This is a genomic window from Nocardia noduli, from assembly GCF_019038455.1.
GTDB classification, from domain to species: domain Bacteria; phylum Actinomycetota; class Actinomycetes; order Mycobacteriales; family Mycobacteriaceae; genus Nocardia; species Nocardia noduli.
In genome coordinates this window covers 1-57,671 of sequence record NZ_JAFMPL010000015.1, presented here as the reverse complement: position 1 = coordinate 57,671, position 57,671 = coordinate 1, and the positions used below count along the sequence as shown (strand labels likewise).

Sequence of the window (57,671 nt, the reverse complement as noted above, 5' to 3'; positions counted from 1 at the left end):
CGGCTTGTCCAGCCCGTAACGCGCCTGTAGTTCGGCGACGGCGGCCTTGTCGACCGGGGTGCCCGCGCCGCCCCCGTCGGCCGCGATCGAGACCGGGTCGGCGGGCAGCAGGAACAGCACCACGAACGAGAGCGTGAACGCCGCCCACAGCACCCAGATCGCCTGCAGGACGCGAAGGGCCAGATAGCGCGCCATGGGTCAGCGCCCGCTCAACCAGGTGTCGAAGAACTGCAGACGTGCCGACGCCTCGAATTTGAGATCCCGCACGGTCCCGGCCGCGCCGATGGCCTGTGAGAGTTCGACCGTGGGCACCCACAGACCGGCCTCGAAGATGCGCTGCTGGGCGGTCTGGATCAGTTGGGCGCGCGCGGCGGTGTCGCCCGCGCTCAACTGGCTGTCGAGGACTTCGTCGAGCGCCGGAATAGCTTCGCGTGCACTGAGATTACGCCCCGCGAGTCCGAACGAGGTGCGCAGGATATCCCCGTCGGCCCGGGTCGAGTTGTAGTAGACGCTGTCGAAATCCTTGGAGTTCTGTCTGGCCGTCACCTCGGAGATCGAGGCCAGGTCCAGTTTCAGATCGACGCCGACCTGGCGCAGTTGCTGCTGCACCAGCTCGAGAATCGCCTGGTTACCGCCGAACACCTGGCTGAACAACACACCGAAGGACAGCCGCTCGCCGTTCTTCACCCGGATCCCGTCACCGCCCGGCGTCCAGCCCGCCTGATCGAGGAGGGTCTTCGCCTTGGCCGGGTCGTAGCTCAGCTGGGCCGAGAGATCCTTGTAGCCGGGGGTATTGGCGGCCAGCACGCTCGTCGCGGGCTTGAACTGCGGCCCGAGCACGGTGTCGATCAACTGCTGCCTGTCGATCGCGGGCAGCAGTGCCTGGCGCACGGCGGGATCGCGCAGCGGACCCCGGGTCACATTGGGCTGCAAACCGAACGTGACGCCCGGATTGGGGGTGCTCAGCAGTCGGCCGCCCGCGGCCTCGAGCTGCGGGACGTCCTGGACGAGCGCGTCGCTGATCGCGTCGAGCTGACCGGAGGTGAGACTGCCCGTGCGTACCCCGGATTCGGGGACGACGGTGAATTCGATACGGTCCAGATACGCCTCGCCGCGATGGGCGAAGACATCCGAACCCCAGTTGTATCCGGCGCGTTTGGCCAGCGTCGCCGAGGCGTCCTGACGCCAGCCCGCGTAGGTGAACGGCCCGCTGCCGATATTGTCGCCCACGCATCTCTGCTCGGCGGTTTTCGCGGTGGTGCTGTCGGCGAGCAGACCGAGCTGCGTGGTGGAGCTGGCTTGCAGGAATTGCGCGTTCGGTTTGCTGAACTCGACCCTGGCGGTCAATCGGTCCACCGCGGTCGTGCCGACATAGTTGGTCAGATAGCTGGTGCCCAGCGGTGCCTTCGCCCCGCCGAGTTTCACGATCGCGTCGAAATTGCGTTTGACGGATTCGGCCGTGACCGGGGTGCCGTCACTGAAGGTGACACCGTCGGCGAGGTGATAGGTGAAGACCGTCGCGTCCGGGCTCACCTCCCAGGTGCGGGCGAGCCACGGCTTGATCGCACCGGTCGCCGGATCCTGATCGGTCAGCGAGTCGACGATCTGCCTGGCGACGTAGATGGTCTGGTTGGTGCCGGACTGCGCCGGATCCGAGCAGGTCGGCGCCTGGGAGAGTCCGTAGCGCAACGTGCCGCCCGGCTGCGGAGGCCCGGCATCGCCACCGGAACTGCCCGAATCGCTGCCGCAGGCCGCCAGACTCGCCGCCGCGGTGACGGCGGCGGCGATGGCCGCGATTCGGAGGCGGGATCGGATCACTGTGCTACTCCCAGGTTTTCGAGATGGTCGACATGCGGATTCACGCCACGGCTCCGATGGAATCGGATACGCGCACGTATTTTTCGAACGGATGTTTGCCGATCTGCTCGGCGGGCAGATCGGGGTCGTAGAGCGCGGTGTACCCGGCCGCCAGGTACAGCGCGACGGCCTCGGGTTGACGCGGTCCGGTCGTCAGGTAGATACGCCGATAGCCCCGGCGGCCGATCTCGGCCTCCAACTGCTCCAGGACATACCGGCCCAACCCCTGCCTGCGATGTTCGCGCGAGGTCCAGATGCGCTTGAGTTCGGCGGTGTCCTCGTCGTGACGTTGGAAGGCGCCACCCGCCACCGGTTCCGAATCCCGGGTGACGACGAGCAGATCCCCGTGCGGTGGCGCGAACTCGTCCGCCGGATACTCCACCAGCGAGGCGTGCACCTGGCCGGGGGATCTGCCGTAGCGGGTGCTGTACTCGACCGCCAACTCCGCCAGCAGCGGGGCGGCGAGCGGATCGGATTGGGCGACGCGGTGCACCCGCAATCCGTTGTCGGGGAAACGTGAGGCCACCGCGCTCACCCCTTCTTCGGCAGGCCGGGCGGATTGATCCGCGAACCGGTGAGCGCTTCGGTGTTCAGCCCCCAGCGGTCGATGACCTTCTGGTACGAGCCGTTGCCGATGAGATGTTCGAGGGCCTGGTGGATCGGGGTGATCAGGCCGTTGCCCTTCTTGGTCAGCACGCCGATCTCGCCCTGTAACGCCTCGCCCGCGCCGGAGAAGGTCGCCACGATCTTGGTCTGCTTCGCGGTGGCGGCGTGGTAGATCGCGGACGGGTTCGGACCGATGTAGCCGTCGAGCCGCCCGGAGGCCAGCGCCAGGTAGTAGTCGGTGGCCTGCTGGAAATAGGCGATATCGATGGGCGCCAGGCCGTCGGCGCGGTTCTGCTCGCTCCACTTGACCAGCAACTGCTCCTGATTGGTGCCGCTGCCGACCCCGATCCGCTTGCCCGCCAGGCTCTTACGGTCCTTGTAGTCGATCGTGCCGTTCAGCGGCACCTCGAGGGCGACATTGTCGGTGCGGTAGGTGGCGAAGTCGTACTTCTCCTTGCGCTCCTCGGTCACCGTGACGTTGGAGATGAACGCGTCGACCGCGCCGGAGTCGACCCGTACGAAGTTCTGTGACCAATCCGCCACCTGCACCTCGAGTTTCAATCCGAGGACATCGGCGACCAGCGAGGCGAAATCGACCTCGGAGCCGACGGTGGTCTTGTCGTCGCTGGCGTAGAAGCGCAGCGGCGGCGCGGCTCCCGACGCGCCGGTGACGATCAGCGTGCCGCGGTCGCGGATCGCCTGCGGCACCTGGGCGGCGATGGCGTCCACCTTGTCGGTGCGCACCCGGCCCGATTGCGCGGGACTGAGGTCGAAGGTGACCGATCCGGTTCCCTGGACGGTCTGGTCCGCGTCGGGGTCGGTGCCGCAGCCGGTGGCGAGCAGCGCCACGGCGGCCGCCGCGGAGACCAGGGCGGTGAACTTCATCGAATACCTGTTCGTCGTCGGGGATTTCATGACTTCAGCGGACCCTGGACAGGAAGGCCCTGGTGCGGGGATGTTCTGGGTTGTCGAGTACCGAGGCGGGCGGTCCCTGCTCGACGATCACGCCCGCGTCGAGGAACAACACGGTGTCGGCGACCTCGCGGGCGAAGCCGATCTCGTGGGTGACGATCACCAGCGCGGTGCCGCCGTCGGCGAGATCGCGGATCACGTCGAGCACCTCGCCGACCAGTTCCGGATCCAGGGCCGAGGTCGGTTCGTCGAAGAGGATGACCCGGGGACGCAGCGCCAGCGCCCGCGCGATGGCCACCCGCTGCTGCTGTCCGCCCGAGAGCCTGCGCGGGTACGCGTCGGCGAACTCGCCGATACCGACCCGGTCGAGCAGTTCCCTGGCCTCGCGTTCCACCTCGGCGCGCGGGCGGCGCTGCGCGGACAGCGGCGCGAGCGTCACGTTCTCCAGCGCCGTCAGATGCGGGAAGAGGTTGAACTGCTGGAACACGAAACCGATGCGGGAACGCTGTCGACGCACCTCGCGATCCGGCAGCGGATACAGCACATTGCGGCGCAGGCGGTATCCGATCAGTTCACCGCCGATGTGCACGGTGCCCGAGTCCAGCGGTTCGAGGTGATTGACCACGCGCAGCAACGTCGACTTACCCGAACCCGACGGCCCGATCACCGCGACGACCTCGCCCGCGCGCACTGTCAGATCGATGCCGCGCAGCACTTCGCTGGTCCCGTAGGCCTTGCGCACTCCGCGCACCTCCACGGCGACCGCGGTCTCGACCCGTCCGGCCGCGCTCATCGGGTCGCTCCGCGCGGGGAGGCGACGCCGATGGCGGCGATCTCGCGGAATTTCGCGCGCAACCGCTGTATCGGTGTCGGCGGTGTGGTCCGCTGCGCGCCCTTGGCGTAGTGGCGTTCGATGTAGAACTGGACGATCGAGAGCGCCGTGGTCAGCACGATGTACCAGACGGTGGCCACCATCAGCAGCGGCACGACCCGGCCGTTGCGGCCGTAGATCACCTGCACCTGGTAGAAGAGTTCCGCGATCGCCATCACCGACACGATCGAGGTGCCCTTGAACAGGCTGATCACCTCGTTGCTCGCGTTCGGCAGGATCGAGCGCATGGCCTGCGGCACCACCACCGTGCGGAACTGCCGCCAACGCGGGATGCCCAGCGCCGCCGAGGCTTCCAGTTGACCCGGGTCCACCGAGATGAATCCGGCCCGGATGATCTCGGCCGAGTACGCCGCCTGGTGCAGCGCCAATCCGATCACCGCCGCGGTGAACCCGCTGATGACACCGTTGACGTCGAAACTGAAGAAGGCGGGCCCGAACGGAATTCCGATCGACATCGTGCGGTACAGGTAGGCGATGTTGAACCAGAACAGCAGTTGCACGATCAGCGGGATGGAGCGGAACGCCCAGATGTAGACCCACGAGATCACCCGCAGCACCGGATTGTTCGACAGTCGGGCCACGGCCAGCGCGGTACCGAGCAGGAATCCGAGCGCGGTGCCCCACAGCGTCAACTCGAGGGTCAGCTTCAGCGCCGACAGCACCGATTTCGCGGTGACGTACTGCGCGAACGTCCCCCAGTCCCAGCCCGGATTGGTGGCCAGCCCGTGCGCGAACTGCGCCACGACGACGAGTGCTGCCACACTGGCGACCCAGCGCCACGGGTGTCGCGCCTTCGCGACGCGGGGTGCGTCCGAGGACGCGGGCTCATCCGCGGTAGCGAGGTGTTCGGTCGACGTATCGGGCGAGGCGGCACCGGATTCGCCCGGTGGGGCGGTGGCGTCGGGGGCGGGCGGCGCACTCATGGCGAGTCCTTACGAGCATCGGACGCGACCGCCCCGGTCGGGCAGCGGTCGCCGCACCCGGCCAGTGTCGGGCGCACGATCTGGCGGCGGTCAGCCGCGACAGCCGGTGGAGGTGACACGGCACTGGTCGACATGGCGACGGCCCCAACGGTGGCCACTGCGGCGGATAGTCACTTCGGTCCTCCATCGTTCCCGGCGGAAGCACCCGCACCCGATGTCGCCGGGGGGTTGCTGCGACGTCGGTGAGCCAGGTCTCTCGGTCGCTCTGGATGGTGAGATCCCCGTGGCACGGATGCCGCGGGAACACGTGTCGAGCCGAAACATCATGCGAAGACGGGCAAGTGCTTCGCAAGGGTACAAATCATGGTGAGCACAGTCCTTCCGGCAACCGTCCTCGCCGACGACAATTACCCCCGTCGATCGGACAGCCCTGCGCCGAGCCGCCACGCGTCCGTCGCGTCCTCGCGACGCGCCGAAAGATTGCCCGACCCGATAAACGCTGTTGAACAGGTTTGCGGGAGTACCCTCCTCCTCGATCGTGCCGACGATGAGGAGGTCTGTTGTGACCGTAATGCGCCGTCTCACCACGTTTGCCGCTGTCGCGACCGGTGCTGTCGCACTGGCGTGGGGTCTACCGGGCAACGCGGTGGGCGCCCCGACCTCCGACACCGTCACGCCCGCGCCGATCGCCGGACCCGGTGATCTACTCGGCGCCTACCAGGCCAATATCGACGCGCTGAAGAAGTTCGGCATGGAGCCTTTCCTCTATCCGACGGCCGCGGCGTTCTGCAACAACGCGTCGACCTTCGGACTCGTCCCCGCGGTAGCGGGCGCGGTGCCGGGACCGTGGCCCAAGACCACGGTCGCCATCCCCGGCCTCGATATGACCGCCGTCGAAGCGGGCCAGACCATGTTCACCTTCGTGCCCTTGGGCGTCGTGTCCGACACACCGTCCGACACCGGGATGCGCGTGGTGTGGCTCAATGTCAGCAACGGCCGCACCGGGTCGGCGGCGATGGGACCGATCGGGAACATCCTGGGCGCCATGATCCCGCCGGAAGTGCCCGCCGAGGTGCGTCCGCTGGCCGAGAAGGCCGTCCAGGACTTCTTCCTCTCCGCTCTCCCGGTCGGCGGTGTTCGTGCGGTTCCCGTCGACACCGGTAAGGGCACGGTCCTGGCCGCGGTCTTCGGCACGGTCCAGAACGGTAAGCAGTCCTGTTTCTTCCTGCCGACCGTCGGCATGACCACCGTCGCCTGACGATTCGCCGGGTCCTCCATCGGTGGTCGCTCGGGTCACCTCGGGGGCTCGTACCCGAGAGCACACCCTTCTCGGGACCCGTCGGCGTACACGTCCACGTACTCCCGGCCGCCGCGCGGAGGGGTCGGTCCGTACGGCGGCGCCGCGTCGACGAGGTCGCGCCGAACCGGCCGAACGGTCACCGGTGGGGCAGGGAGCGGCCCTTCCAGGTGAGCGTGTCCCGGCGGTGCGCGCGATGCGATCTGATCGACAGGGTCGTGTAGGCGAGAACCGAGACGGGATGCGCCAGTGCCGCAACGATATCGGCGCGGGACGGCGTCGCGCCGGATTCGATCGATCGGGCCAGGAGTCGACCGGTGACGGCGGCGACGTAACCGACGATTCCGGCACGGCGGGCGCGTCCACGCCCCGCCACGGCCGCGATCGGCGCGACCACATATCCGAGCACGGCGACCGCGCCGACCGCCGCGCTCGCCGGACGCGAGCCGCCGTAGGCCGACCACAGCCACCGGGTGTACCCGGCGTCGAGTTCGACCGCGCCCCGGTACATCCTGGTCCGGGCCAGCCTGCCCGCGACGACGAGCACCGTCTGCCTGCCGCTGCGCCGCACCGCGCGGGCGATATCGAGATCCTCGGTCGCAGCCCCCGCCACCGTCGCGTGCCCGCCGACCGCGCGATAGGCGGCGGCGTCGAAGACCAGGAACTGCCCGCAGGCGACCGCCGTCGACGGCCACAGGCTCCGATTCGCCACCGCGACGGGCAAGGTCGACGCCCACGACCAGCACAGCAACGGCTGCGCCACCGCCTCGGCGACCGACCCGGCGTCCTGGCGCGGCCAGACCGAGACCAATGCCGCGGGTCCCCTGCGCAATTCGGCCACCGCCGCCGCGATCGCGCCGGGCGCCAACCGCACATCGGCGTCGAGGAAGACGAGCACGGCCGTATCCGCCGCCTCGGCCAGTCGGGCGCAGGCCGCGGCCTTGCCGGTCCACCCCGGCTCGGGTTCGTCCCGCGAGCGGATCACCAGGAAACGCGGGTCGCCGTCGATGGCCTTCTCCGCCGCCTCGGCGGTGCCGTCGGTGGACGCGTCGTCGAGTACGAACACCTGTAGGCGCGGCGCACCCGACTGCGCGCGCAGATCTGCGATGAGTTCCGGCAACCGGTGCGCCTCGTCGCGCGCGGGCACGCAGACGGTGATCGGCTCGATCACGGCCGCGGATTCCGGTAGCCGCCGCACCGTCAGCCGATTGAACAGCGCTGTCGCGCAGCCGAGTACCGCGACGGCCGCGCCCGCCCGGGCGAGCATGACGGTCGCGTCGTCTGTCATTGCCCGTACCTCGGTATCGCGCACGGATCGGACGCTTCGCCGGTCGCTCAGCGGCCGTCGATGACCAGCCGCACCCAGCGGCTCAAGGAGAAGCTGCCTTCGGGATGCGGCGCGTTGGGGTTGCGATCCATGAAGGCCATCGCGGCGACGATGGCGGCGACGGCGAGGGTGATACCGCCGACGATGCCCGCCCAGCCCGCGAAGGACCTGGTGTTGGGGTCGGCGTAACTCACCTCGGCGCGCAGCGTGGAGACATCGCCGGGCGGAAGTTTCCACGACACGGTGGAATCGCCTTCGCGGTTACCGTTGGTCTTGGCGACCCTGGCCGGGAAGGCGACGGTGAACTGCACGTCGGACCCGTGCGGCGGAACCGATTTCAGATCGACCCGCCCGGTCAGGCTGACCAGATCGCCGGTGCGCTGGAATTGCAGCTGAAACATGCCCTGGGTCTGCTCGGACAGTCCGCCCAGCTGCGAGACCTCGCCGAAGGTCAGCTCCTCGAAGAACACCTTGCTGCCGACGTAGCCGTCCTGGTTGTACGGCTCGACGCGCACCTTGGCCGCGAGGGAATCGGGCGCCTTCAGCTCCGGTCCCTTGTCCTCGGCGCTCGTCGGCACCACCGCGGCCACGATCCGCCCGGACACCTTGTCGTTGGACGACACACCCATCGACACCTGCACGCGCAGGCAGCCGACCAACATCGGCACCACGAAGGCCGCGAGCAGGGCGGCGGCCGCTAACCGCGTCCCGGTCCGCCGTCGTCGCGCGGGGGCCGGGGGAGCGGGCATCGTTGGCATGGGGCTCGGGTGCACGGGTCACATCGTGCCAGGCATGGCGTGACAATTGCCACGCGACGGGCGCAAGGGCACGCGACGAGCCTCGTCCCGAGCCGTGTCGGGCCACTCACCGGCCTCGTGACGCGGGCTTTCCCTCGGGCGTGGCGCATCATCTCGCCGGGAACCAGAGGCCGATTCGATCGCACTGCCGGGACGACACCCACCACCTCGACGTCATGAGACAGGGTGTGCGACGAACCGGTGCGGCTTCGCGGACGGTGGTTGGACCATCGCCGAGCCGGACGCCGCGGAGCGGGTCGCGGTGAGCTGGCAGCCGGGTGCGCGGCACACCGAGCGCAGGTGACGTGCACGTCGCACGACAACGACATCTCACCGCCGGCGATGTCACCTTCCTGCCGACTCCGGTGCCCGGGTCGAGAGTTCCGGTGTGCCGCCTTCGGCCCACCACGTGGTGGGCCGACTCGTCACCGTCCAGCAGACAGCTGGCCAGTTCGCCTCAACCGGACGACGAGCGGAACCCCCAGCAGCCCCATCCCGACAGCGCCGTAACCGGCGGACGCGGGCAGGCCGAGAAAGACGGCGTGGGCGAGTATCGATCCGAGCCACGTCCACAGGAATACGGCCACCGGCAACGCGGTCGTGTCGTTCCACAACGGTGCGGAGACCGCCGTCCTCGCGGCGACCCGATCCCACCACCACAGCAACGCCGCCATCACCAGCCCCACCGCGAACCACCCGAGGTAATTCGTCACCGGGATATGCGCGAGCCCCGGCAACCCGGATTCCGAAGAACACCACGACCACTGACCGTCTGCGACCATCTGCGGATCGAGGAACAGATCCCACCCCACCGCCCCGACCGCCGTCAGCCCGATCCACGACACCGCCCGTCGACTCAGCATCCCGGCCACGACCCAGACCGGATACAACCCGCCGACCCACGCGAGCGGAACGATCAACGGCACCGACCAGAGTTCGGGACCGATGCGGCCGACCGCGTACTCGTAACACCCGAAGGGAACCCCGGTGGCCGTCCCCACCGCCTCGGCGAGCAACCCGACACCGGAAACGATCACCAGCGCCCCCGCCGCGAAACGCCTCCCGCGCGTCACCGCCGCGTGGGACAGCGCCGTCGCCGCCGCCAACAGCACCACCGCCACCGTCACCCGGTCCCGCACGCCCCCCTCGGTCAGCGGATACCCGATCTGCACCGCCACCAGCAGCGCCGCGAACAACGCGGGCACCGGATGTCGTGTCAGCACCGGGACCTGTCCGCGTACCGATTCCACTCGACGCTGCCGGGCGCTCGCCAGGGCGGCTGTATCGGCCGCGCCGCCGATCTCGATGCCGTCGACTCCGATGGTCTCGGCGTGCGGGACAGCCGTGGCGACCCCACAGGTCTCCAGTTCGCTACTTGTCTCGCGGATCAGGGGTTCGCCCTGGGCCCCGGTGGTGTGAGCGCACGCAGTCGCCGTGGCGGTCCCGGCGACGCCATGGGTCTCCGATGTGCCACTTGTCGGCTCGCGGGTCTCGGGCTCGCTGTCGGTAGCCCCGCCCACGACATCCGCGGATCGCGGATCCGTGGACGCGGTGCGCGCCATTTCGCTCATCGCCTCGGGGACAGCGAGAACCGGCGGCGGGTATCGCGCAGGACCAGCCGGGCCGCGCTGCGACCGCTCGCCCCGGACACACCTCCGCCGGGGTGCGTCGACGCGCCGGTGAGATAGAGGCCGGGTGCGCCCGGCACCCGCTGACCCGACAGTTCCGGAATCGGCCGCCACATCATCATCTGGTCGAGCGACATCTCGACGTGCATGACATTGCCGCCGCGCAAACCCATTTCCCGCTCCAGATCGACCGGGGTCTGGATATGACGGCGCAGGATCGTCTCGGCGAAGCCGGGGGCGTACGCATCGACTTCGGCGACGATCCGGTCGGCCTCATCCTCGGCGTGGGCCGACCAGTCGGTGCCGTCGGCGAGTCGGTACGGATGCCACTGGGCCCACAGCGAGAGCTGATGCTGTCCCGGCGGGGCGATGCTCGGATCGACGGCGCTGAAACTCATGGCCAGGACCACCGGGCGCGGCGGCAGATCACCGGCGAGCGCGGCGCCGTGCGCGAGTCGCGCCTGCCTGCGGTCGGAGACCAGGAATTGCAGTCCGCGCGCGGATTCGGTGACGGTCGCGTCCGGGTACCGGGGCAGATCCGAGGTCGCCAAGCGCACCACCATCCCGATACCGGGACCGACTCTGATGCGTCGCTCCCACCCCGCCAGCGCGTGTTCGTCGAAACCGCCCGCTCGCAACAGATCGAGGGTGGTCAGCACATGCGTGCCCGCGATGACGGTCTTCGCCGTCAGATTCCGCCCGGATTCGGTCCGCACCCGCCAGTCGTCACCCGCGCGGGTGACGGCGGTGACCGCGTCCCCGGCCGACACCACCCCGCCGTCGGCGCGCAATCGAGCGACCAGCGCCGCGGCCAACGCCCCACTTCCGCCCACCGCGCGGCCGGGCGGGAGGGTGTGCATGAGCGCGGCGAAACCGACCATCGGCGCGGTGCCCGGTTCCGACATCGGCGGCCCGGACTGGGCACCGAACCACGCCAGCGACGCCTTGAGCCGTTCATCGTGAAAACAGGTATCGAGCAGCGCGTCCCCGGATTGCAGGAATTCGCGCGACAGCGCGCTGCCGCCGCCCTTCGCGTCCAGCCCCCAGAACGAGCGCAGCAGTCGCCCCGGCGTCGGTGTTCCGCCGAACGCACGCATCACCCGGGCGCTGCGTTCGCCCCAGACCCGCACGAAACGCCGGTACGCGACGGCATCTCGTTCCCCGCACGACGCCGCGATCACCGAACATGTCCGGTCCAGGTCGCGGTGGAACACGATCGGCGGCGCGCCCGTCGACGGGTCGGCGGGGGTGAATCCCCACGGATCGCAGTCGATATAGCGCAGGCCGAAGCGTTCGAGTTCCAGTTCCTCGACGATGCCGGTGTGCCGGATCATGATGTGCGCGGAGGAGCCACGGTCGACCAGGTGCCCGGGAAAACGCTCCACCGTGGAGACGGCGCCGCCGAGCACCTCGTCGCGTTCGAGCACTTCGACCCGTTCGCCCGCCCGCGCCAGGTAGCAGGCGGCCACCAGGGCGTTGTGGCCCGATCCGAGCACGAGCACCGTCACGTGAACCTCACAGCGGCAGCCGTCGTCCCAGGATCGCGAAGGGCCGGGTGTCCCCGGCGAAGACGAAATTCCTGATCACGTCGTCGAAACCGACACGTCGGTACAGACGCCAGGCGCGGTTGTCCTCACCGCTGACCTCCGGCGTCGACAGGAGTACGGCCGCCTCCGGTCGATTCTCGAGCAAGCGGTGCAACAGGATCGCGCCGAGGCCCGCGCCCTGCGCGGAGGGATGCACATGGAGTTCGGTCAACTCGAAGTAGTCGGCGAGCAGTTCGCGCGTCGCCTGCTCCGGTCTGCCCGAACGTCGTAGGCCGGTGTGTACCTGTTGATGCCACCACTGGTGCGGCGCGCCGCGATATCCGTAGGCGATGGCGACGATCGGCGAGGTCCGTAGGTCGACGTGGCCGGAATCGTCGGGCAGCAGCGCCGCGACCGCCTGCCAACCGACACGGGTGGTGTGTTCGGTCCACATGGGCGCGCGATGGTTCTCGGTGCCGCGCGGATAGTCCATCGCCGCGACGTAGACCGAGAGCACGTCGTGCAATCGATAGCGCAGATCGGCCACCGAGAAGTCGACGACGACCGGTGCGGGTGCGGGGGTGTGCTTGGGCTTGACGGCTGTCATGGCTCTCGTCGGCCGCGCGGACGCGGAAAGTTGTCGGTGGGTGTCCCTATATTCAATCTCAATTCAAACGTTCGAATACCTGTTCGGTCCGCGCGGTGGTCATGGAACACCGTCCGGCCGGGGTGTACGACAGCGAAGGGACGACTGATGTCTGGTCGGATCGAACATTCGGGAGAACCCGGCAGGGCGGGGAAACTTCTGAAGAAAGCCGATGGGCTGCTGATGGAGGCGGCGGGGGAGACCGACCCGCGCGAGCGTTTCCGCACGGCCTACCTGGCCGCGCTGCGTGGCGCAGGCGCGGTGCTCGCGTTCACCGGGGCCGACGCCGCGCCGAGGGCCCGCTCGCGCAACGCGTGGGTGCTGTTGCAACGCGCGATGCCCGAGTTCGTCATGTGGGCCGACTACTTCGGCGCGCGCTCGGAACTGCGCGCCGCGCTGGAGGCGGGATTCGACCGGGATGTCGATGATCACACGGCCGACGAGTTCTGTTCGCGGGTGGGCGCATTCCTGCACGATGTGGAGGATCTGCTCGCCACGGCGTCCCGTTTGCGACCTCCGAGAGGCCTCTCGAACGGCATGACCGCGTAACTTATCGGCGAGTAGGTGGTACGGCCTTCATCGAACTCGTATCATTGGTGTCAGATAGCCGCCAAGGTCGGCTATTTGTCGCCTACCCGGAGGCGGCAGCCACGTCCTAGTGCCGGGGGAGGTACCGTGCCACTCTCCGAGCACGAGCAGCGCATGCTCGAACAAATCGAGAGCGCGCTCTATGCTGAGGATCCGAAGTTCGCCTCGTCCGTCCGCGGCGGACGACTTCGTTCGACCTCGAGTCGTCGCAGACTCCAGGCCGCGGCCTTGTTCGTCCTCGGTCTGTTTCTACTCGTCGCAGGGATCGCCGCTCCGGTGAAGCCCGGTGGCTTCCCGATCATCAGCTTGGTCGGGTTCATCGTCATGTTCGGTGCCGGTGTACTGCTGTTGGTCGGTGGCTCGAAGGCCGCGGGCAAGGGCAATCGCTCCACCGACGCGCCGTCCGGCGGACCCGGCGGTGGTGGTCGGCCCGGCGGGCCCGGCCGTCAGCGCAAGTCCGGAGGTTTCTCCGAACGTATGGAAGATCGCTTCCGGAGACGATTCGAGCAGGAATAGTCCGACTCGTCACGACCCTCGGCCGACAACCGCATACCGAACGCGACGCCGCACCGACCAGGTGCGGCGTCGCGTTCTCCTGCGCGCCGACGGTCGTCCCGTTGACGGCGACCGCACCGGGCTCACCGCCGCTCGCCGATTCTTCCCCCACTTCGCGCCACCGTCGGCCCCACCTCTCCCCACCTCGGCGCTCGCACGTGCCGTGATCGCGCGTTCGGTGGACCGCCCGCGTCGGCGTTCGCGCCGTCCGGCACGCCTTCCGCAAACCCGGCGCGCGACAAAAGCCGTGCGTAGCAAGGCCGTCGTGGATCGAAGACGTCGATCACGGGGTCCGATCGGGGCCTCCGGAAGGTTTGCTGAGTGTTTTCGGGTGATTGTCCATCTGTGCCAGGCGTGTCGGTGGAACACGGAAAAAGTTCTCCACTGCGTGATAGCTGGGATGACCTGCGAAATCGGTGACGCGGGGAGCGAGATCACCGGTTGTTTCGATTGAAAGTGGGGGAAAGTGGGGTAATGTGGAGCGCGCACTACTGGAGAGTCGTACATCCGAGGTGATCGTGCTCCCCGCTACCGCGGGGTGATCCGCAGGAGGTATCGGGATGTTCCTCGGTACCTACACACCCCGGCTGGACGACAAAGGGCGGCTCACGTTGCCCGCGAAGTTTCGAGACGATCTGGCGGGAGGGTTGATGGTCACCAAGGGTCAGGACCACAGCCTTGCCGTCTACCCGAAAGAAGAGTTCGCCGCGCTCGCTCGTCGAGCCGCGGCGGCGTCTCGAAGCAATCCGCGGGCGCGCGCGTTCGTCCGGGCACTCGCCGCCGGTACAGACGAACAACGTCTCGACGGTCAGGGCCGGATCGTGTTGTCCGCCGAACATCGCCGCTACGCGAATCTCGATCGGGATTGCGTGGTGATCGGCTCGGTCGACTTCCTGGAGATATGGGATAAGCAGGCGTGGGAGTCCTACCTCGCCGAGCACGAGGAGGATTACGCGGAAGCGAGAGACGAGTCGCTGGGCGGAATCTTCTAGCCCGAACGGAACGAGTGCCACGCGGCCTCTGCCCGGAGGCGAACCCTGACGTACTTCCCCGACGCCAGGTGTCGAATTCGGTCAGAGACCCCGCGGCATTCGTTTTCTCTCAGCGCAGCCGGCGAAAACACTGTGGAACAAGGCGACCCGTGCAAGCGACGACGCGAGGCAGGATCCGGGAGGTCGAGGTGAATCGTGCACAGCCCGGTCCCCGCCATGTGCCGGTGCTCCTGCACAGAGCCGACGAGCTACTCGGGCCCGCGTTGGCCGAACCGGGTGCCGTCTACATCGATGCCACCCTCGGATTGGGCGGGCATGCCGAATATTTCCTGCGTACCTATCCGCAGCTGCGCCTGGTCGGTCTCGACCGCGACACCACGGCGCTCGGTCTGGCAGGAGACCGATTGCGGCCGTTCGAAGACCGAATCACCCTGGTGCACACCCGTTACGACGGGATCGCCGACGCGGTGAAACAGGCCGGACTCGATCCGGTCGGCTCGGTGAGCGGGATTCTGATGGATCTCGGAGTCTCCTCGATGCAATTGGACGAGGCGGACCGCGGGTTCGCCTATTCCGTCGACGCGCCGCTGGATATGCGGATGGATCCCACCACCGGTATCACCGCGGCCGACGTGCTCAACACCTACAGTCACGGCGACCTCGCGCGGGTGCTCAAAACCTATGGCGAGGAACGCTTCGCGGGCAAGATCGCCAGCGAGGTGCTCCGGCGTCGCCAGCAACGGCCCTTCACCACGAGCGCCGAACTCGTCGAACTGCTCTACGCCGCCATACCGGCGGCGGCGCGGCGCACCGGTGGTCACCCGGCCAAGCGCACCTTCCAGGCGTTACGGGTCGAGGTCAACGGCGAGCTCGATTCGTTGCGCGCCGCACTGCCCGCGGCATTGGCTTCGCTGCGGCTCGGCGGCCGCATCGTGATCATGTCCTACCAGTCGCTGGAGGACCGCGTCGTCAAACACGAACTGGCACCGCGGATCACGTCGAGGACACCGGTGGATCTGCCGGTCGAACTGCCCGGCATGGGACCGGAATTCCGGATGCTTACCCGTGGCGCGGAGAAGGCCACCGAGCAGGAAATCGAGGAGAACCCGAGGTCGGCCCCGGTCCGCATGCGCGCCGCCGAACGAATTCAGGCGGCGGCGTGACGGACTCGGGATGTTCGACCCGCGGGTCCCGCGGACTAGTGGAGGGGACAGCATGAGTATTCGGACACGCGCCGTGCCCGCGCCGGGTCGGGTCGCCCGGCGGGTTCAAGCCGCCGAACGAGTGAAATCCGGTGCGGCACAGCGCGCCTACGCCAAGCGCAGGACGCGGGCCGAGCAGCAGTCCGATACTCCCTCGCTGCCGCGCCGGCGCGGATCGGTGATGGCCGCGCGTATTCCGTTCGTCGCCGCGATCATCGCGATGCTCGGTTGCGGACTCGCGCTCACCCTGCTGCTGACCACCCGCGCCGCCGAGGACAGCTACCAGCTCGGCGACGCCCGTCAACTCAACCGGACGCTGGCCGAGGAACGCGCCGCCCTGCAACGCGATGTCGAGGCCGCCGATTCGGCGCCCGAACTCGCCGCGCGCGCACGCGAACTCGGCATGATCCCGGCCAAGGATCCGGCCCGGTTGGTCATCGCCTCGGACGGGACCGTCACGGTGATCGGCGATCCCACCCCGGCGCAGGGCGCGCCCGCGCCGCCGCTGAACGGTTCGACGGGTCCGGCCCAGGGGGAACGGGTCGTACCGGTCAGCACCGTGCGCCAGCAGCCCGCCGCACCGCAGACCAATGCCGCCTACGGCGCCAACACGCCCGCCCCCGTACCCGCACCGGTCGCGCCCGCGGTCGGTCAGGAACCCGCGGCCGTGCCGCCCGGGTCGCCGGTCCCGCTCGCGGCGGGTCAGGATCCGTCGCCCGTCGTACCGCTTCCCGGCGCGCCGGAGACACCGCAGCTCGCGGAACCGCAGACCCGGCCGGATTCCTCACAGGCCGAAACGCCCCCGGCGGAGCCGATTCCGGCCGAAACCTCCCAGACGGAGGCCTTCCCGGACGAGCCGTCGCCGGACGGGGGCGCTCGATGACGCAGACTCGGCCCGCGCCGCGCAGGCGACGCGGGCCGACACCGTCCGGGGGACGTCGACCGCGCACCGCGGCCGCCTCGGATCGGCCGCTGCGGTTGCGTCTCGGGGTCGGCCGGATCGTGATGTTGGTCGCGCTCGCGGTGGTGGCCCTGCAATTGCTGTGGATCCAGAGCATTTCCGCGCCCGCCCTCTCCGAGCAGGCCGCCAGCCAGCGCACCACCAGGGATCCCGAGATCGCCATCCGCGGTCCGATCACCGACCGCAACGGCAAGGCGGTGGCCTTCACCACCGTCGCGAAAGCCCTCACCTTCCAACCTGTCCGGGTTCGCGCCGAACTCGAGGAAGCCCGCGCCAAGAGCGAGAAGGCGCCCGATCCGGGCGAGCGGCTGAAGGCGATCGCCGAGGTGATCCACGCCAAACTCGGCCCGCGCGCGCCGTCGGTGAACGAAGTGCTCGACAAACTGCGCAGCGACGAGGAATTCGTCTACCTGGCCCGGAATGTGGACGCGCGCGTCGCGGGCGATATCAGGGCGCAGTTCCGCGAGGTCGGCACCGAGGCGCAGTCGCTGCGGGAGTATCCGGGCGGTTCGCTCGGCGCCAATATCGTCGGCGCCACCGGCTGGGACGGCCACGGCCTGATCGGCCTCGAATCGTCGCTGGACGCCGTGCTGGCAGGCACCGACGGTTCGGTCACCTACGATCGCGGCTCGGACGGCGCGGTCATCCCGGGCAGCTGGCGCGACAAACAGCCCGCGGTGAACGGCAACGGCGTCGAGCTGACGCTGGATTCGGATCTGCAGTACTACGTGCAGCAGCAGGTGCAGCAGGCCCGCGAGATGTCGGGCGCGCAGGGCGCTTCCGCGGTGGTGCTCGACGCGAAGACCGGCCAGGTGCTCGCCATGGCCAACGACAGCACCTTCAATCCGGCTCTCGGTCCGCAGAACTGGGGCACCCAGAAGACCAACAACCCGTCGGTCAGTGATCCCTTCGAACCCGGTTCGGTGAACAAGATCGTCACCGCGGCCGCGGCCATCGAATACGGCCTCACGAACCCGGACGAGATCCTGCAGGTTCCCGGCGCGATCCGGATGGCGGGCGTGACCGTCGGCGACGCCTGGGAACACGGCACCGCGCCGTATACGACCACCGGCGTCTTCGGGAAATCCTCCAATGTCGGCACGCTGATGCTCGCGCAGCGGGTCGGTGAGGACCGCTACGCCGATATGGTGAACCGTTTCGGACTCGGGCAGCGCACCGGCGTCGGACTGCCGGGTGAGACCGCGGGCCAGGTGCCCGCACGAGACCAGTGGTCCGGCGGCACCTTCGCCAACCTGCCCATCGGACAGGGCCTTTCGATGTCGACGTTGCAGATGACGGGTATGTACCAGGCCATCGCGAACGACGGACTGCGTATTCCGCCGCGGATCGTCAGGGCCACGGTCGCCCCGGACGGCGCGCGCACCGAGGAGCCGCAGCCGGAGGGTGTCCGGGTGGTGAGCCCGCAGACGGCGGCCACGTTGCGCACCATGTTCCAGGCCGTGGTGCAGCGCGACAAGACCGACGCGGCGCAGAACGGCACCGGCTGGCCCGCCGCCATCGAGGGCTATCAGATCGCGGGGAAGACCGGCACCGCGCAGAAGATCGATGCCAAGTGCGCGTGCTATTCCAGCTCCAGCTACTGGATCACCTTCGCCGGTATCGCTCCCGCCGACAACCCGCGCTACGTGGTGGGGCTGATGCTCGACAACCCGGTGCGCAGCTCCGACGGCAGCGGCGGTCAGTCTGCCGCGCCGCTGTTCCACAGCATTGCCTCCTGGGCATTGCAGCGTGACCGTATTCCGCCATCGCCGGAGCCGGTCCGGCAGTTCGTTCTGCAGGCCGGTGTGTGATTCGAGTAGTCCACGCACACGAACCGGGGAACAACCGCGCCGCAACACCGAGGCGCGTTGTTCCCCGGTGACCGTACGTCGGTAACCTGACTCGTCGTCCCACGATGCGTTCCTTATATCCAATGTCCCGTTCTGAGAGGAGCAAGGTGCCCGCGCAGTCCAGCTCGCACGCGCTCCGGCCCGCCGGACCGCCGTCGACGCGGCTGTCCACCGTGCTGGAGTCGACAGGCGCCCGTGGGTCGGGGCCGATCCCCGCGGACACGGTGGTGACCGGTATCGAGCAGCGTTCGAACGCGGTTCTGCCCGGCGACCTGTTCGCCGCGCTGCCGGGCGCGCAGGCCCACGGCGCGCGTTTCGCGCGTGACGCGGTCGAACGCGGCGCCGTCGCGGTGTTCACCGACGCGGCCGGAGCCGAGCTCGCGGGTGATCTCGGCGTGCCGGTGCTGGTGCGCGAGACACCGCGCGCGGTCCTCGGCGAATTGTCCGCGACCCTGTACGGCAATCCGTCGCAGCGGCTGCGCATCATCGGCATCACCGGTACCTCCGGTAAGACGACCACGTCCTACCTGGTCGAGGCCGGGCTCGCCGCCGCCGGACTCTCCACCGCGCTGATCGGCACCATCGAGACCAGGATCGGCGGGCGCCGGGTGCCGAGCGCGCTCACCACTCCCGAGGCGCCGCAGCTGCACGCGATGTTCGCGCTGATGGTCGAGCAGGGTGTCGACGCGGTGGTCATGGAGGTCTCCAGCCACGCGCTGGCACTGGGCCGCGTGGACGGTGTCCGGTTCGCGGTGGGCGGATTCACGAACCTGTCGCAGGACCACCTGGATTTCCACCGCGACTTCGAGGACTACTTCGCCGCCAAATGTCGCCTGTTCGATCCGCGGTCGTCGGTGGCCGCACGCGTTCCGGTCGTCTGCGTCGACGACGAATGGGGTGCGCGACTGGCCGCCGATCTGGCCGATCCGGTCACGATCTCGACCACGGCGACCCCGGCCACCTGGACCGTCGCGGGCGAGGTGACGGCGGACGGCGGCGAACAGCGGTTCACCGCCGCCGGTCCCGGGCACTCCATCGATATGAGCCTGCGCCTGCCGGGCCGCTACAACGTCGCCAACGGACTGCTCGCGGTCGCGGTCTGCGCCGCCGCCGGGGTCGAGGCCGATATCGCCGCGCCCGCGCTCGCCACGGTCGACGTGCCGGGCCGGATGCAGCGCATCGAACGGGGACAGGATTTCCTCGCCGTCGTCGACTACGCGCACAAACCCGCCGCCGTCGAATCGGTCGTCGCCACGCTGCGCGCGCATCTGCTCACCGATTCCCCCGAATCGCCCGGCAGACTCGCGGTGGTCGTCGGCGCGGGCGGTGACCGCGACGCGGGCAAACGCGCGCTCATGGGCGCGGCGGGCGCGCGCGGCGCGGATCTGCTGATCATCACCGACGACAATCCGCGCAGCGAGGATCCGGCCGCCATCAGGGCGGCGCTGCGCGCCGGCGCGCTCGAGGTGCCCGCCGAGGAGCGCGGTGAAGTGCGCGAGATCGGCGACCGGGCCGAGGCCATCGCCGCGGCCGTGGCATGGGCGCGCTCCGGCGACGTGGTGCTGGTCGCCGGTAAAGGGCACGAGTCGGGCCAGGAGATCAACGGCGTCAAACACCCGTTCGACGACAGGGACGTGCTGGCCGAGGCGCTGGAGGCGCTGACGGGCGAGCGCGGCCCCTCGGGGTCGGGCGCCGGTGACGCCACGCGGGCCGACGGCCCGAACGCGGGAGTGTCGGGGGTACTGCGATGAACGGGATACCCTACTGCCGCAACGACATCGGGTCGGCGCACAATATTCAGTCGACACAGCGACGTGTTCGGTCGGCACAGCGAAGTCCGCAGAGAACGGACGCGGAGGACTTGACGATTTCATGATCGAGATGACACTGCGGGAGATCGCGGACGTCGTCGGCGGGACGCTGCACGACGTACCGGACCCACAGGCGCGGGTGACCGGTTCGGTCGAATTCGATTCGCGGCGCATCGGTTCAGGGGATCTGTTCCTCGCGCTGCCGGGCGAACGATCCGACGGGCACGACTACGCGGCCGCCGCGATGGCGTCGGGCGCGGTCGCCGTGCTCGCGGCACGCCCGGTGGGTGTGCCCGCCATCGTCGTCAGCCCGACGCCTGCCACCGTCCCGTCGAGATCGGTTGCGCTGGCCGGTGATTCGGACGGTTCCGGCGCGGCGGTGCTGGCCGCGCTGGCCGCGCTGGCCCGCGTCAGCGTGGATCGGCTCACCGCCGCGGGCGGGCTCACCGTCGTCGGCGTCACCGGGTCCTCGGGCAAGACCTCGACCAAGGATCTGCTCGCGGCCGTACTGGCCCCGCTCGGGCCCGTCATCGCGCCGCCCGGCTCGTTCAACAACGAACTCGGCCACCCGTGGACCGCGCTGCGCGCCGACGCCGACACCCGCTTCCTCGTCCTGGAGATGTCGGCCCGCGGCCCGGGCCATATCGCAGCCCTGGCCGAGGTCGCGCCGCCGAAGATCGGCGTCGTGCTCAATGTGGGCACCGCGCACCTCGGGGAATTCGGCAGCCGCGAGGCGATCGCGAAAACCAAGGGTGAACTGGTCGAGGCCCTTCCCGCCGACGGTGTGGCCGTGCTCAACGCCGACGATTCCCAGGTCGCCGCGATGGCTTCGCGCACCTCGGCTCCGGTGACGACGGTCGGACAGGCGGCGAGCGCCGATATCAGGGCCACCGACATCCATCTCGACGAACAGGCTCGCGCGGGTTTCACCCTGCATACGCCGGTGGGCAGCACCGATATCCGGCTGGCCGTGCACGGCGAACACCAGGTCGGCAACGCTCTGTCGGCCGTCGCGGTGGCATTGGCATGCGGAGCGGATCTGGAGACCGTCGCCGCGGCGCTGTCCGGTGCGACCGCCGCTTCGGCGCGCCGCATGGACGTGCGCACCACCGACGACGGCATCACCGTCGTCAACGACTCCTACAACGCCAACCCCGATTCGGTGCGGGCCGCGCTCAAGGCGCTGGTCACCATGTCCAGGGCGGGCGCGACGCCGCGGCGCAGCTGGGCGGTACTCGGTGAGATGGGGGAACTCGGCGAGGAATCGGTGATCGAACACGATCGGATCGGCAGGCTCGCGGTACGCCTGGATGTCCACCGTCTGATCGTCGTCGGGACCGGAAGGCCGTCCCGCGCGATGCACCAGGGAGCGGTGATGGAAGGCTCATGGGGCGAGGAATCGATTCTCGTTCCAGATATCGGCGCGGCCATCGCGTTACTCGACGACGAAGTAGAGACGGGTGATGTGGTGCTGGTCAAGGCGTCCAAGTCGGTTGGCCTGTGGGAGGTCGCCGAGCATTTGACGAGCGCGACACGGGCGGACGATCGCAGGGGCAGCACGGAGGCGACGCAGTGAGCGAGCGAATCGGGACGACGACCCCCGCGGCGACGCGCGCGACCGGGTCGAAGGTCAGCGAGGCGCGGTTGTGAGACAGATTCTCTTCTCGGCCGCCATCGCCCTGGCGGTGTCGATCCTGTTGACCCCGTTGCTGATCAAATTCTTCGCCAAGCAGGGGTTCGGCCAGGAGATCCGGGTCGACGGCCCGGCCAGTCACCAGGCCAAACGCGGTACTCCGACCATGGGTGGCGTCGCCATCCTGATCGGCATGTGGGCCGGTTACCTCGGTTCCCACCTGATCGGCATCGGATACAACGCCGAGGGGCCGACCGCGTCGGGACTGCTCGTCCTCGGACTCACGACCGCGCTGGGCGCGGTCGGATTCATCGACGATTTCATCAAGATCCGCAAGGGCCGCAACCTCGGGTTGACGGCCGCGGGCAAATACGTCGGTCAGTTGACCGCCGCCGTCGTCTTCGGTGTGCTCGCGCTGCAATACCGCAACAACTACGGGCTGACTCCCGCGAGCAGGCATATCTCCTATGTCCGCGATATCACCACGGTGTCGATGGGGATCGTTTTCTTCCTGCTGTTCGTGAGCCTGATCGTGGTGGCGACGTCGAACGCGGTCAATCTCACCGATGGTCTCGACGGTCTCGCCGCGGGTTCGATGAGCCTGGTCATGGGCGGCTACGTCATCATCACCTTCTGGCAGTACTACCACGCCTGCGCGACGAAACCCGAGGCCGGTTGTTACAACGTCCGCGACCCGCTCGACCTGGCGCTCGTCGCCGCGGCCGGTGCGGCGGCGTGTATCGGATTCCTCTGGTGGAACGCCGCACCGGCCAAGATCTTCATGGGCGACACCGGTTCGCTCGCGCTGGGCGGACTGCTCGCCGGTATGGCCATCACCACCCGCACCGAACTGCTGATGGTGGTGCTGGCCGCGCTCTTCGTCGCCGAGGCGCTCTCGGTGATCCTGCAGGTTGCCGTGTATCGCACCACGCGCAATCGATTGTTCAAGATGGCGCCTTTCCATCATCACTTCGAGCTCAGTAAATGGGCCGAGACGACTGTGATCATCAGATTCTGGCTGTTGGCCGCCATGGCCTCCGCGGTCGGTCTCGGCTTGTTCTACAGCGAATATCTCTCCGCGGTCGGGTGAAACAGATGGTCGAACATTCTCCGCGAGCCCTGCGGTCCCCCGGACCCATGCTCGAATTCCTGCGCGGTCGTGACGTGCTCGTCGCGGGCTGGGGCGTCTCGGGACGCTCGCTCATCGAGCCGCTGCGCGATATCGGCGCCAACCCGGTGGTCACCGACGCGGGCGCGACGGCGCTGGCCGAGGCCGCCGAACTGGGGCTGGAGGTCGCGTCGTGCGTCCAACTGGAATCCACCGAACCGAGCGATCCGACCGGTCTGAGCCGGTTCGCGCTCGTCATCACCAGCCCCGGCTGGCGCCCGGACTCCCCGGTGCTCGCCGCGGCGGTGACCGAGGGCATCCCGGTCTGGGGCGACGTCGAATTCGCCTGGTGGGTCGATCAGGCCAGGATCTACGGTCCGGTGCGCAAATGGCTGGTGATCACCGGAACCAACGGCAAGACCACGACCACCCAGATGACCCACGCGATCCTGCGCGCCGCGGGAATCTCGAGCGTTGCCTGCGGCAATATCGGCCTGCCGATCCTCGACGCGCTGCGGCGCAATCCCGGCCCGCAGGTACTCGCGGTGGAACTCTCCTCGTTCCAGTTGCACTGGGCTCCGTCGGTGCGTCCGGAGGCGGGCGTCGTGCTCAACGTCGCCGAGGATCACCTGGACTGGCACGGCGGGCTCGACGCCTACGCCGCGGCCAAGGCGCGCGCGCTGTACGGCCGGGTCGGAGTCGTCGGTCTCGACGATCCGGTGGCGGCCTCGCTGGCGCGGCGGGCGAAGGCCAAGCGCGTCATCGGTTTCCGGATCGGGGTGCCCGCCGACGGTGAACTCGGCGTGGTGGACGGAAAACTGCTCGATCGCGCCTTCACCAAGGCCGCGATCCTGGCCGAGACCGCCGATATCAGCCCGCCCGGTCCAGCCGGTGTCGCCGACGCGCTGGCCGCGTCCGCGCTGACCAGGGCCATCGACGTCGCTCCGCAGTTCGTGCGCGAGGGACTCATCGAACACAAGGTAGGCCCGCACCGCGCCGCCTTCGTCCGTGAACTCGGCGGCGTCGATTTCATCGACGACTCCAAGGCCACCAACCCGCACGCGGCCCGGTCGTCGATTCTGGCGCATCCGCACGTGGTCTGGCTCGCGGGCGGACAGCTCAAGGGAGCGAGTGTCGAGGATCTGGTCGAGGAAGTCGCCGAGCGGCTCGTCGCCGCCGTGCTGATCGGGGCCGACGCGCCGGTGATCGCGGCCGCGTTGGCGCGACACGCACCCGAAGTCCCTGTGGTCGAGGTGCGCGCGGGAGACGATATCTCGATGCGTGACGACCCGTCGAGATCCGAGAAGGCCGATGCCGTCATGGCCGAGGCGGTCCGGACGGCGGCGGGATTGGCGGGCAACGGCGACACGGTGCTGCTCGCGCCTGCCGCGGCCTCACTGGACATGTTCGCCGACTACACCCATCGCGGACGCAGCTTCGCCGCCGCGGTGCACGCGCTGGAAGACGGTGACATCGGACGGCAGCCATGACGGAAGCGACGCGACGGAACTGGAACGGCCGCAAGGCCGCGCGCCCGGCAGCCGCCAAGGCGAGCCCGGGCACCCGTTTCGGCGCCTGGCTGGCCCGCCCGCTCGCGTCGTTCCATCTGATCGTCGCCATCGCGACCCTGTTGACCGTGCTCGGACTCGTCATGGTGCTGTCGGCGTCCAGCGTCGAGGCCTATGCCGACGGCGGCTCGGCCTACTCGCTGTTCATCCAGCAGGCCATGTTCGCGGCCATCGGCTGCGTCCTGTTCTACCTGGCGCTGCGGATCTCGTTGAAGCGGCTGCGCCAGTGGTCGTTCCCGGTGTTCGCGCTGTCGGTGCTCGCCCTGGTCCTGGTGCTGATCCCCGGTATCGGCAGCGAGGTGCAGGGCGCGCGGCGCTGGTTCGCCTTCGGCCCGATCTCGGTGCAGCCGTCGGAGATCATCAAGGTGTCGCTGGTGGTGTGGGGGGCGCATCTGCTGGCCTCGCGGCGCTCGGAACACGCGAGCCTCAAGGACATCCTGGTTCCGCTGGTGCCCGCCGGTCTGCTGGTCTGCCTGCTGGTCGTGCTGCAACCCAACCTGTCGACGACCATCGCGCTCGGCATCGTGCTCGCCGCGCTGCTGTGGTTCGGCGGGTTGCCGGTGCGGCTGTTCATCACCATCGCCATCTCGGGCGTGATCGCCGCCGGGGTGCTCGCCCTGTCGGCGGGGTATCGCTCCGACCGAATGCGCGCGTTCTTCAATCCGGGCGATGATCCGCAGGGCATCGGATACCAGGCCCGCCAAGCGCTCTACTCACTGGCCGACGGCGGTATCTGGGGCCGAGGACTCGGTCAGAGCCGGGCCAAGTGGAGCTATCTGCCCAACTCGCACAACGACTTCATCTTCGCCATCATCGGCGAGGAACTCGGCTTCCTGGGCTGCGCGCTGGTACTCGGACTGTTCGCGCTGTTCGTCTACACCGGCCTGCGCATCGCGAGCCGGTCGGTCGACCCCTTCCTGCGCCTGCTCACCGCGACCGCGACCACCTGGATCACCGCGCAGGCGCTGATCAATATCGGCTACGTCGTCGGCCTGCTCCCGGTGACCGGCTTGCAGTTGCCGCTGGTCTCGGCGGGCGGCTCGTCGCTCGCGATCACGCTGTTCATGTTCGGCATCATCGCCAACGCGGCCCGGCACGAACCCGAGGCGGTCTCGGCCCTGCACGCGGGACAGGACGGCCGGTTCAGCCGTCTGCTGAGATTGCCCAAACCCGAGGTGTACTCACCCGCGAAGGCGGAATCGGCGCGGGCCCGCTCGGCGGCGGCCCGGTCCGGTCAGCGGCCACGCAGGCCCGATCCGCGCGCGCAGTCGCAGTCCGGTCGGCGTCAGCCGCCGGAACAGCGTCGCCGTTCGCCCGAGAGCCGCGGCACCAGCTCTGCGCGCGCGACCCGCGCCTGGGAACCGAATTATCCGATGCCACATGCAAGAGAACGGGGTAGATCCAGGTGAGTGACGTGCGGTCCGGACTTTCGGTGATCGTCGCGGGTGGTGGTACCGCGGGACATATCGAGCCGGCACTCGCCGTCGCGGACGCCTTACGCCGACTCGACGATTCGATCCGGGTGACGGCGTTGGGCACCGAGCGCGGTCTGGAGACGCGACTTGTCCCCGAGCGCGGCTACCCGCTCGAGCTGATTCCGCCGGTGCCGCTGCCGCGTAAACCCAGCCTCGATCTGCTTCGCCTGCCCGGCCGGGTGCGCGCGTCGGTGGCGCGGACCCGCGAGGTGATCGACACCGTGCAAGCCGATGTGATCATCGGCTTCGGCGGATACGTCGCGCTGCCCGCCTATCTGGCCGCGGGCGGCGGAATATTCGGCCGACGTCGCGCGGTGCCGGTACTGGTGCACGAGGCGAACGCCAAGGCGGGTATCGCGAACAAGATCGGCGCACGGCGCGCGTCCCGAGTCCTGGCCGCGGTGGCGGATTCGGGTCTGTCGCGTGCCGAGGTCGTCGGGATCCCGGTGCGCGCCGCGATCACCACCCTGGATCGCGCGAGCCTGCGCGCCGAGGCGCGCGCGCATTTCGGGTTGCCGTCCGACGGACCGGTACTGCTGGTCTTCGGCGGCTCCCAGGGCGCGCGTTCGCTCAACGAGGCGGTCGCCGCGGCCGCGCCGCAGCTGTCGGCGGCCGGGATCTCGGTGCTGCACGCGCACGGGCCGAAGAACAGCGTCGATGTCGCCGAATCCGGTGGTGACGCGCGCTATGTCGCGGTGCCGTACCTGTCGCGGATGGATCTGGCCTACGCCGCGGCCGACGCGGTGGTGTGCCGTTCCGGCGCGATGACGGTCGCGGAGGTGTCGGCGGTGGGCCTGCCCGCCTTCTACGTCCCGCTGCCGCACGGAAACGGCGAGCAGGAACTCAATGCCGGACCGGTGGTCGCGAAGGGGGGTGGCAGAATCGTCCCCGATTCGGAACTGACTCCGAAGTACGTCATCGACGAGGTGATTCCGCTGCTGATCGATCCGACCCGGTTGAGCGAGATGGGCCTGGCCGCCGCGGGCGCGGGTCACCGCGACGCCGCCGACGCGGTGGCGCGGATCGCGGTGGAGGTGGCGCAGTCGTGAACGAGCGGAGCGGGCGACCCATGAACACAGCTACGGACACAGGGACGACAACCGCGACGGCGTCGACACGAGTGCGGCGGCCGAGCATCGGCGAGGAGCAGTCGTGAGCGAGGATCGTTCGGCGCTACCCGCCGATCTGGCGCGGGTCCACATGGTCGGCATCGGCGGCGCGGGCATGTCGGGAATCGCCCGGATCCTGCTGTCGCGCGGTGGCGCGGTATCGGGTTCGGACGCCAAGGAGAGCCGGGGTGTGCTCGCGTTGCGCGCTCGTGGCGCGCAGGTGCGGATCGGCCACGATGCCAGCGCTCTCGACCTGCTGCCCGGCGGCCCGACCGTGGTGGTGACCACCTACGCCGCCATCCCCAAGACGAATCCGGAACTGGTGGAGGCGAACCGGCGCGATATTCCGGTGCTGTTGCGCCCGGCGGTCCTCGCGTCGCTGATGCGCGGGCACCGGACGCTGCTGGTCTCTGGCACTCACGGCAAGACCTCGACCACCTCGATGCTGATCGTGTCGTTGCAGCACTGCGGATTCGATCCGTCCTTCGCGGTCGGCGGCGAACTCAACGAGGCGGGCACCAACGCCCATCACGGCACCGGCGACATCTTCGTGGCCGAGGCCGACGAGAGCGACGGCTCGCTGCTGCAATACGACCCCGACGTCGCCGTGGTGACCAATATCGAATCCGACCATCTCGACTTCTTCGGCACCGACGAGGCCTACGTCCAGGTCTTCGACGATTTCGCCGACCGGCTGACCGAGGGCGGTCTGTTGGTGGTGTGCCTGGACGATCCCGGCTCGCGCGCGCTGGCCGAGCGGGTCGCGCCACGGCTGGCCGAACGCGGTGTCGAGGTACTCGGTTACGGCTCCGGCGAACTGGCCGACGCGCCGGTGCCGGTCGGCGTCCGGCTGCACAGCTGGGAGCCGCGCGATGTCGGCGGTGTCGCCCAGTTCCAACTGGGTGACGAGACCTCGCCGCGTTCGCTGCGACTGTCGGTGCCAGGCAGGCATATGGCGCTCAACGCGTTGGGCGCGCTGCTGGCCGCCCGTGCCTCCGACGCGGATATCGACGAGATCATCCAGGGGCTGGAGGGTTTCGGCGGTGTGCACCGTCGCTTCCAGTTCGTCGGCAGGGAGAACGGCGTCCGGGTCTTCGACGACTACGCCCACCATCCGACCGAGGTGCGCGCCGTACTCGGCGCGGCCGTCGAACTGGTCGAGCAGGAGGCCCGCGACGGCGCTCGTTCGCGCCAGGGCCGGGTGATCGTGGTCTTCCAACCGCATCTCTACAGTCGCACCGCGACATTCGCCGCCGAATTCGGCGCGGCGCTGAGTCTGGCCGACGAGGTGGTCGTTCTCGATGTCTTCGGTGCGCGCGAGGAGCCGCTGCCCGGTGTGAACGGCGCGCTGGTCGCCCAGTCGGTGACCGCGCCCGTGCACTACCAGCCCGATATGTCGCGGGTCGGTCGCCAGGTGGCCGGGTTGACGCTGCCGGGCGATGTCGTGATCACCATGGGCGCGGGCGATGTGACGATGCTCGGCAGCCAGATTCTCGACGGCCTCCGGGCTCGGCCGCAGTACGGGCGCTGACCCGCGATGCGATCCGCGGACGAGCGGCGCGCGTGGTGGGAGGAGATCGCCGACAGACTGCGTCCGGAGCGGGTCGGCGGACTGCGGCAGGTGCGGTTGTGGAGTGTGCTCGGGGTCGGTGTGCTCACCGTCGTCGCGGTGCTCGCCTGGTTCACACCCGTGCTGTCGGTGCGCACGGTCGACATCGACGGCCTCTCCGCGGTCGGTGACGCCGAGGTGCACGAGCGGTTGCAGATTCCCTCGGGGCGTTCGATGCTGCGGATCGACACCGACGCGATGGCGCGGCGGGTCGCCGACATCCCCAAGGTGAGCAGTGTGCGGGTGCAGCGGGAATTCCCGTCCACCGTGCGGGTGTCGGTCGTCGAGCGCACGCCGGTGCTGTATTTCGAGAGCCCGCAGGGCGCGCACCTGGTCGACGCGCAGAGCACGGAATTCGCGATCGAGGCCGCGCCGATCGGGGTGCCGCAGCTGATCACCGGAAACCCGGGTAGCGCCGATCCGGTGACCAGGGCCGCGGTCGCCGTGGTCGCGGTGCTGCCGCCCGCACTGAACATCCAGGTGGGCGAGGTTGTGGCACGGTCGATTTCGGATATCTCCCTGAAACTCCAGGATGGCCGCACGGTACTGTGGGGCGGAGCGGACGACGCCGAACGCAAGGCGCAGGTGGTGTTACCGCTGCTGACGCGCGAGGGAACGGTGTTCGACGTATCGAGTCCTCATCTGGTCACGGTAAAGTGATCCACACCCATTGCGCCCAGGGTTTTTTCGGTGGTACCGGAGAAGTGGGGCGGGGGCAACCGTTCACGATACGACGTATCGCGCGGCGAGACGAGAGGGATCACACAAGATTCTGTGACTCGTCTCGGCGCGCCTGCGCGCGTATCGAGGCGGCTGCGAATAGCGTTCCGCACCAGTCGGATACTTGACATAACGCTAACCCTATGGTTGAACTTTAGGGTTAGCCCGGGCGGCGGCGCGTGAAGCTCGCCCCCGGGTTTCCTCGGCGGCATGTCCCGAATCCGAAAACGACAGGCTTTAGATCGAAGGAAGGCGAGAGCCCATGACGCCCCCGCACAACTACCTTGCTGTGATCAAGGTCGTCGGTATCGGCGGCGGCGGTGTGAATGCCGTCAACCGGATGATCGAACAGGGACTCAAAGGTGTCGAGTTCATCGCGGTGAACACCGACGCGCAGGCCCTGCTGATGAGTGATGCCGACGTCAAACTCGACGTCGGCCGTGAACTCACCCGCGGCCTCGGCGCCGGTGCCGACCCCGAAGTCGGCCGCCGCGCCGCCGAGGACCACAAGGACGAGATCGAAGAGGTGCTCAAGGGCGCCGACATGGTCTTCGTCACCGCGGGCGAAGGCGGCGGCACCGGCACGGGCGGCGCGCCCGTCGTCGCCAGCATCGCCCGCAAACTCGGCGCGCTCACCATCGGCGTCGTCACGCGTCCCTTCTCGTTCGAGGGCAAGCGGCGCGGCGGACAGGCCGAAACCGGTATCAACCTGCTGCGGGAATCCTGCGACACCCTCATCGTCATCCCGAACGACCGGCTGCTCCAGCTCGGCGACGCGGCGGTGAGCCTGATGGACGCCTTCCGTTCCGCGGACGAGGTGTTGCTCAACGGTGTTCAGGGCATCACCGACCTGATCACCACCCCCGGTCTGATCAACGTCGACTTCGCCGACGTCAAGAGCGTGATGTCCGGTGCGGGCAGCGCGCTGATGGGCATCGGTTCGGCGCGCGGGGAGGGCCGTTCGGTCAAGGCGGCCGAATCCGCGATCAACTCGCCGCTGCTCGAGGCGTCCATGGACGGCGCCCACGGTGTGCTGCTGTCGATCGCGGGCGGTTCGGATCTCGGGCTGTTCGAGATCAACGAGGCGGCCTCGCTGGTCCAGGAAGCCGCGCATATAGAGGCCAACATCATCTTCGGTACGGTCATCGACGATTCGCTCGGTGACGAGGTGCGTGTCACGGTGATCGCGGCCGGATTCGACGGCGGCGGTCCTTCCCGGCGCCCCACGTACGAACCGCCGAACAAGTCGAGCAGCACCATCGGGTCGAGCACGGCGGGGGAGATCGGGAGATCGTCGCGTTCCTACGAACCTGTGACACGCGACACCTCCACGCCCTCTTCGCGCCCCCCGAGCCGGACGGTGCCGAGCTATCAGGAGTCCGAGGAGATCCGGGTCAAGAACGCCGAGGCCTCTCGCGCGCGCGCCAACCCGCCGGATCCCGATGACGATGACGACGTCGACGTGCCGTCGTTCATGCGGCGCTAGTTCGCGCCGCCGCTCCCGCTGAAACCGTCGGCGGGAGGTCTGTCACACCGTCACCCTCGACGCGGGGGTGCGGTTGTCTGCCACGAGGCTGGTCCGTGCCGGATCAGCCTCCGTCTGTTTCCGGTGTTCCGCGCGCCACGGCGCTGCGGATTTCGGTGGACCGCGCCGAGGGCTACTACCCTCGGCAGCATGACTGCTGCGACGACCCTGACCGTCCGACGGGTGACAACGACGAGGACCGGCGGTTTCTCGGAGCCACCGTACGATTCGTTCAATCTCGGTGATCATGTCGGCGACGACCCGGTCGCGGTGCGGCGCAATCGCGAACGCCTCGCCGAGGGGATCGGGCTTACCCCGGACCGGCTGGTGTGGATGGAGCAGATCCACGGCCGCAATATCGAGATCGTCGACGGCCCGCGATCCGAGCCGGTGCCCGCGACGGACGCGCTGGTCACCACCGTGCCGAATCTGGCATTGGTCACACTGTCGGCCGATTGCGTGCCGGTGCTGCTGTCCGACGACGAGGCCGGGGTGATCGCCGCGGTGCACGCCGGTCGTATCGGCGCGCGGATCGGGATCGTGCCGCGGGTGCTCGACGTGATGGTCACGCTCGGCGCGCGGATCGATCGGATCGGCGCGTTCCTCGGACCGGCGGCCTCCGGGCGGCAGTACGAGGTGCCCGCCGCCATGCGGACGGACGTCGAAAAGCATCTGCCCGGCAGCGCGGCGACCACCGTGCGCGGCACGCCGTCACTGGATCTGCGCGCGGGTATCCGCCGACAGCTCACCGAGGCGGGCGTCGGCGGGGTGGCGGTCGACCCGAGGTGCACCATCGAGGACAAGACGTTGTTCAGTCACCGGCGTGGCGCACCGACCGGTCGGATTGCCGGTGTGATCTGGATGCAAGCGGGTATGTGAGTGGAAGTGCCTGCGCACGGCCGGGTTTCGCGGCAGGTGCGCCGGTCGGTGACGGGAAGGGCTGGTAGGTGTGAGCGGTACCGCGGAGTCGACGGTCGAATCGAGGGCGACGGCATTGTCGACCGGGCTCGACGCGCTGCTGCACAGGATCGACGCGGCATGCGAGGCGGCGGGACGTGATCCCGGATCGGTGCGCCTGCTGCCGGTGACGAAATTCTTCCCCGCCGCCGACGTGGAGATCCTGTACGGACTCGGCCGCCGCGACTTCGGTGAGTCGAGAGAGCAGGAGGCGAGCGCCAAGGTCGCGGCACTCGGCGAATACCTGGCAGCACAGGACGATTCGGACATCCGCTGGCATATGATCGGCCGGCTCCAGCGCAACAAGGCCCGCGTCGTCGCGCGGTGGGCGCACACCGTGCATTCGGTGGACAGCGAACGGTTGGCAACGACCCTGGACACCGCGGCGTGCGCCGCGCTCGAGGCGGGGGAGCGCTCCGATCCACTGCGGGTACTCGTGCAAATCAGCCTGGATGACGATCCCGCCCGCGGTGGTGTCGTGGCACGGGATCTCGACGCTCTCGCGGATCGGATCGCGAGTTTGCCGGGACTGCGGCTCGGTGGCCTGATGGCTATCGCGCCACTGGATGTTCCGGCCGATAGCGCATTTGCTCGACTTGCGACGTTGCACACGTCGCTGCTGGCCCGACACCCCGAAGCGACCGAGCTTTCCGCAGGAATGTCGGGGGATCTGGAGGCCGCCGTCGAACATGGTTCGACATGTGTGCGTGTCGGTACCGCTCTGATGGGCGCGCGACCGATAACCTCGGCGTAGCAAAGAAACCTCATCAGTCACATATGACACATATGCTTGGGACGGACGAGGGGCTGAGCAAGACTTCAACACCCGGCCGCCACCGGGGCCGAAGGAAGGTCGACCAGTATGAGCGAGCGCAGCGAGCGAACAATCGTCGCAGCCACCGTCGTGGTCATGACGCCGCCTAGCGACAGCGAGGCGCGATCATGAGCACGCTGCACAAGTTCAAGGCGTACTTCGGCATGGTCCCGCTCGAGGACTACGAGGACGACTACGTCGACGACCGCGCACCCCGTGGCGCGGGCGACCGTGGTGGACCCCGGCCCCGCGGGTATTCCGATCGCGGTGGCTACGGCGACCGCTACCCCGAAGATCGTTACGGCGCCGAACGATTCGGCGCCGACCGGTTCGACGACGAGTCCGGCTACCCCGAGCCCGCGTACAAGTCGCCCTACAAGGGCGGCTACCCGAGTTCGCGCGACTACGCCGACGAGCCGTACGGCGACGACCGCTACGAGGCGCCGAGGCGCCCCACCCGTATCGATGCCGCCCCTTCGTCGGGCAGCCGATTCCGGGCAGGCGGCGGTGCGCCGATGATGCGGGGAGCCACCAGGGGTGCGCTCGCCGTGGATCCCGACGCCGAGGAGCGCAGGCTCGAGGAGCGCGTGCGCCCCGAGCCCGTCGTGGCCCGCAGGCCCGGGATCTTCGAGGACGGAGGCCCCTTGTCCAAGATCACCACGCTGCGCCCGCGCGATTACAGCGAGGCCCGCATCATCGGCGAGCGGTTCCGTGAGGGCAATCCGGTGATCATGGACCTGGTCGACCTGAGCAACGCCGACGCCAAGCGGTTGGTCGATTTCGCGGCAGGACTCGCGTTCGCGCTGCGTGGCTCGTTCGACAAGGTCGCGACGAAGGTGTTCCTGCTCTCACCGGCCGACGTGGACGTATCGGCGGAGGAACGCCGTCGCATCGCGGAAACCGGCTTCTACAACCAGAAATAACAGTTCTATCCGGGGGGTGACGCGGTTCGTTCGCGTCCGGGGCGGTGTGGTCATTTTGCGCGGCGCGGATTTTGGGGCAGAGTGATCTGGTGGCCTTGTTCGCGGTGCTGTACTTCGTACTGTTCATCTTCTGGCTGTTGCTGATCAGCCGGGTGATCGTCGAGTTCGTGCGCAGTTTTGCCCGCGACTGGCGTCCCACAGGCGTCGTGGTCGTCATCCTGGAGGTGATCTTCACGATCACCGACCCGCCGGTGAAACTGCTGAGACGGTTGATACCGCCGGTGTCTCTGGGGGGAATTCGCCTGGACCTGTCGATAATGGTCCTGCTATTCGTCGTCTTCATCCTGATGTCGATCGTGAGCAGGCTCGGCCAACCGGTAGCTCCGGTGTGACAGAATGGGCTCAGATACCTTGCTAGATCTGCTCGATCTCCAAAAGACGCGTGAAGGGATCCTTCCATGCCGCTGACCCCAGCCGATGTGCACAACGTCGCGTTCAGCAAACCGCCGATCGGGAAGCGCGGCTACAACGAGGACGAAGTAGATGCCTTCCTGGATCTCGTGGAGCAGGAGCTCTCGCGTCTGATCGAAGAGAATGCGGACCTGCGCCAGCGGGTTGCCGAGCTCGATGCCGAGCTCGCCGACGCCAAGTCGAGCCGCCCCGCCGCGCCCGCGCAGGTCAAGGCTCCGATACAACAGGCGCCGCCGCCCCCACCCGAACCGATCAAACCCCCGGTTCAGCAAGCGCCGCCGGTGCCGATGCCGGTCGCCGCGCCGATTCCCAAGGACGCGCCGGGCGCGGACGCGAATCTGCAGGCAGCCAAGGTGCTCAGCCTCGCCCAGGAGATGGCGGACAGGCTCACCAGCGACGCGAAGACCGAGTCGGAGAATTTGCTGTCCAACGCGCGGGCAAACTCGGAGCGACTGGTGGGCGACGCCCGCACCCGCTCCGAGGCGATGATCGCCGACGCGCGCCAGAAGTCGGACGCGATGCTGTCGGACGCCCAGAGCCGGTCGGACAGCCAGTTGCGGCAGGCCAAGGAGAAGGCCGACGCCCTGCAGGCCGACGCCGAGCGCAAGCACACCGAGATCATGGCGACCATCACCCAGCAGCGCAGCGTGCTGGAAAGCCGGATCGAGCAGCTCAAGACCTTCGAGCGGGAGTACCGCGTGCGGCTGAAGTCGTACCTGGAATCGCAGCTCGAGGAGTTGGAGAACCGCGGCTCGGCGGTCCCGGTGGACGGCGGCGAGGCATTCGCCGACGCCAACACCGCGAACAACCTCGCGCCCGCCTCGTTCGCCAAGGGCGGCAAGTAACCTGGCTGCGGGCGATGCGGGCCCCGCATCGCATGTCGCCTGAACCGCTGTTCGAGTAGCTGGAAGTACAGTCGAACCGCCTGGGACGCCTAGGGGGTCATCATGCTCGTCTTGACGCTCGTCCTTGCCGCCATCGGATTCGCCCTGCTCGTGACCGCATTGACCACCGGGTCGGTGCTGTGGGCGTGGGGTTGCATCGTCGTCTGCGTGGTCGGTGCTGTGATGTTGCTGGTCAGTGCATTGTCGATGCGCAGGCCGGATGGCGACGCACCGCCGCCACCGAGGCGCCACGCGAAGCGGTGATCCGCTGTCCGCCGGGAATCCGTTCGACAGCGCTGGTTAGAATCGAAGAACTACACGGCGTCGATCCGGCCATCACCGGGGAGCTTTCGGAAGAACGGCGCGTTCGCGCCAAGTAGAACCGAACGGGTGAGCCCGTCACAGCTCATCACGAGAGGTCCGGCCCGATCGTCGCCGGACAAGCGGGGTGGTACCGCGGTTGCGGCGCAGTGGGCGCCGTCATCGTCCCCGTGCCGACACCGAACGCGCCGGGTGGCGCGGTGGCACGAGGAGACGTATCCGCGATGGCGGACGACAGCAAGAGCGCATATCCCCGCGTAGACCTGGGCGCAGGCAGCGACGGCACGTTCCCCGACCTGGAACGACGCGTGCTGGACGCATGGGCCGCCGACGACACCTTCCGCGCCAGCATCGACAACCGCGCCGGTACCGGGCCGGGCGAGGAGTTCGTGTTCTACGACGGACCGCCGTTTGCCAACGGTCTGCCGCATTACGGTCACTTGCTCACCGGATACGTCAAAGATCTTGTTCCGCGTTTCCAGACGATGCGCGGTAAGCGTGTCGACCGCCGTTTCGGCTGGGACTGTCACGGATTGCCCGCGGAAATCGAAGCTGAAAAGCAGCTGGGTATCACGGACAAATCACAGATCGATGACATGGGGTTGGCGGAATTCAATGCCGCCTGCAAATCCTCGGTGCTCCGGTATACCGGTGAATGGCGCGACTACGTCACCAGGCAGGCGCGCTGGGTCGACTTCGACAACGACTACAAGACCCTCGATCTCGACTTCATGGAGTCGGTGATGTGGGCCTTCAAGTCGCTGCACGACAAGGGCCTGATCTACCAGGGGTTCCGGGTCCTGCCCTACAGCTGGTACGAGCAGACCCCGCTGTCGAACCAGGAGACCCGCCTCGACGACGCGTACAAGATGCGCCAGGATCCGGCGGTCACCGTCGACATGGTGCTGTCGGTCGATCCGGACCATCCGCTGCGTGGACTCGACGGCGCGAACGCGCTCATCTGGACGACGACACCCTGGACGCTGCCCTCCAACCTCGCGATCGCGGTGCATCCCGACGTGCGCTACGTGCAGGTGCGGACCGAGGACGGCAAGCGGTATCTGCTGGCGGCCGAACGGGTCTCGCACTACGCTCGCGAATTCGGCGAGCAGCCGGAGGTGCTCGGCGAATACGACGGCGCCGCGCTGGCCGGGCTGGCGTACGCGCCGCCGTTCGACTTCTTCCTCGGACACCCGAACGCGCACCGGGTGCTGAACGCCGACTACGTGACCACCGATTCCGGCACCGGCATCGTGCACCTCGCGCCCGCGTTCGGCGAGGAGGACATGGACGTCGCCGCGGCCAACGGCATCACGATCGTGCAGCCGCTCGATCAGGGCGGCAAGTTCACCTCGATGGTCCCGCCCTACGAGGGGCTGATGGTCTTCGACGCCAATCCGGTGATCATCAAGGATCTCAAGGCGGCGGGAAAACTGCTGCGCCACGAGACGATCGAGCACTCCTATCCGCACAGCTGGCGTTCGGGCCAGCCGCTGATCTACATGGCCGTACCGTCCTGGTTCGTCGCGGTGACCCAGTTCCGCGACCGGATGGTGGAGTTGAACAAGCAGATCGAATGGGTTCCCGAGCACATCCGCGACGGGCAGTTCGGCAAATGGCTCGAAGGCGCGCGCGACTGGAACATCAGCCGCAACCGCTACTGGGGCAGCCCGATCCCGGTCTGGGTCTCCGACGACCCGGCCCATCCGAGGATCGACGTGTACGGCTCGCTCGACGAGCTGGAACGCGATTTCGGTGTGCGGCCGACCGATCTGCACCGCCCGATGATCGATGAGCTGACCCGCCCGAATCCGGACGACCCGACCGGGCGGTCGACCATGCGCCGGGTGCCCGAGGTGCTGGACTGCTGGTTCGAGTCCGGGTCCATGCCCTACGCGCAGGTGCACTACCCGTTCGAGAACAAGGAGTGGTTCGACTCGCACTTCCCCGGCGATTTCATCGTCGAGTACAACGGGCAGACCCGCGGCTGGTTCTACACCCTGCACGTGCTGGCGACCGCGCTGTTCGACAGCCCGGCCTTCAAAACCGTCGCCGCGCACGGCATCGTGCTCGGCGACGACGGGCTGAAGATGTCGAAGTCCAAGGGCAACTACCCCGATGTGAACGAGGTGTTCGACCGGGACGGGTCCGACGCCATGCGCTGGTTCCTGATGAGTTCGCCCATCCTGCGCGGCGGCAATCTCATCGTCACCGAACGCGGTATCCGCGAGGGGGTCAGCCACGCGCTGCGCCCGCTGTGGAACGCGTGGACCTTCCTTCAGCTCTACGCCTCGGCCCCCGGGACATGGCGCACCGATTCCCCCAATGTGCTCGACCGCTACATCCTGGCGAAGCTCGCGGCGACCCGCGACGTCATGACCGAGGCGCTGGAGAGCTACGACATCGCCGGCGCCTGCGAGGAATTGCGTTCCTTCGCCGACGCGCTCACCAATTGGTATGTGCGCCGGTCGCGTTCGCGGTTCTGGTCGGAGGATCGCGATGCCGTCGACACCCTGCACACGGTGCTCGAGGTCGCCACCAGGCTCGCCGCGCCGCTGCTGCCGCTGATCTCGGAGGTGATCTGGCGTGGACTGACCGGTGGACGCTCGGTGCATCTGACCGATTGGCCCGAATCCGCCTCGTCGGCCGCCGCGTTGCCGCGTGATCCGGAGCTGGTGGCCGCGATGGACGAGGTCCGCACGGTCTGCTCGACGGTGCTCGGCCTGCGCAAGGCGCAGAACCTGCGGGTGCGGCTGCCGTTGGCCGAGGTCACCATCGCCGCGGCCGATGCCGAGCGTCTGCGTCCCTACGCCGACATCATCGCCGACGAGGTGAACGTCAAGAAGGTCGATCTGACGACTGATGTCGCCGTGCACGGCCGCTTCGAGCTGGTCGTCAACGCCAGGGCGGCGGGCCCGCGTCTGGGCAAGCAGGTGCAGACGGTGATCAAGGCGGTCAAGGCGGGCGAATGGTCCGAGGACGCCGAAGGTGTCGTCAGCGCGGCCGGTATCACGCTGCTGCCGGAGGAGTACACCCAGCGGCTGGTCGCCGCCGAACCCGAGTCCACCGCCGCACTGCCGGGCAATGCCGGTCTGGTCGTGCTGGATTCGGTGGTCACCGAGGAACTGGAAGCCGAGGGGTGGGCCCGCGATCTGATCCGCGATCTGCAGGAGACCAGGAAATCGCTCGGTCTCGACGTCTCCGACCGCATCACGGTGGTGCTCGGGGTGCCCGACGATCGGCTGGACTGGGCGCGCACGCACCGCGATCTGGTGGCGGGCGAAATCCTCGCCACAGACCTGACATTCGGTGATCCCGGTGCCGATGCCGCCGAAATCGTCGGTGGTGTCAAGGTTTCGATCGTCAAGGCGTGATCGGAGCCCGTCGGGGCGGGCTCACGCTCGCCCCGACGGGCTGTTCGGCCGTGACCGGTGCTGTCGATCACGCCGCGCGCTGTCACCGCCCCCGCCGGTCTTCGCCCATCGCCATCCGCACGCTTCGCGGTCGGCCCGGATCGCCGGTCGTCCGCTGACGATGACGGTTTCCACTCTGCCGGACTGATTGCAATATGCAAGCAGATTCTTGTGATAAAGGTCACATGCTGAATATTTGCTGGAAGCATTGTGGCGATCTTGCCGAGCCCGGCAGAATTTACGGATGTGACCGGTGTGGTCGAGAGGCACTCTCGGCAACTCGGTGCATGATCGGTGGTTTGTCCTGTGTGAACCGCGTTTTTCGGACTTCGACAGTCCGATGACGCGCTGTGGTCTACGGCTCCCTTCTCGTCGTGGGATGGTTGCCGAGAGTTAGCCAGGCCGCCGTTCGGCGGCCGACAGCTAGGCCGACAGTGAGGGGCGAGCACGTGAACAGGAAATCGTTGCGCCGGATGATCTTCGGCTTCTTCATCTCCGCCACGGCCACTCTGCTGCTGGCCGGGCCCGCGCTATCGGATACCGAGAGCGTATCGGGCAGCTCCGGATCGGCATCCGGTTCCGGCTCCGGCAGTTCCAGCGGATCGGCGGCACTTCCGGTGTCGAGTATCGCCGGGCTCGGCGCGCTGGCCGCGGCGACCACCCAGACCGGCAAGCCCTACGAATGGGGCGGTGTCGGCCCGAATTCGTGGGATTGCTCCGGGCTGGTGCAGTGGGCGTTCCGGCAGGTAGGCGTGAGTCTTCCGCGTACCACCTGGCAGCAGGCCACGGTCGGTGCGCCGGTCCCGCGCTACGCGCTGTCACCCGGCGACGTCGTCGTCCTCAACAGCGACGGTTCGCACGTCGGCATCTACGCCGGATTCGGCCAGGTGCTCAACGCCTTCGACTGGGGCGTCCCGGTCGGCCTGACTCCGCTGGACAGGTTCGACATCTACGCGATCCGCCGCTTCTGACCGACCGGGCCGCAGACGGGCGCTAGACGGTCTCCGCGACCAGTTGGTGCAGCAGCGGCCCGTACTCCGGATGCGCGAGCGCGGAAGCGAATTGGGCGACCAGGTAGTCGGCCGGATTGCCGGTGTCGTACCAGCGGCCGCTGATGACCTGACCGAAGACCGGGTTGCGCGAGGCGTGCACGTTGATGGCATCGGTCAGGTAGACCTCGCCCTCGCGGTGCTGATACCAGCGCTCGGTCTGCCGTCGCAGTTCGTCGACGATGCCCGGGGTCACGACGTAGCCGCCGACCGCAGCGAAGGCCGACGGCGCGTCTTCGGGCTTGGGTTTCTCCATCAGACCGGTGATGCGCAGCAGACCGTCGCCGCGATCGTCGGCGACCACGGGCACGCCGTAGCGTTGGGAATCGGACGGTGCCATCGGCATCAGCGCGAGTACCGGCGCGCCGGTGGACTCGTACGCGTCGATCAACTGCTGGGCACGCGGCACGTCGGCGACGAACACATCGTCGGGCCAGAGCACCAGCATGGGTTCGTCACCGGCGTTGCGGGCGGCGTTCAGCACGGGTGTGCCGTTGCCGTAGGGGCCGTGCTGATCGAGGTAGGTGATGTGGCCGAGCCGGGACAGATCGCCGACCTCGGCGACGGCGTCGGCGTACGCGGTCTTTCCGTCGGCGCGCAACTGGGCGACGAGCGCGGGGTTCGGACGGAAATGGTCCTGGATCAACGACTTGCCGCCGCTGACCACGATCGTGATATCGGTGATGCCGGAAGCCACCAACTCGCGGACGGTGTGCTCGATGACGGGTTTGTCGCCGACCGGCAGCATCTCTTTGGGGATGGCCTTGGTCAGCGGGAGTAGGCGTGAGCCGATTCCGGCAGCCGGGATGACGGCTTTGCGGATCTTCATGAACCGATCATCACATACCGCCGGTGCTCCCAGGCCCGTTCGGTGGGCGTCCGCGCGCCCGTGTCGATCTTGAACAATGCACGTATCGGTCCAGGTCACGGCCAGTTCGGTGGGTGCGAGGGTCGCGGGTACGGCCGCTCGCACACTCACAGCGGATCGACAGCTACCGGCCGGTGACGAGCGTGGCGCGTCCGGCCGCGGGGTCCGCGACGCGCCGCCCCGGACCTGCCACGGGTGAACCGGATTCCTCCGGGACGCGACGGCTCGCCGAGGGCGTGGACGTGTCGGTAGGGCGGCGTAGATTCCGGTGCGTGAGTGGACGCACCGGACAACGGCCGTGAGCGGTGACGTGCGCGCCCGCCCTCGATGGCGGGCGTCCCGGCGCCACCTCGGGGTGTCCGCCGGACCCGGGGAGTTTCGGTCCGGGAAATATTCGGCGACTCCGCAGTGAACGCGACCGTGCGACAGCCCTACCCACCCGATCACGCCGATCGGGTCGCGCGCCGCTGGGTGCTCCACATCGATATGGATGCCTTCTTCGCCTCGGTCGAACAGCTGACCCGGCCGACCCTGCGCGGTCGGCCGGTGCTCGTCGGCGGCGCGGGCGGTCGCGGCGTGGTGGCCGGCGCGAGTTACGAGGCGCGGGTTTTCGGCGCGCGCTCGGCGATGCCGATGCATCAGGCCAGGCGGCTCGTCGGGGCCGCGGCCGTGGTGGTGCCCGCGCGCGGTGTCGTCTACGGCGTCGTCAGCGGCCGGGTCTTCGACGCGTTGCGCGGCCGGATTCCGGTGCTGGAGACGTTGTCGTTCGACGAGGCGTTCGGCGAACCCGTCGAACTCGCCGGGGCGAGTACCGCCGCCGTGCACGCATTCTGCGCCGAACTGCGGTCGCTGGTCCTCGAACGGACCGGACTCGTGGCCTCGGTCGGGGCCGGTACCGGGAAACAACTCGCCAAGATCGCCTCCGGACTGGCCAAACCCGATGGTATCCGCGTGATTTCGCCCGTCGAACAGCGAGAACTGCTGGAAGGGCTGCCGGTGCGCAAGCTGTGGGGGATCGGACCGGTGGCCGAGGCGAAACTGCGATCGCTCGGCATCGAGACCGTCGGCGCGTTCGCGGCACTGCCCGAGCAGGAGGCGGTGTCGATTCTCGGCGGCAGCGTGGGGTCATCGATGCACCGGCTGGCGCGCGGAATCGACGATCGCCCGGTCGCCGAACGCGCGGAGGCCAAACAGATCAGCGCCGAGACCACATTCGCCACCGATATCGTCACCATGGCCGGTCTCCGATCCGCGATCGAGGCGATGACGGCCGCCGCGCACCGTCGCCTGGAGAAGGACGGACGCGCCGCGCGCACCGTGGTACTCAAACTCAGGAAATCGGATATGAGCATCGTGACCCGATCGTTCACACTCCCGTACGCGACCACCGATCCGATCACCCTCGGCACCGCGGCGCAGCGTTCGGCGATCGATCCGGCCGAACTCGGCCCGATCCGGCTGGTGGGCGTGGGATTCGGCGGACTCTCGACGGTGCGCCAGGAATCGCTGTTCCCCGAACTCGACCAGATGCCGATCGAGGACGTCGCCGAAACCGGTTGGGGCTCAGAGCCTGTCGCCGAGTCGGTAGGCGCGGGTGGTGACGGTCGCGCGCCCTGGTTTCCCGGAATGGATGTGTCACATCCGGAATTCGGGCACGGGTGGGTGCAGGGCGCGGGACTCGGCGTGGTTACCGTACGGTTCGAGACAAGCTCGACAGGGCCGGGTCCAGCGCGTACCTTCAGCGCCGACGACATCAGTCTGTCCCGGGCGGATCCGCTCGGTAGTCTCCACTGACCGGTAACCTGTGTGAGCCGTGCAGCGCCGCCGGTGAACATCGATGCCGCGCGGCGATGTCGGGGTACTTCCCGTGACCACCTACTCGAACGCAAAGGACGAGCAGTTGAAGCTTCGTAAGACTGGACGCATCGCGATCGCCGGCCTCGCCGTTGTCGCCGCTCTGAGCATGACCGCATGCGGCAGCGACGACAAGAGCGACACCGCCAAGCCGACCAAGACGTCGACCAGTGCGAAGGCCACCGCCGCGGCGAACGTGCCGCCGGTTCCGAGCGTGGCGGAGTTGAACGCACAGTTGCAGAAAGCGCTCGACCCCTCGGTGCCCAACTCCGAGAAGCTGAACATGGTGCAGGGCGCCGAGGCCGATCCGGAGCTGCCGAACCGCCTGGCCGAGGCGTACACGGCCACCAATGCCTCGGTCGAGGTCACCGAGGTCACGGCGTTCGGTGACACCATCAACGCCAAGGCCAAGGTCGTCCTGAACGGCCAGGAGAACATCGCCGACGTGCCGTTCGTCGCCGAGGACGGTGTGTGGAAGGTCCAGAAGGCGTGGGCCTGCCAGATGCTGGCCGCCCTCGGTCAGCAGTCGACCGCCTGCAGCTGAGATCGATGTGGAGGGCGTTCCGGTCCGTCGGGCCGGGCGCCCTCCACATGTTTCCGATCGGTTATTTCCGGTGAACGCGCAGGCCAGAAGGCCGGATCCGGGACGAGAGCGACTGCGCGGTACCGGCAACGGTTTTCGCTCTCAGGAATGATGGTTACCATCACCCTCCGTGGCTGACACGATGGTGTGGGCGGGGCAGCCGTCCGTCCGGGAAATCGACAACGGGACGGGACCGCGCGTCGCGCGCGGAGGCTGGGCTGCTCCTGTCGCCCTCATCGCGGCACTGATCGGCGCGCTCTGCGCGATCGCGGTGCCGCTGCTCCCGATCCGGGTGGACGCGGCGACGCTGTCCTGGCCGCAGGCGGATTCGACGCGCAGTATCGAGGCGCCGCTGATCGCCTACGCGCCGTCCACCTTCCACGCGACGGTGCCGTGCGCGGCGATCGATCGGCTCGCGGCCGACGGCGGAGTGCTCGCGGCGACCGGCCCGACCGGAGCCCCCGACCTGGCCAGGTACGGATTCATCGCCCAGGTGCAGGCTCGCTCCGAGGACACCCCGGCCCGGCTCGACGTGGTGTTGCGCAATCAGGCGCTGTTCACCGTCGCGCTCGATCGACTCGAACCCGGCTGCGTCCTCACCGTGGACGCCGACAACGCGACGGCGACCGCGACCCTCAGCGCCTCCGGCGTCACGCCGGTCACCCTGACCGGGGATTTCCGTCCGCAGATGGTCGGCATCTTCAGCGATCTGGCCGTCGCCGACGGCACTCGGGTCACGGCCGAACTCGATACCAGGTTCTCCTCGTCCCCGACGCCGCTCAAACGCGCGGCGATCTGGCTGGCCGTCCTGGCGACCGCGGTATCGCTGATCGCGCTGGCGCGGCTGGACCGGCGTGACGGCATGCGGCCGACGCGGCGGCGTCCCTTCTCGCTGCTGCGGCAGTTCACGATTCTCGACGGCGTCGTCGTGTCGTCACTGGTGATCTGGCATTTCATCGGTTCGACCACCTCCGACGACGGTTATCAGCTCGGCATGGCCCGCGCTTCGGGCGCTTCGGGCTACATGGCCAACTATTTCGCCTACTTCGGCGTCCCCGAGAATCCGGTCGGCACGCCCTACTACGACCTCATCCGGGTCATGGCGCAGATATCGACGGCGAGTCCGTGGGTACGCCTGCCCGCGCTGCTGTGCGGGGTGTTCATCTGGCTGCTGCTCAGCCGCGTCGTCGTGCCCCGGCTCGGGGTCGCGGTGCGTCACAGCGCGGTCGCCCGGTGGACCGGCGCGTTCGGCTTCCTCACCGTGTGGATGGCCTACGACAACGGTCTGCGCCCGGAACCGCCCGTCGCGCTGGGCCTGCTGCTGACGTGGTGCGCGGTCGAGCGCGCGATCGCGACGCGGCGGATGCTGCCCGCCGCGGTCGCGGTACTGGTCGCGGCCTTCACCGTGACGGCGGGACCGTCCGGTGTCATCTGTATCGCGGCGCTGCTCGCGGGATTGCGGCCGGTGGCGCGCATCGTCATCGAGCGCGTCGGCCCGGGCCTGCGTCCGGGGCGGTGGCTGCTCGGTTTCGCCGTGCTGCTCGCGCCCCTGGTCGCGGCCGGGCTGCTGGTGCTGGCGATCGCGTTCGCCGACCAGCCGATCGCCGCCGCGCTCGAGATGCAGCGCGTGCACCACATCATCGGCCCCGATGTGCCCTGGTACCAGGAGTATCTGCGCTACCAGTACCTGTTCCAGGGCGAGACCGACGGTTCGGTCGGTCGGCGGATCGGCATCTTCGCGCTGCTCGCCGGTCTCGTGGTCTGCGTGGTGATGGTGCTGCGCAAGGGCGGCCGGATTCCGCGTACCGCGGCCGGGCCGTCGCGGCGGATACTCGGCACCACCGCGGGCGCGCTGGTGCTCATCATGATCACGCCGACCAAGTGGACCCACCACTTCGGTGTCTTCGCCGGTGTCGCGGGCGCCGTCGCGGTGCTGACCGCGATGGCGGTCGGCCCACGGGTACTGCGCACGCCGCGTAATCGGGCCCTCTTCGCCGCCGTGGTCGCCTTCCTGCTGGCGCTGGTGTTCTCCGGTCCCAACGAGTGGTGGTACGTGTCCTCCTACGGCATGCCGTGGTGGGACAAACCGCCGGTGGTGGCCGGTTTCGCGGTGAATCAGCTGTTCCTGTGGCTGGCCCTCGCACTGCTCGCGGTGGCGGCGTGGTGGCAGGTACGGGCACCGGAACCCGGTACACCGCACCGGGTTTCGCGTCTCGCCTGGCGGGTCTCGCTGTTGCCGCCGCTGACCATCGCGCTCGCGCTGCTCGTGGTGTGGGATCTGGGGTCCTTCGCGAAGGCCGCCGTCGCCCAGGGCCCCGCGTTCTCGCTCGCGCGCTCCAACTTCGACGCCGTCACCGGCGACCCGTCGGGCCTGGCCGGACACGTACTGGTCGAAGCGGACCCGAACGCGGGAATGCTACGTCCGCTCACCGGCGACGCGTTCACCACGCTGGCCGGGACCGGAACCGGATTCACCCCGTCGGGTGTGGCGAACGACCTGCGCCCCGACGACGAGGCGACCGGTTCGGTCGGCAGCATCGCCGACGCGTTGAACACCGACAGTTCCCGCGCCGGAACGGGATCCGGCACCGCGAGCGCCGCCCTGCCCTTCGGCCTCGATCCCGTCACCACCCCGGTGCTCGGCAGCTACCGATCCGGTGACGCGGGCCCCGCCGAACTCACCACCGGGTGGTACCGGCTGCCCGCGCCGGACCATCGCGCGGGCATCGTCGCGCTGAGCGCGGCGGGCCGGATCCGGTCGGTGGACGCCGACGGTGTCGTCACCGTGGGACAGACACTCGAGATCGAATACGGCACGACCGATTCCGATTCGACCGCGCGCGCCGCGGGCCGGGTGGCCCCGATCGATATCGGCCCCGCCCCTTCGTGGCGCAACCTGCGGGTGCCGTTCACCGATATCCCGCCCTCGGCCGACGTCATCCGCGTCGTCGCCGTCGACCGCGACCGCAACCCGGCCCAGTGGCTGGCCCTGACCCCGCCGCGCGTGCCGCAGACAACCACACTGCGCGACCTGGTCGGCTCCCGCACCCCGGTCCTCACCGACTGGATGGTCGGCCTCCAATTCCCCGGCCAGCGCCCCTACGACCACCGCCACGGCATCGCCGAGATCCCCGCCTACCGCATCCTGCCGGACCGCCCCGGCGCCGAGATCACCACGCTGTGGCAGAGCCACGACAAGGGCGGCCCTCTCGGCTGGTCGGACATGCTGCTGCGCGCCCGAACCCTGGCCACCTACCTGAACCACGACTGGCGCAGGGACTGGGGCGAATTGCAGCAGCTGACCAGGATCGCCCCCGACGCCGTCCCCGCCGATCCGGTGATCACTCAACGGGACCACTCCGGACTCTGGACCCCGGGCGAACTCAGCACCGTCTGGTAGCCGGCCGCGAACCCGCTGCCCCCGGGCCGCCAACTATCCAGCTGTTCGGATGGCGAGGGCGACGAGGTCTTCGCCGGTGAGGCCGGGGTAGCCGTGCAGCAGGGACCGCCAGCGTTGCGGTACGGCGGACGCGCCCCATCGGGCGCCGAGCAGAGCGCCCGCGATGGCGGCGGTGGTGTCGGTGTCGCCGCCCGCGCGTACGCACAGTTCCAGGGCCAGTGGCAGGTGGGCGGGGCCGGAGGCGTCGGCGGTCGTGATGGCCCACCACGCTGTCTGGAGGGCGTGGACGACCCAGCCGTTGTGCGCGAAGTCGGTGGGTGCTCCGGTTTCGGCGGCGTCGAGCAGGCGGTTCCAGTAGTCGGCGCTCGCGGATCGTGCGACGTAGTCGCGTACGCCGTCGAAATTTCCGGCGAGTACGGCGTGCCGGATGGCGTAGGTCCAGATCTTGCAGGCTTCGATCGCCTGCTGGTCGTGGTGGGTGAGCGCGCTGACGATTCCGGCCATGCGGACGCATTCCTCGGCGTCGTCGAGGTAGGCGAGCGCGACGGGGGCGGTGCGCATGAGCGATCCGTTGCCGCCGGTGCGGCCTTCGATCGTCATGGCCTGTATCTGCATCTCGCGCGCGGATTTCGGGCGGGCGGCGAGTACTTTGGCGGTCTGGACGCCGATGTCGGGCGGGTCGAAATCGAACCAGCGGACGAAGCCCGCGGCCACCGCGTCGAGGTCGATGCCCGGTCCGGGTTCGGCGGCCTGGGCGACCGCGATCGCCATCGATGTGTCGTCGGTCCATTCGCCGGGCGCCCAGCGGCACATGCCGCCGCCGATCATGCCGATTTCGGCTTCGGCGTCCGGATAGGTGAATTCGTATCCGGCACCGAGCGCGTCGCCCGCCGCGGTTCCGAGCAAGGCTCCGGCTACCCGGTCCCACTGCCTGTCGTCCAACCTGATCCAACCCCTCGATACCGCGTCGATCGGACAATGTACCCGAGATCGGGCTGTTGTTCCGCTGTCCCGATGTGACAGAGGTGGGCCGGTTTTTCTGTCTGGCGGTGACGAAAGATGCTCCGCGCGAACCCGGTTCGGCGGTGGACGGAATGGGTCTCGCGCAGTGGGTCTGTCAGATCGGGGCTTCGGGGACCGGTTTCGAGGCGGGGCGCCGGGCGCGGCGGGCGCGGGTGAGGGCGTCGGCGGTGAAGATCGCCAGTGCGGCCCAGATCAGGGCGAAACCGGCCCAGCGCGAGGCGGGCATCGGTTCGTGGACGACCGCGACGCCCCATGCCATCTGCAACGCGGGTGTCAGGTATTGCAGCAGCCCCATGGTCGACAGCGGAACCCGTTGCGCGGCAATCGCGAACAGCAGCAGCGGAACCAGTGTCACCGGACCGGTCGAGACCATCAGTGCGGTGTGGGCGGGGCCGGAATCGAATTCGCTGCGGCCGGTCAGCACGAGTACCAGGATGAAGCCCAGCGCGAACGGCGCGGCGACGATACCTTCGGCGGCGATCCCGCGTAGCGCGTCGAGCCGGATGACCTTCTTGACCAGTCCGTAGACGGCGAAGGAACACGCGAGCACCAGCGCGATGACGGGTGGCCTGCCGTAGTCGACGGTCAGTACCGCCACGGCGACCGCGCCGAGCCCGAGTGCCGCCCACTGCGCCTTCGCGAGCCGCTCGCGGAAGATGACCACCCCGAACGCGACGGTGACCAGCGGGTTGATGAAGTAGCCGAGCGCGCATTCCACCACGTGTCCCGAGGTCACGCCGAAGACGTAGGTGCCCCAATTGATCGACAGCGCCGCCGAGGCCAGCGCCGCCATTCGCCATGTCCTGCCGTCGATGCCGCGTAACTCGCGCAGCCGCCCGGAGACGACGAGCACGATCGATACCAGCACCAGCGTCCACACGATCCGCTGCGCCACCACCTCGGCGGCGCTCGCGAAGGCGAGCAGCCCGAAGAACGCGGGAAACAGCCCCCAGATCAGATAGGCGCTCGCGCCGAACGCAACACCGGGAACCTCGACTCGCCGCACTCGTCTCACGGTACTTCGCCCCCGTGAACCATTAGGAACCGATCGGTCTGTTTATTCGGGGACGGTGTACGAGGTCACCGTCGTCGTTTTCGCCGCGGTCCGCGGTTCCGGTGTGGGCGTGGGAATTTCGGCCCGCCGGGCGAAGTGCAAAATAACAGTCCGGGAGGTATGTTTCTCGGCGTGTCGGGGAAATGTTCTATCCGGAGGGGTCCCCTTTGAAACTACTTCGTACCTGCGCCGTCGCCTCGGTGTCGATCGCGCTCGGTCTGCTCGGCGCGGGAAGCGGCACGGCGGGCACGGGCAGCGCGGGTAACTACCCGCCGCCCGCACCGACCTACACGCTGTTACCGGGCGGGATCGTGCGCATAGAGCCGGGACCGGGTGGTCCGCCGACCGGATGGTGGTGCGGTGGGGCCTCGCTCAATCCACCCACCTACTTCGCCGCGCCCCGGGGTGCGCCGCTGCCGCAGGACCTGCATTTCCCGCCGGGGAGCACCGTGCAGATCGAGTGCACCAGCGGTTCCGATGTCAGGGCGCGGGTCGAGTTGGTGACCCTGCCCTGACGGCGGGAAATCCCCACGGCCTCGGTCCCCTGTGGGGCCGAGACCGTGGCTAGGCTTGCCTGCATGTCGACAACGGTGCAGGCGCCGAAAGCCAACGGACTCACGGCTGCGGAGGTCGAGCGACGTCGTAGCGACGGACTGACCAACGACGTGCCGGACCGGGCCAGTCGCTCGGTGCGCGAGATCATCCGGGCCAACGTCTTCACCCGGATCAACGCCATTCTCGGTGTGCTGTTCGTCCTTGTCCTGTCCACCGGATCGGTGATCGACGGCATGTTCGGCCTGCTGATCGTCGCCAACAGCGCGGTGGGCATCATCCAGGAGGTCCGGGCGAAGCGGACACTGGATCAACTCGCGATCGTGAGCCAGGCCAAGCCGACGGTGCGCAGGGACGGGATCGCGGCCCAGATCGCACCGCGCGAGGTGGTGCTCGACGACCTGATCGAACTCGGCCCGGGCGATCAGATCGTCGTCGACGGCGTGACCGAGGAATCCGCGCTGCTCGAAGTGGACGAATCGCTGCTCACCGGTGAGGCCGACCCGGTCGACAAGGCGATCGGCAGCCAGGTGATGTCGGGTAGTTACGTGGTCTCGGGCAGCGGCGCCTACCGGGCGACCAAAGTCGGGCGCGAGGCCTACGCCGCCAAACTCGCCGACGAGGCGAGCAAGTTCACCCTGGTGAAATCGGAGCTGCGCAGCGGCATCGACACCATCCTCAAGGTCATCACCTACCTGCTGATTCCCGCCGGTCTGTTGAGCATCTACAACCAGCTGGTCTCGAGTGGTGAGAGCTGGCGGCCCGCCGTGACGGGCATGGTCGCGGCGTTGGTGCCGATGGTGCCCGAAGGGCTCGTCCTGATGACCTCGGTGGCCTTCGCGGTCGGTGTGGTCCGGCTCGGACGCAGGCAGTGCCTGGTCCAGGAACTGCCCGCGATCGAGGGTTTGGCGCGCGTCGACGTGGTCTGCGCGGACAAGACCGGCACGCTCACCGAGAACGGCATGCGGCTCTCGCGGATAATGACGCTCGACGGTTTCGACGACGACGAGGTGCGCCGGGCGGCGAGCGCGTTGGCCGCCGACGATCCGCGCCCGAACGCCAGCGTGCAGGCCATCGGCGAAGGCCTCGACGCGGGACCGGGCTGGCAGAGCACGGCCGTCGCGCCGTTCTCCTCGGCCAAGAAGTGGAGCGGCATCTCCTACGGCGAGCACGGCGACTGGCTGCTCGGAGCGCCGGATGTACTGCTCGACCCGTCCTCCGAGGATGCCCGCGTCGCGGAGGAACTGGGATCGTCGGGCCTGCGCATCCTTCTGCTCGCCCGCGGCGACCGTCCCGTCGACGCGGCCGACGCGCCGAGCACGGTGCGGCCCGCCGCCCTGATCGTGCTCGAACAGAAGGTGCGCCCCGACGCCAGGGAAACCCTCGAATACTTTGCCGAGCAGAATGTTTCGATCAAGGTGATCTCCGGCGACAACGCGGTGTCGGTCGGCGCGGTGGCGACGTCGCTGGAACTGCCGGGCGGCGATCATGCGGTCGACGCCCGCGAATTGCCCGAGGACCGTGCGCGACTCGCCGATGTGCTGGAACGCCGGACCACCTTCGGCCGGGTCCGCCCCGATCAGAAGCGCGCCATGGTGGCCGCGCTGCAATCACGCGGCCACACCGTCGCCATGACCGGTGACGGTGTGAACGACGTACTGGCGCTCAAGGACGCCGATATCGGCGTGGCGATGGGTTCGGGCAGTCCGGCGACCCGCGCCGTGGCCCAGATCGTGCTGCTCGACAACAAATTCGCGACCCTGCCCTACGTGGTCGGCGAGGGCCGCCGGGTGATCGGCAATATCGAGCGGGTCTCGAACCTGTTCCTCACCAAGACCGTGTACTCGGTGCTGCTCGCCTTCCTGGTCGGGCTGGCCGGTGTCGGATCGCAGATCTTCGGCTACGACCCGATCGGTTACCCGTTCCTGCCCAGGCACGTCACGATCGCGGCCTGGTTCACCATCGGCATCCCGGCCTTCATCCTGTCGCTGGCCCCGAACAACGAACGGGCGCGCAGCGGATTCGTCGGGCGCGTCATGCGATTGGCGATTCCGTCGGGCATCGTGATCGGCGTCGCCACCTTCGTGGCCTACCTGATCGCCTACGCGGGAGCGGACGCGACCGAGGAGCAGAAGGTGCAGGCGGGTACGACCGCGCTCATCACCTTGATCATGATCGCGGTCTGGGTGCTCGCCATCGTGGCGCGGCCCTACGTGTGGTGGAAGGTCGTCCTCATCGCGACCTCGATCCTGGCCTATCTGGTGCTGTTCACGGTGCCGTTCACCCGGGAGTTCTTCAAACTCGATCCCTCGAATGTCGGGCTCACCACCGCGGCGTTCATCTGCGGCGCCGTCGGCATCGTCCTGGTCGAGATCGCCTGGTGGATCAGCACGGCGATCAGCGGGGAGCAGCCCACGCTCGTTCCGGTCTCGCCCGGCGGCAGCGCCTGAGTCCACGCGGCGGGCAACTGGACACCCGACCCGCCGCGCCACGAGAAACCTTGTGCGAAGCGGTCATTCGGTGTTGGAGTACCTTCTCCGATATGGAGGTTCTGCTGCACCGGATCGACGCGTTCGCCGACGCACCGTTCTCGGGCACCCCGGCCGCGGTCATGCCGCTGCGTAGCTGGCTGCCGGACGAGTTGCTGCGAAATCTGGCGGAGGGGAACAGCCTCGCCGAAACAGCCTTCTACACCTCGCGGCTGCCCCCCGAGGCGGGGGAACCGCCCGAGGGCAGACCGGTTTTCCATCTGCGGTGGTTCAGTCCGGCGGCCGAGATCGACATGTGCGGTCACGCGACCCTGGCCGCCGCGGCGCAGATCCTGGAGGACGCCCACCCCGGCGCCGATATGGTCAGTTTCTACACCAGGGGCGGTTGGGTGCACGTCGACCGCACCGACGACGACGAGTACGTCCTCGATCTGCCCTCGGTCGAATCCGTGGAGATAGAGCCGCCGCCCGCGCTGGTCGCCGCACTCGGTGTGCGGCCGGTGCGCGCGTTCTCCGGGCCGGACGAGGTGATCGTGGTCGCCACCGAGGCCGAAGTGCGCCGCGCCCGTCCGATACTCGCCGCGTTTCCGCCACTGCCCGGCGCCGCGGTGCTGACCGCGCGCGGTGACGACGTCGATATCGTCTCGCGCGTCTTCGCGCCCGGGCTCGGCGTCCCGGAGGATTCGGTCACCGGATCCGCGCACGCCCAACTGGTTCCGCTGTGGGCGCGCGTGATCGGTCGCAAAGCGCTGGTGGCACGACAGCTGTCCCGGCGCGGCGGTACCTTGCGCTGTGAACTGGTCGGGGACCGGGTGCTGCTGCTCGGGCGGTGCCGCCGCTATCTGGACGGCGTGGTGACGCTGCCCGACTGAGTACCCGGTTCGGGGTCGTGCGGGGCGGGCAGCAGCGGCGTCACCGCGAACCGCCCGGCGACCGCGTCGGCGGGCAGCGCCTCGACCGCGCGCACACCGGCGACGGCGGCCGTATCCCGCAGCTGTGGCAGTCGGCCGCGGACGACGAGTCCGACCGTGCAGGCACATCCGGCCTCGAGCGCCCGCGCCGATTCGGTGACCGCCTCGCGGGAGCCGTCGTCCACCGCGCCGGGCTCGCTCGGGTCGAGCGTGGCGAGCAGTTGCGACGCCGCCGACCGCGCGGAGGCGACGGCCACCGCGTCCCCGGCGGGCACCGCGACGGTCACCAGCGGGGATCGAGCGTCGGGGGTCGGCACCCGGTGCAGCACCTGCGCGATCCGCAGGCCGCCGCCGTAGGCCGGAATCCGTTCGGGTCGGATCTCCTCGGTGAACGACACCAGCGCCCACCGTTCGCCGTCGTCGGCACCCGCGAGCGAATCGCGCGCCCGCGTCAGATAGTCCGCCACCGGCTCTTCACGTTCGGGGCCGAGCCGGTCGGTCGAGACGGCGATCGGCCGAGGCGGATTCAGCTCACCCAGCACCACCATGCCTGCCACCAGCGCGATCACGCCGAGCGCGATCAGCGCGGCACGCACGACGAGCGGCCTGCCCGCTTCCGATTCGGCGACATCCGACCGTGCGGCGAGGGCCGCCGCACGGTCGACGTCGCGTTCGGAAGCGGACGGATCAGGCATCGCGCAGGACGCTCAGCGCGTGTTTCAGATCGTCGGGGTACTCGCTGGCGATCTCGAGATACCGGCCGTCGGCGGGATGGTGGAAGCCGAGGGTGTGGGCGTGCAGCCACTGCCGTTGCAGGCCGAGCCGTTCGGCCAGGCGCGGATCGGCGCCGTAGGTGAGATCACCGCAGCAGGGGTGGCGGACCGCCGAGAAATGCACCCGGATCTGATGGGTGCGGCCGGTTTCCAGATGGATGTCGAGCAGACTCGCGGCCTGGAACGCCTCGATGGTGTCGTAGTGGGTGATGCTCGGCCGTCCGTCGGCGGTGACGGCGAATTTCCAGGCGTTGCCGCGCGCCCGGCCGATCGGCGCGTCGATGGTGCCGCTGCTCGGATCGGGATGACCCTGCACCAGCGCGTGATAGCGCTTGTCGACGGTCCGCTGTTTGAACGCGCGCTTGAGCACGGTGTAGGCGTGCTCGGACTGCGCGACCACCATCACCCCCGACGTGCCGACATCGAGTCGGTGCACGATGCCCTGGCGCTCGTGCGCGCCCGAGGTGGAGATCCGGTAGCCCGCCGCGGCGAGTCCGCCGACCACGGTCGGTCCGGTCCAGCCGACGCCGGTATGGGCGGCGACGCCGACCGGCTTGTCGACCGCGACGATATCGTCGTCGGCGTAGAGGATCCGCATCCCCTCGACCGGTTCGGCCTCGATGGTCAATTCGCGTTTGGGTTCGGGGAATTCGACTTCGAGCCACGCGCCCGCGACCAGCCGGTCGGATTTGCCCGCGGGCACGCCGTCCAAGTGGACCGCCCCGTCGGAGGTCAGCGCGACCACCGCGGTGCGCGAGAGGCCGAGCAGCCGCGACAGCCCCGCGTCCACCCGCATCCCGTCGAGTCCGTCGGGCACCGGCATCGTTCTGGTTTCCCTCACGCGGCGTTCTCCTGTCCGGCGCTCTTCGCACCGCTCGCCCCGGCCGAACCCTCGGTCGGGGGCCGGTCGGACGCGGTGTCGCCGGAGTCGTTCGAATCGCTCGTGATCGTCCGGTCGTCCGGCTTCGCCTCGTCGGTGCCGCCGTCCACGGAATCGCGTCCGGTCCTCGTGCCGTCCGGTTCGAAACCGAACACCGTCAGCACCACCAGCAGGATCGCGCCGCACACGATCGCCGAATCCGCCACGTTGAACACCGGCCACCAGCCGACCGCGACGAAATCGACCACGTGTCCCTGCAACGGGCCCGGCGCGCGGAACAGCCGGTCGGTCAGATTGCCGAGAGCGCCGCCGAGCACCATGCCGAGCCCGATCGCCCACCACGGGGAGCGCAGCGTACGGCCGATCCTGATCACGCCGATCACCACGGCGGTGGCGACCAGGGTCAGCAGCCAGGTCATGCCCGTCGCCATGGAGAACGCCGCGCCCGGGTTGCGCACCAGGGTGAAACGGGCGAAATCGCCGATGATCGAGACCGGCTCGCCCGGGGTGAGATTGGCGACCACGATGGTCTTGGTCAGCAGATCGAGTCCGTACAGCACGACGGCGACGAGCAACAGGGCCCCGAGTCGCCTGGGCCGTCCGTCGGTCGCGAGTGGTGCCACGTCGTCGGTCGGCGCGGCGGCCGCGGCCGGTTCCCCGGTCGGCGATTGCGCGTCGTCGGGTAGCGGCACCGCGCGGTCAGCGGTGTTGTCCTCGGTCGGCCGGTCGTCACTCACGACGTTCATCATCTCTCGAGCGCGTACCCGCCCGCTCCGCGCCTCCGGTGCGGCGTGTTCGCGACGGTGTGGCGAGCGGGTATCAGGATGTCCCAGCTGACACTCAGGAAGCGGTCGTACGCTGTGCCATGTGACGGTGTTGTCTTCCCCCCACGTACCCCGCATCGCGCGCTCGGGCGTACTGCTCGTGATGCTCGCGGTCGGGCTCTCGGCCTTCGGCGTCGGCTGCGGCGACGATTCCGACGCGGCGGTCGCCACCGACGGCACCGAACCACTCGGCATCGGCAAGGAAGTGACCGTGCCGATCTCGGCGTCGGCCGCGAGCATCGTCTCGCCCGGCGCCGAACCGCGCGCGGTACTGCGTCCGCGCTATGCCGCGGGCACCACCCAGCAGGTCACCCTCTGTACCGACCATCGGATCCAACAGCAGATCAACGATCAACCGGTACGCGACTTCTCGACGCCCGCGCTGACCATTCCGATGACGGCGCAGGCGGGCGTCGAGGGCGTCGACCTGACGATCGGCGCGGTCACCAGCCCCGACCCCTCGCTCAGCAAGGCGCTCACCGCCATCGGCGGAACCCACGCCGGATTCGACTTCAGCGACGACGGCGCCATCACCGCGCTGCGGCTCGCGCCGTCGCCCGACACCTCCAACTCGGCGCGCGCGGCCCTGGAACAGGCTTTCTACCAAGCGGTCTATCGCTCGATCATGTTCCCCGACGAGCCGATCGGCGAAGGCGCGATCTGGACCGTGCACCAGGAGGTGGACGGTGGCGTCGCACTCGACCAGGTGACGACCGCGACCCTGACCGGCATCGACGGCGATCGACTCACCATCGATCTGCACGTGGTGCAGATGCCCAAGGCCGAGGTGTGGGCACTGCCCAACGACGCGGGCATCCTCGACATCGAGGACTACACGATGGAGGGCACCGGCACCATCACGGTCGACCTCGGACTGCCGCTGCCGGTGTCGGGATCGATCACCGTCGGCGGCCACCAGGCCTACCGCGACCCGCGCAGCGCGAGCAATCTGCAACAGACGATCACCACGCAGGTCACGTGGACCGAGTGACCAGGGGCGGGGCGGTGCTGCTCGCCGCCATGAGCACGGCACTGCTGGCCGGATGCGGATCGGATTCGACCGACGACGACGGCCCGGCGCTGCCCGCGCTCGGCCCGATCGTCGCCGCGGCGCCCGCGACGGGACCGCCCATCACCGAGGTGGTCGTCCTCGGTCAGCTGTTGCTCGGCCCGGAGGACCTGCCGTCGGGCATGGAACAGGTGCCCGAATCCGCTCTCGGACTCTCCGGCTCCGGTGGCGCGGCGACCCGGCCCGCCGAATGCGCCGAGGTTCTGCAACCGCTCGCACGACAGCGCCCGGACGCGCTCACCAGATACGCGGTCGGATTCAACGGACCGAACTTCTCGAGTATCGATATCGACGCCGCGACTTTCCCGAACGACAAACTCTCCGGTGCGTTCGACGAGGTGCAGCAGACATTGCGTAAATGCACCAGCTATTCCGGAACCGATGCCGACCAAGCGGCGATCGACTATCGCCTCGGCGGACTCGAACAACCCGCGGCGGGCGACGCGTCGACCTCGTTCCAGCTACGGCTGACCAGCGAAGGATTCACCCTCGTCTCGCTGGTCTCGCTGGTCCAGGTCGGCAATACCCTCACCCAGGTGTCGGTGACCGCACCGGAATCGGTCGACCCCGGCGTGCTCACCGATCTCACCGCCGCGCAGGTCCGCAGCCTGAAACAGGTCCCCGGCTCCTAGCGCCGATCGATATCGAGAATTCGCGGAACTTTCGGTCGAACAGGGCTTGATCCGAGACACGCGGGGAATAGGCTCGCAACAGAGCCGATATTCGCCACGATCGGAGGTCTGCCATGCCGACTGTCAAATCAGTTCCCGATGGATATCCGGTGGTCTCACCCGGGCTGGCGGTCGACGGAGCCGCCGACGCCATCGATTACTACAAAACCGTATTCGGAGCCGTCGAACGGATGCGGATGCCGCGTCCCGACGGCAAGATCGCGCACTGCGAACTGACGCTGGGCGAGTCGGTCATCATGCTCGGCGACCCCGCACCCGACATGGAATTCCTCGACCCGAAGACGGTCGGTGGTACACCGGTGAACCTGCACGTCTACGTGGCGGACGCCGACGCGGCGTTCGCCGCCGCCCTGGCGGGGGGTGGGAGGGAACTCACTCCCATGACGGACCAGTTCTACGGTGACCGCAGCGGGACGTTCGAGGATCCGTGGGGGCACCGGTGGACGGTGGCCACGCATGTGGAGGATGTGTCGCCGGAGGAGATGGACCGGCGGATGGCCGACATGTTCGGGTGAGGTCGGGGCCCGCCGCTTGATTTCTCGTATGTGAGGGGTGGGTCTCGAGATGCTGTGATGTTGGCCGCTGGCGCGGCGTGGTTCGCGGCCTTGATGTCTCGCGTCCGAGCGGTCGAGACTCGCGCCTTCGGCGCATGCGCTTCGACCGCTCGGACGCGAGACGGCCGCGAACCGTCGCTCGTCGGGCTCGCTCCCTGGTGGGGGCGTTTCGTTGGTCGGTGAGGGGGTGGTTGTA

General features: G+C 68.6%; 50 protein-coding genes and 1 riboswitch (1 of these 51 running past the window's edge). Of the genes, 33 read left to right on the top strand and 17 right to left on the bottom strand.

Annotation, left to right across the window (positions count from 1 at the left end; translation table 11 throughout):
- The 6 genes in view from JZ792_RS11935 to JZ792_RS11910 are tightly spaced (at most 40 nt apart) and all read right to left on the bottom strand, a layout consistent with a single transcriptional unit that may run on beyond the window.
- Nucleotides 1–195, bottom strand: partial view of an ABC transporter permease gene (locus JZ792_RS11935; RefSeq protein WP_216909944.1) — the beginning only. 813 nt of this gene lie to the left of the window's left edge; only the first 195 of its 1,008 coding nucleotides appear in the window; its start codon is at nucleotides 193–195; the stop codon falls past the left edge of the window.
- 3 nt (nucleotides 196–198) lie between these two features.
- A complete protein-coding gene (locus JZ792_RS11930; RefSeq protein ID WP_216909942.1) occupies nucleotides 199–1,818 on the bottom strand; it encodes an ABC transporter substrate-binding protein in 1,620 nt (539 codons plus the stop codon).
- 40 nt (nucleotides 1,819–1,858) lie between these two features.
- Entirely contained in the window at nucleotides 1,859–2,383 is a 525-nt protein-coding gene (locus tag JZ792_RS11925) for a GNAT family N-acetyltransferase (RefSeq protein WP_308165263.1), read from the bottom strand.
- A gap of 5 nt (nucleotides 2,384–2,388) precedes the next feature.
- Nucleotides 2,389–3,378 carry an ABC transporter substrate-binding protein gene (locus tag JZ792_RS11920; RefSeq protein ID WP_254189679.1) on the bottom strand — a complete coding sequence of 330 codons (990 nt, stop codon included), beginning with the start codon at nucleotides 3,376–3,378 and terminating at the stop codon, nucleotides 2,389–2,391.
- 4 nt (nucleotides 3,379–3,382) lie between these two features.
- Complete coding sequence (locus tag JZ792_RS11915) at nucleotides 3,383–4,168, bottom strand: amino acid ABC transporter ATP-binding protein (RefSeq protein WP_216909940.1); 786 nt, start codon at nucleotides 4,166–4,168, stop codon at nucleotides 3,383–3,385.
- Complete coding sequence (locus tag JZ792_RS11910; protein ID WP_216909938.1) at nucleotides 4,165–5,190, bottom strand: amino acid ABC transporter permease; 1,026 nt, start codon at nucleotides 5,188–5,190, stop codon at nucleotides 4,165–4,167. The genes JZ792_RS11915 and JZ792_RS11910 overlap by 4 nt, the downstream gene beginning before the upstream one ends.
- 180 nt (nucleotides 5,191–5,370) lie before the next feature.
- A riboswitch (SAM riboswitch) is annotated at nucleotides 5,371–5,466 on the bottom strand.
- A gap of 295 nt (nucleotides 5,467–5,761) precedes the next feature.
- Here JZ792_RS11910 and JZ792_RS11905 point away from each other — a divergent pair.
- Complete coding sequence (locus JZ792_RS11905) at nucleotides 5,762–6,448, top strand: hypothetical protein (protein ID WP_254189693.1); 687 nt, start codon at nucleotides 5,762–5,764, stop codon at nucleotides 6,446–6,448.
- Between the two features lie 178 nt (nucleotides 6,449–6,626).
- Here JZ792_RS11905 and JZ792_RS11900 read toward each other — a convergent pair whose 3' ends face one another.
- From JZ792_RS11900 to JZ792_RS11880, 5 genes are all read right to left on the bottom strand, one after another.
- Entirely contained in the window at nucleotides 6,627–7,775 is a 1,149-nt protein-coding gene (locus JZ792_RS11900) for a glycosyltransferase family 2 protein (RefSeq protein WP_216909934.1), read from the bottom strand.
- 47 nt (nucleotides 7,776–7,822) lie between these two features.
- Nucleotides 7,823–8,563: an LppM family (lipo)protein gene (locus JZ792_RS11895; protein WP_216909932.1), complete on the bottom strand. Its 741-nt coding sequence runs from the start codon at nucleotides 8,561–8,563 to the stop codon at nucleotides 7,823–7,825.
- A gap of 473 nt (nucleotides 8,564–9,036) precedes the next feature.
- Nucleotides 9,037–10,182 (bottom strand): carotenoid biosynthesis protein, encoded by a 1,146-nt coding sequence (locus tag JZ792_RS11890; protein WP_438804328.1) that lies wholly within the window; start codon nucleotides 10,180–10,182, stop codon nucleotides 9,037–9,039.
- Nucleotides 10,179–11,747, bottom strand: a complete 1,569-nt coding sequence (locus JZ792_RS11885; protein ID WP_216909930.1) for a phytoene desaturase family protein — start codon at nucleotides 11,745–11,747, stop codon at nucleotides 10,179–10,181. Before JZ792_RS11885 ends, JZ792_RS11890 begins: the two co-directional genes overlap by 4 nt.
- Before the next feature lie 7 nt (nucleotides 11,748–11,754).
- Entirely contained in the window at nucleotides 11,755–12,372 is a 618-nt protein-coding gene (locus JZ792_RS11880; RefSeq protein WP_109526255.1) for a GNAT family N-acetyltransferase, read from the bottom strand.
- A 147-nt stretch (nucleotides 12,373–12,519) separates the two neighbouring features.
- On the opposite strand from JZ792_RS11880, the gene JZ792_RS11875 reads away from it, so the two are divergent.
- The 23 genes from JZ792_RS11875 (at nucleotide 12,520) to JZ792_RS11765 (ending at nucleotide 39,871) form a co-directional block, all read left to right on the top strand.
- Entirely contained in the window at nucleotides 12,520–12,960 is a 441-nt protein-coding gene (locus JZ792_RS11875; RefSeq protein WP_216909928.1) for an SAV_6107 family HEPN domain-containing protein, read from the top strand.
- A gap of 126 nt (nucleotides 12,961–13,086) precedes the next feature.
- Nucleotides 13,087–13,515 (top strand): SCO2097 family morphological protein, encoded by a 429-nt coding sequence (locus JZ792_RS11870; RefSeq protein WP_216909926.1) that lies wholly within the window; start codon nucleotides 13,087–13,089, stop codon nucleotides 13,513–13,515.
- 599 nt (nucleotides 13,516–14,114) lie between these two features.
- Complete coding sequence (gene mraZ / locus JZ792_RS11865; protein ID WP_109526252.1) at nucleotides 14,115–14,546, top strand: division/cell wall cluster transcriptional repressor MraZ; 432 nt, start codon at nucleotides 14,115–14,117, stop codon at nucleotides 14,544–14,546.
- A 173-nt stretch (nucleotides 14,547–14,719) separates the two neighbouring features.
- Nucleotides 14,720–15,709 (top strand): 16S rRNA (cytosine(1402)-N(4))-methyltransferase RsmH, encoded by a 990-nt coding sequence (gene rsmH / locus JZ792_RS11860; RefSeq protein ID WP_405183182.1) that lies wholly within the window; start codon nucleotides 14,720–14,722, stop codon nucleotides 15,707–15,709.
- Nucleotides 15,710–15,761: 52 nt separating this feature from the next.
- Nucleotides 15,762–16,631 carry a cell division protein FtsL gene (gene ftsL / locus JZ792_RS11855; protein ID WP_254189678.1) on the top strand — a complete coding sequence of 290 codons (870 nt, stop codon included), beginning with the start codon at nucleotides 15,762–15,764 and terminating at the stop codon, nucleotides 16,629–16,631.
- Nucleotides 16,628–18,520: a peptidoglycan D,D-transpeptidase FtsI family protein gene (locus JZ792_RS11850; protein ID WP_216909922.1), complete on the top strand. Its 1,893-nt coding sequence runs from the start codon at nucleotides 16,628–16,630 to the stop codon at nucleotides 18,518–18,520. The genes ftsL and JZ792_RS11850 overlap by 4 nt, the downstream gene beginning before the upstream one ends.
- Before the next feature lie 122 nt (nucleotides 18,521–18,642).
- On the top strand, nucleotides 18,643–20,310 hold the full coding sequence (locus tag JZ792_RS11845) for a UDP-N-acetylmuramoyl-L-alanyl-D-glutamate--2,6-diaminopimelate ligase (RefSeq protein ID WP_216909920.1): 1,668 nt from the start codon (nucleotides 18,643–18,645) through the stop codon (nucleotides 20,308–20,310).
- Between the two features lie 121 nt (nucleotides 20,311–20,431).
- Complete coding sequence (locus JZ792_RS11840) at nucleotides 20,432–21,946, top strand: UDP-N-acetylmuramoyl-tripeptide--D-alanyl-D-alanine ligase (protein WP_216909918.1); 1,515 nt, start codon at nucleotides 20,432–20,434, stop codon at nucleotides 21,944–21,946.
- Nucleotides 21,947–22,016: 70 nt separating this feature from the next.
- Complete coding sequence (gene mraY, locus JZ792_RS11835) at nucleotides 22,017–23,093, top strand: phospho-N-acetylmuramoyl-pentapeptide-transferase (RefSeq protein ID WP_109526247.1); 1,077 nt, start codon at nucleotides 22,017–22,019, stop codon at nucleotides 23,091–23,093.
- 47 nt (nucleotides 23,094–23,140) lie between these two features.
- The gene (gene murD, locus JZ792_RS11830; RefSeq protein WP_216910077.1) at nucleotides 23,141–24,601 is read left to right on the top strand and encodes a UDP-N-acetylmuramoyl-L-alanine--D-glutamate ligase; all 1,461 of its coding nucleotides are present in this window, start codon (nucleotides 23,141–23,143) and stop codon (nucleotides 24,599–24,601) included.
- Complete coding sequence (gene ftsW / locus JZ792_RS11825) at nucleotides 24,598–26,088, top strand: putative lipid II flippase FtsW (RefSeq protein WP_216909916.1); 1,491 nt, start codon at nucleotides 24,598–24,600, stop codon at nucleotides 26,086–26,088. The genes murD and ftsW overlap by 4 nt, the downstream gene beginning before the upstream one ends.
- Nucleotides 26,085–27,203 carry an undecaprenyldiphospho-muramoylpentapeptide beta-N-acetylglucosaminyltransferase gene (murG, locus tag JZ792_RS11820; protein WP_216909914.1) on the top strand — a complete coding sequence of 373 codons (1,119 nt, stop codon included), beginning with the start codon at nucleotides 26,085–26,087 and terminating at the stop codon, nucleotides 27,201–27,203. The genes ftsW and murG overlap by 4 nt, the downstream gene beginning before the upstream one ends.
- Before the next feature lie 151 nt (nucleotides 27,204–27,354).
- Nucleotides 27,355–28,794 carry a UDP-N-acetylmuramate--L-alanine ligase gene (gene murC / locus JZ792_RS11815; protein ID WP_216910075.1) on the top strand — a complete coding sequence of 480 codons (1,440 nt, stop codon included), beginning with the start codon at nucleotides 27,355–27,357 and terminating at the stop codon, nucleotides 28,792–28,794.
- Between the two features lie 6 nt (nucleotides 28,795–28,800).
- Nucleotides 28,801–29,532, top strand: a complete 732-nt coding sequence (locus JZ792_RS11810; RefSeq protein WP_216909912.1) for a cell division protein FtsQ/DivIB — start codon at nucleotides 28,801–28,803, stop codon at nucleotides 29,530–29,532.
- Nucleotides 29,533–29,854: 322 nt separating this feature from the next.
- On the top strand, nucleotides 29,855–31,078 hold the full coding sequence (ftsZ, locus tag JZ792_RS11805; RefSeq protein WP_216909910.1) for a cell division protein FtsZ: 1,224 nt from the start codon (nucleotides 29,855–29,857) through the stop codon (nucleotides 31,076–31,078).
- 189 nt (nucleotides 31,079–31,267) lie between these two features.
- Nucleotides 31,268–31,996: a peptidoglycan editing factor PgeF gene (pgeF, locus tag JZ792_RS11800; RefSeq protein ID WP_216909908.1), complete on the top strand. Its 729-nt coding sequence runs from the start codon at nucleotides 31,268–31,270 to the stop codon at nucleotides 31,994–31,996.
- Nucleotides 31,997–32,057: 61 nt separating this feature from the next.
- Complete coding sequence (locus tag JZ792_RS11795) at nucleotides 32,058–32,828, top strand: YggS family pyridoxal phosphate-dependent enzyme (RefSeq protein ID WP_438804330.1); 771 nt, start codon at nucleotides 32,058–32,060, stop codon at nucleotides 32,826–32,828.
- 188 nt (nucleotides 32,829–33,016) lie between these two features.
- Nucleotides 33,017–33,811: a cell division protein SepF gene (locus JZ792_RS11790; RefSeq protein WP_109526239.1), complete on the top strand. Its 795-nt coding sequence runs from the start codon at nucleotides 33,017–33,019 to the stop codon at nucleotides 33,809–33,811.
- A gap of 89 nt (nucleotides 33,812–33,900) precedes the next feature.
- Nucleotides 33,901–34,203: a YggT family protein gene (locus JZ792_RS11785; protein WP_109526393.1), complete on the top strand. Its 303-nt coding sequence runs from the start codon at nucleotides 33,901–33,903 to the stop codon at nucleotides 34,201–34,203.
- A gap of 66 nt (nucleotides 34,204–34,269) precedes the next feature.
- The gene (gene wag31, locus JZ792_RS11780) at nucleotides 34,270–35,127 is read left to right on the top strand and encodes a DivIVA-like cell division protein Wag31 (protein ID WP_216909903.1); all 858 of its coding nucleotides are present in this window, start codon (nucleotides 34,270–34,272) and stop codon (nucleotides 35,125–35,127) included.
- 102 nt (nucleotides 35,128–35,229) lie between these two features.
- Nucleotides 35,230–35,430, top strand: coding sequence for a hypothetical protein (locus JZ792_RS11775; protein ID WP_216909901.1), 201 nt, complete (start codon nucleotides 35,230–35,232; stop codon nucleotides 35,428–35,430).
- A 281-nt stretch (nucleotides 35,431–35,711) separates the two neighbouring features.
- Nucleotides 35,712–38,861 carry an isoleucine--tRNA ligase gene (gene ileS / locus JZ792_RS11770; protein WP_216909899.1) on the top strand — a complete coding sequence of 1,050 codons (3,150 nt, stop codon included), beginning with the start codon at nucleotides 35,712–35,714 and terminating at the stop codon, nucleotides 38,859–38,861.
- A gap of 512 nt (nucleotides 38,862–39,373) precedes the next feature.
- Nucleotides 39,374–39,871: an NlpC/P60 family protein gene (locus JZ792_RS11765; RefSeq protein ID WP_216910073.1), complete on the top strand. Its 498-nt coding sequence runs from the start codon at nucleotides 39,374–39,376 to the stop codon at nucleotides 39,869–39,871.
- A gap of 22 nt (nucleotides 39,872–39,893) precedes the next feature.
- Here JZ792_RS11765 and JZ792_RS11760 read toward each other — a convergent pair whose 3' ends face one another.
- Nucleotides 39,894–40,778: a UTP--glucose-1-phosphate uridylyltransferase gene (locus JZ792_RS11760; RefSeq protein ID WP_216909889.1), complete on the bottom strand. Its 885-nt coding sequence runs from the start codon at nucleotides 40,776–40,778 to the stop codon at nucleotides 39,894–39,896.
- Between the two features lie 525 nt (nucleotides 40,779–41,303).
- On the opposite strand from JZ792_RS11760, the gene JZ792_RS11755 reads away from it, so the two are divergent.
- The 3 genes from JZ792_RS11755 (at nucleotide 41,304) to JZ792_RS11745 (ending at nucleotide 46,654) form a co-directional block, all read left to right on the top strand.
- Nucleotides 41,304–42,611, top strand: coding sequence for a DNA polymerase IV (locus JZ792_RS11755; protein ID WP_254189684.1), 1,308 nt, complete (start codon nucleotides 41,304–41,306; stop codon nucleotides 42,609–42,611).
- A 73-nt stretch (nucleotides 42,612–42,684) separates the two neighbouring features.
- Nucleotides 42,685–43,215, top strand: coding sequence for a WKL family lipoprotein (locus JZ792_RS11750; RefSeq protein WP_498044249.1), 531 nt, complete (start codon nucleotides 42,685–42,687; stop codon nucleotides 43,213–43,215).
- A 169-nt stretch (nucleotides 43,216–43,384) separates the two neighbouring features.
- Nucleotides 43,385–46,654 (top strand): arabinosyltransferase domain-containing protein, encoded by a 3,270-nt coding sequence (locus tag JZ792_RS11745; protein WP_308165261.1) that lies wholly within the window; start codon nucleotides 43,385–43,387, stop codon nucleotides 46,652–46,654.
- A 33-nt stretch (nucleotides 46,655–46,687) separates the two neighbouring features.
- Here the strand turns inward: JZ792_RS11745 and JZ792_RS11740 are convergent, their stop codons facing one another.
- Entirely contained in the window at nucleotides 46,688–47,602 is a 915-nt protein-coding gene (locus tag JZ792_RS11740) for an ADP-ribosylglycohydrolase family protein (protein ID WP_216910067.1), read from the bottom strand.
- Nucleotides 47,603–47,771: 169 nt separating this feature from the next.
- On the bottom strand, nucleotides 47,772–48,683 hold the full coding sequence (gene rarD / locus JZ792_RS11735) for an EamA family transporter RarD (RefSeq protein ID WP_216909885.1): 912 nt from the start codon (nucleotides 48,681–48,683) through the stop codon (nucleotides 47,772–47,774).
- A gap of 215 nt (nucleotides 48,684–48,898) precedes the next feature.
- On the opposite strand from rarD, the gene JZ792_RS11730 reads away from it, so the two are divergent.
- From JZ792_RS11730 to JZ792_RS11720, 3 genes are all read left to right on the top strand, one after another.
- Nucleotides 48,899–49,246 (top strand): hypothetical protein, encoded by a 348-nt coding sequence (locus JZ792_RS11730; protein WP_216909884.1) that lies wholly within the window; start codon nucleotides 48,899–48,901, stop codon nucleotides 49,244–49,246.
- Nucleotides 49,247–49,309: 63 nt separating this feature from the next.
- A complete protein-coding gene (locus JZ792_RS11725) occupies nucleotides 49,310–51,733 on the top strand; it encodes a cation-translocating P-type ATPase (protein ID WP_216909882.1) in 2,424 nt (807 codons plus the stop codon).
- Nucleotides 51,734–51,825: 92 nt separating this feature from the next.
- Nucleotides 51,826–52,644, top strand: coding sequence for a PhzF family phenazine biosynthesis protein (locus tag JZ792_RS11720; RefSeq protein ID WP_216909880.1), 819 nt, complete (start codon nucleotides 51,826–51,828; stop codon nucleotides 52,642–52,644).
- On the opposite strand, the gene JZ792_RS11715 is transcribed toward JZ792_RS11720, so the two are convergent.
- The 3 genes from JZ792_RS11715 to lspA are packed head-to-tail and all read right to left on the bottom strand — an operon-like array spanning nucleotide 52,611 to nucleotide 55,085.
- The gene (locus JZ792_RS11715; protein WP_254189676.1) at nucleotides 52,611–53,378 is read right to left on the bottom strand and encodes a hypothetical protein; all 768 of its coding nucleotides are present in this window, start codon (nucleotides 53,376–53,378) and stop codon (nucleotides 52,611–52,613) included. The genes JZ792_RS11720 and JZ792_RS11715 overlap by 34 nt on opposite strands.
- Complete coding sequence (locus tag JZ792_RS11710) at nucleotides 53,371–54,297, bottom strand: RluA family pseudouridine synthase (protein ID WP_216909877.1); 927 nt, start codon at nucleotides 54,295–54,297, stop codon at nucleotides 53,371–53,373. The genes JZ792_RS11715 and JZ792_RS11710 overlap by 8 nt, the downstream gene beginning before the upstream one ends.
- Nucleotides 54,294–55,085, bottom strand: coding sequence for a signal peptidase II (gene lspA / locus JZ792_RS11705; RefSeq protein WP_216909875.1), 792 nt, complete (start codon nucleotides 55,083–55,085; stop codon nucleotides 54,294–54,296). The genes JZ792_RS11710 and lspA overlap by 4 nt, the downstream gene beginning before the upstream one ends.
- Nucleotides 55,086–55,263: 178 nt before the next feature.
- On the opposite strand from lspA, the gene JZ792_RS11700 reads away from it, so the two are divergent.
- The 3 genes from JZ792_RS11700 (at nucleotide 55,264) to JZ792_RS11690 (ending at nucleotide 57,436) form a co-directional block, all read left to right on the top strand.
- On the top strand, nucleotides 55,264–56,151 hold the full coding sequence (locus JZ792_RS11700) for a hypothetical protein (RefSeq protein ID WP_216910063.1): 888 nt from the start codon (nucleotides 55,264–55,266) through the stop codon (nucleotides 56,149–56,151).
- Nucleotides 56,148–56,861 carry a sensor domain-containing protein gene (locus JZ792_RS11695; protein WP_216909873.1) on the top strand — a complete coding sequence of 238 codons (714 nt, stop codon included), beginning with the start codon at nucleotides 56,148–56,150 and terminating at the stop codon, nucleotides 56,859–56,861. The genes JZ792_RS11700 and JZ792_RS11695 overlap by 4 nt, the downstream gene beginning before the upstream one ends.
- 149 nt (nucleotides 56,862–57,010) lie before the next feature.
- On the top strand, nucleotides 57,011–57,436 hold the full coding sequence (locus tag JZ792_RS11690) for a VOC family protein (protein ID WP_308165259.1): 426 nt from the start codon (nucleotides 57,011–57,013) through the stop codon (nucleotides 57,434–57,436).
- Nucleotides 57,437–57,671: the final 235 nt, after the last annotated feature.

Coding starts and splice junctions, on each gene's coding strand:
- JZ792_RS11810 (WP_216909912.1), top strand. CDS start 28,801: ATGCGATCCGCGGACGAGCGGCGCGCGTGGTGGGAGGAGATCGCCGAC.
- JZ792_RS11700 (WP_216910063.1), top strand. CDS start 55,264: ATGCTCGCGGTCGGGCTCTCGGCCTTCGGCGTCGGCTGCGGCGACGAT.
- JZ792_RS11880 (WP_109526255.1), bottom strand. CDS start 12,372: ATGACAGCCGTCAAGCCCAAGCACACCCCCGCACCCGCACCGGTCGTC.
- JZ792_RS11875 (WP_216909928.1), top strand. CDS start 12,520: ATGTCTGGTCGGATCGAACATTCGGGAGAACCCGGCAGGGCGGGGAAA.
- JZ792_RS11715 (WP_254189676.1), bottom strand. CDS start 53,378: ATGCCTGATCCGTCCGCTTCCGAACGCGACGTCGACCGTGCGGCGGCC.
- murD (WP_216910077.1), top strand. CDS start 23,141: ATGCTCGAATTCCTGCGCGGTCGTGACGTGCTCGTCGCGGGCTGGGGC.
- JZ792_RS11845 (WP_216909920.1), top strand. CDS start 18,643: ATGTCCCGTTCTGAGAGGAGCAAGGTGCCCGCGCAGTCCAGCTCGCAC.
- wag31 (WP_216909903.1), top strand. CDS start 34,270: ATGCCGCTGACCCCAGCCGATGTGCACAACGTCGCGTTCAGCAAACCG.
- JZ792_RS11775 (WP_216909901.1), top strand. CDS start 35,230: ATGCTCGTCTTGACGCTCGTCCTTGCCGCCATCGGATTCGCCCTGCTC.
- JZ792_RS11850 (WP_216909922.1), top strand. CDS start 16,628: ATGACGCAGACTCGGCCCGCGCCGCGCAGGCGACGCGGGCCGACACCG.
- ftsZ (WP_216909910.1), top strand. CDS start 29,855: ATGACGCCCCCGCACAACTACCTTGCTGTGATCAAGGTCGTCGGTATC.
- JZ792_RS11890 (WP_438804328.1), bottom strand. CDS start 10,182: ATGAGCGAAATGGCGCGCACCGCGTCCACGGATCCGCGATCCGCGGAT.
- JZ792_RS11725 (WP_216909882.1), top strand. CDS start 49,310: ATGTCGACAACGGTGCAGGCGCCGAAAGCCAACGGACTCACGGCTGCG.
- mraZ (WP_109526252.1), top strand. CDS start 14,115: ATGTTCCTCGGTACCTACACACCCCGGCTGGACGACAAAGGGCGGCTC.
- JZ792_RS11900 (WP_216909934.1), bottom strand. CDS start 7,775: ATGACAGACGACGCGACCGTCATGCTCGCCCGGGCGGGCGCGGCCGTC.
- JZ792_RS11920 (WP_254189679.1), bottom strand. CDS start 3,378: ATGAAATCCCCGACGACGAACAGGTATTCGATGAAGTTCACCGCCCTG.
- JZ792_RS11790 (WP_109526239.1), top strand. CDS start 33,017: ATGAGCACGCTGCACAAGTTCAAGGCGTACTTCGGCATGGTCCCGCTC.
- JZ792_RS11895 (WP_216909932.1), bottom strand. CDS start 8,563: ATGCCCGCTCCCCCGGCCCCCGCGCGACGACGGCGGACCGGGACGCGG.
- JZ792_RS11905 (WP_254189693.1), top strand. CDS start 5,762: ATGCGCCGTCTCACCACGTTTGCCGCTGTCGCGACCGGTGCTGTCGCA.
- JZ792_RS11910 (WP_216909938.1), bottom strand. CDS start 5,190: ATGAGTGCGCCGCCCGCCCCCGACGCCACCGCCCCACCGGGCGAATCC.
- ftsL (WP_254189678.1), top strand. CDS start 15,762: ATGAGTATTCGGACACGCGCCGTGCCCGCGCCGGGTCGGGTCGCCCGG.
- JZ792_RS11915 (WP_216909940.1), bottom strand. CDS start 4,168: ATGAGCGCGGCCGGACGGGTCGAGACCGCGGTCGCCGTGGAGGTGCGC.
- lspA (WP_216909875.1), bottom strand. CDS start 55,085: ATGATGAACGTCGTGAGTGACGACCGGCCGACCGAGGACAACACCGCT.
- ileS (WP_216909899.1), top strand. CDS start 35,712: ATGGCGGACGACAGCAAGAGCGCATATCCCCGCGTAGACCTGGGCGCA.
- JZ792_RS11765 (WP_216910073.1), top strand. CDS start 39,374: ATGATCTTCGGCTTCTTCATCTCCGCCACGGCCACTCTGCTGCTGGCC.
- pgeF (WP_216909908.1), top strand. CDS start 31,268: ATGACTGCTGCGACGACCCTGACCGTCCGACGGGTGACAACGACGAGG.
- JZ792_RS11720 (WP_216909880.1), top strand. CDS start 51,826: ATGGAGGTTCTGCTGCACCGGATCGACGCGTTCGCCGACGCACCGTTC.
- JZ792_RS11840 (WP_216909918.1), top strand. CDS start 20,432: ATGATCGAGATGACACTGCGGGAGATCGCGGACGTCGTCGGCGGGACG.
- JZ792_RS11755 (WP_254189684.1), top strand. CDS start 41,304: ATGGATGCCTTCTTCGCCTCGGTCGAACAGCTGACCCGGCCGACCCTG.
- JZ792_RS11760 (WP_216909889.1), bottom strand. CDS start 40,778: ATGAAGATCCGCAAAGCCGTCATCCCGGCTGCCGGAATCGGCTCACGC.
- ftsW (WP_216909916.1), top strand. CDS start 24,598: ATGACGGAAGCGACGCGACGGAACTGGAACGGCCGCAAGGCCGCGCGC.
- murC (WP_216910075.1), top strand. CDS start 27,355: ATGGTCGGCATCGGCGGCGCGGGCATGTCGGGAATCGCCCGGATCCTG.